Raw genomic sequence first — 57,313 nt, 5'->3', positions numbered from 1 at the left:
TCGGCCAACGCATCCTCCCTCGTCGGTCCATCGCCAACCGATCAAAGGCAGGCGGTCTGGCCTCCGTCGACCGGGACGATCGCGCCGGTCATGAAGCTCGCATCCTTCGTCAGCAGGAAAACGATGACGGCTGCGATTTCCTCCGGTTCACCCATTCGCCCGATCGGATGCTTCGCGTTCACGCGTTCCACGGCGGCCGGATCTTGCAGCATGTACTCGGTGAAGGGCGTTTTAGTCATTCCTGGCGCAACGGCATTTACGCGGATTCCCAAAGGTCCGAGTTCGGGCGACATCGAACGTGTGATGCCGGATACCGCGAACTTCGACGCCACATAGGGAAGCCTGTTTGCCACCCCCATCACGCCCGCGCCGGACGAGATATTCACGATAGCCCGGTCGCCAGCATCATCCTTCACGGCCAGCACGAACGCCTGGCACAAATTGACCGTGCCCTCGAGATTGACTGCCAGAACACGGCCGAAGTTCTCAGGTTCGACGTCCACGATACTTCCGACGCCCTTGATGCCGGCGCAGTTCACGAGGCCGTGCAAAGCGCCGTGTCGCTTGCGAACGTCAGCAACCGTCTCGATCGAAGCTTTGTGATCGCAAACGTCGAGGGCAATCCCCTCCACCCGGGTCCTATCGCCGATTTCTGCGACAATCTTCGAGACGCCTTCCCCCGTGACATCCACGGCAATGACAGTAGCGCCCTCGGCATGCAGACGCCGTGCCGTGGCCGCACCGATGCCACTGCCGGCTCCCGTCACCAAAACAACCTTGCCCTCGAAACGTCTCATGCTGCTCCTCCAATGCAATCGGTCGGCCAATGGGGCCGTTGTGTAATTTCGTATATGAAATAGGCTTTCATATGTTGAAGATGCCGTCAATATTTTATTTGCGCAACCGGGTCTCAAATACGAAAGGGCTCGGCGATGAACCGAGCCCTCAAATTCGAACTGGATAGCGGGGCTTCTATTGGTCCGCAGCCGCCCCTGCACCCATCCTCTTCGACAAGTCCCTGCATGTCTCCACCAGTATGTCACGGGCTTCAGGGACCGGTACGCTGAGCGGGCTATTAAGCCTATGGATGAAGGGCGTGGTAACTGCCGCGACCGCCTTTCCGGTGTAGTCGAAAACCGGGGCGGAAAGATTTGTGACGCCAGCTAGTGTGAGCGAAGGGCCCTCGCAATACCCTGCGGCGCGAACGCCGGGAAGGTCTGCGAGGAACTTCTCACGACGGTCTTTCGGCTCGGGTCCCGCGAGTGTCAGAAGATGCTCAAGGGCGGCATCATCCATGAACGCCGCCAGCACACGTCCCGATGCCGAATCGAAAATCGGTATCTGCGCACCTAGCCGGACGGAATTGAGGTTGTTGTCCGGGCAATCGACCTGCGCGATGACCAGGAGGCGTCCGCCCTGCAGAATACACAGGTGGATTGACTGATTGATCCGGTTTGCCAACCTTTGCATTGCCTCACCCGCGATGGCTGTCAACCGGCGAATAGGAGGATGGCGGTGTGCGACTTCAAACAGCTTGGTCGTCAACTGGTAGCGGTCGTCCCCGCTCAGTTCCACATAGCCGCGCTGCATTAGCACGACCAGCATACGGAATATCTCCGACGTTGTCCGCCCCAGCATCTTCCCGATCTCGACCTGCGAGAGCCCATCATTGGCAGACGCCAGTAACTCCAAGATATCGAGGCCCTTGGTGAGCGCCGGCGCTCGGTATTTTCATCTTCGGCGGACATGTCCGTCAACTGTCACTCCATCTTCACGTGACTGGCCGATTCAACCACGATTGGTCGCGACGCCATTTCATCCAGCAACGATAAGCGCCAAAACCCCATCTGCGCCAGCCAAAAAATGAGGCTCGCCAAAGAGCCTGGAAGCCATGCAGGCTGGCACTTCGGGCCATCTCGTGAGTGCACTCACATATAACGCTGGATTATAAGTCCGAGCCCTTCCCGCGGCTTTCGCCTTTACAGACTGAGATTGTCGGGTTCGATTAATACGCGTCGCCGCGGGCCATTTTTTGGCGGTAGGTGCTGTTGTCTGACGGGAGGTCAGCGGCGGCTGGAAGCGGTTCAAATGGACATCTCAGGGGGAGATTCACATGATTTCGAGAAGAAACGTTTTGATTGGAACGACAGCGGCGATTTCGGCCGGACTGCTGTCGCGGGCGTCGGATGCTCGCGCCGCCGAGTGGCCGGCGCGACCGATTACCATCAACGTCGGTAACGCGCCTGGCGGCGATGACGACACGCTCAGTCGGTTCCTAGCGCAGACAGCTAGCGAGGAACTTGGACAACCCGTCGTCATCGAAAATCGTGCAGGCGGATCGACGACAGTTGCCGGAAACGCCGTCGCCGGAGCCAAGCCCGACGGCTACAACATTCTCTGCCTAATCACGGCCGGTTTGGTGCAAACTGTGCTGAGAGACAACCTTCAGTATGGCTTGGATGACTTTGTTCCGATTGTCGAAATCGGCGGCTACCCATTGGCGCTGATCGTCTCCGCCAAGGCGGGAATTACGAGCCTTGATGACCTGATGGCGGTGGCTAAGTCACCGGATGGCGTCACATTCGCAAGTGGCGGCGTCGGAACGATGGGCCACCTGACCGCGACAATGTTCCTCAAGGAAGCTCAGGGCAAGGGCGTCCATGTTTCCTACAAGAATAACCCGGAAGGCATCCAGGCTCTCGCCGGCGGCTTCACCCAGATGATCTTCGCGTCGGCGCGCGAAGCAGCTTTGCTCAAGGACGACCCGAACGTCCGTGTTCTTGCTGTCACGTCGCCTGCCCGCACAACCAACCTGCCCGATGTTCCGACCACGGCGGAGATCGGCTACCCGCAGATAAATTCACGCGTCTGGTACAGCTATGCGGCACCCAAGGGTGTGCCTGACGAGGTGGTGACGAAGTTCTCCGCCGCGATCATCAAAGGGGTCAAGGACCCCAAGTTCCAGGAGCGCTTCACGCCGTTGTCGTTTCAAACCGACATCAAGACCGGCGATGAACTTACGGCGTTTCTCAAGGGCGAGCAGGACAAGTTCCGCAAGGTCATAACCGAGAACAACATTCGACTGAACAACTGAGCCGGCGGCAGCAGCCACCAGCATACAAATGGCAGACGGTCGCGGACCGCTGTGCAGTCGCCGATGGGCCCGTTTTCGCTGCGGGTACCCATCGGCGAAACGCGGCCACCTGCGCTGAAATATGAATTCACAGGAGTAACATGCGCAACTACCAACTTTTCATAGGCGGGCAATTCACCGACGGAGAACACGGGGAGCGTATCGAGAGTCTCGATCCCTATCACGGAAAGCCGTGGGCTGAATTGGCTCGGGCGACGCGAGGCGACGTAGACCGCGCGGTGAAAGCCGCCCGTCACGCGCTGGACAACGGCCCTTGGTCGAAGCTAACAGCGACTGCACGTGGCAGGATCATGCGCAAAATCGGCGACCTCATCACGCGTGATGCCGATCGGATTGCGGAGATCGAAGCACGCGACAACGGCAAACTGCTCGCCGAAGTACGTGGCCAGCTCAACGGCGTGGCCGAATGCTGGTATTACTACGCTGGTCTCGCCGACAAGATCGAAGGCGCATGGATACCTGTCGAGAAGCCCAACACCATGGCTTTCACGATGCGCGAACCCATCGGCGTGGTGGCCGCCCTTACCGCCTGGAATTCACCGATCTGGTTCGCCACGGTTAAAAGCGCGCCTGCCTTGGCGGCCGGCTGCACCGTCGTCGTGAAGCCGTCCGAATTCGCGTCGGCCAGCACCCTGGAACTGGCGGCGCTCATCAAGGAAGCCGGAATGCCCCATGGAGCGTTCAATGTTGTCACCGGCTATGGACATGACGCAGGTGCCGCACTTGTCGAACATCCCGATGTCGCGATGATCACCTTCACGGGCTCCGATTTGACCGGAGCCAAAATCTACGAGACCGCTGCCAAACACATGAAGCGGGTTGCGCTCGAGCTGGGCGGCAAGTCGCCGAACATCGTATTTGAAGACGCCGATCTCGACCTCGCCGCATCGGGCGTCGTTTCCGGTATCTTCGGCGCGGCAGGACAGATGTGCACCGCCGGGTCCCGCCTCCTGGTTCAGAAGTCGATCAAGGATGTGTTCACAACCAAACTCGTCGATCTCGCCCGGTATATCAGGATGGGCGATCCGATGAACCCGAAGACCAACGTCGGCCCGATCTCGACCCCTCCCCAGTTCCAGAAGGTCCTGGACTACATCCAAATCGCCAGGAAGGACGGCGCGCGATGCATCCTTGGTGGCAACAGAGCCACCGGCGCGGGTCTGAGCGCTGGCCAGTTCGTGGAACCGACCATCTTCTCCGACGTCACCAACGACATGAGGATCGCACAGGAAGAGGTCTTCGGACCGGTCCTGTCGATCATCGAGTTCGATACCGAAGACGATGCCACAAGGATCGGCAACGACATCACCTATGGCCTCGTCGCTGGCGTCTGGACACAAAATATCGGCCGCGCGATGCGCATGACCAAGGCGCTCAAGGTAGGCACTGTCTGGGTGAACACCTACCGTGCCTACAGCTTCATGATGCCCTTCGGCGGAACCAAGAAATCCGGCCTCGGACGGGAGAGCGGTATCGAGGCGATCAACGAATATCTCGAGACCAAGAGCGTCTTCGTGTCCACGGCGACCGAAGGACCAACCAATCCCTTCATCATGAGATGAGCGTCCGCATGCGCGGAGCAGACCGAGCCGAAGTGAATTCAGTACAAGAAAGCAAATCAAGATGAGCGCATCCCCCCTTGCAAGCCCGGCACAGACCAAAGGCCATACCGCAAGACTGGCCGGCCGAAAGATCATTGTCACCGGGGCCGGCTCGGGCATCGGCCGAACCACCGCCGCCCTCTTTGCGGCGGAAGGCGCGAAAGTCACTCTCTTCGATTGGAATGCCGAGGCCGTCCGAAAGGTCGCCGAGGAGATTGGAGCCGGATTCTCCAGCGTCGATATCACGAATGAACCCGAAGTTTCTCGGGCCGTCCAAAGGGCCGCGTCCGAGATGGACGGCATCGACGGTCTGATCAATGCGGCCGGCGTCATGTCCAAGGGGCTTGCCACGGAAGTGCCTGCGACGAATGGCGTCGGATCATCGAAGTCAATCTGACCGGCACATACATCGTCGCCCGTTGCTGCATTCCGTTCATGCAGTTGCACGAGCAGTCGACGATCGTGAACATCGCATCAGCTCAGGGACTCCTGCCGAACGCGCCGGGCCACACGGCATATGCAGCATCAAAGGGCGGCGTCGTGATATTGACCCGCGCTCTCGCTGCGGAACTCGCGCCGAAGATCAGGGTCAACAGCATCGCGCCTGGGATGGTGGATACCCCAATGGCCGATGGCTACCGCACCAACGTGGGCAACTACGCTCTCAAGCGGTTGGCCGACCCGGAAGAGATCGCACGAGCCCTGCTATTCCTCACGTCGTCGGAATCCTCCTACGTCACGGGCGCAGCGCTAGCGGTCGATGGCGGCCGCTCCTTCCACTGAAAACAAAAAAACGGGGAACACTCAAATGCAAAACGATCAACTTGCTCCGGCTCCACGCCGTCCGTTGGGAGCGAAAGATGTGACGGCTGGCGTCTTCCTTGTCGCCGTCGCGCTAGGCGGACTCTACTATAGTCAGGACTACGAAATCGGATCGGCCGCCCAAATGGGTCCCGGCTACATGCCGATGCTCGTGTTCGGTCTGCTCGGTCTGCTCGGCGCGGCGGTCGCCATCCTCGGGATCAAAGGCGAACACGATCCCCTGGAGAGTTGGGCGTGGAGGGAGATGTTCCTCATCCTCGGCGCGATGGCGGCATTCGGCGTCCTAATCGAGCACGTCGGGATGGCCGTCTCGGTCGCGGTCGTCGTGGTGATCAGCGGCCTCGCTGACAGGGACCAGACAATCAAGGGGATCGCCGGCCTGACCGTGGCCCTCGTCGCGATCTGTTGGGCAGTCTTCACTCTCGGACTTGGCTTGAACGTGTCGTTTCTGCCGCCCGCGTTCACTCAGTTCTAAGCGAGGCAGCAATGATCGAGAACCTCGCCCTCGGCCTTTCGGTCGCGATGACCTTCCACAATCTCGGCTTCGCCTTCATCGGCTGTATGATCGGGACGGCGATCGGTGTCCTTCCCGGTATCGGTCCGCTGGCGACCATTGCCCTCCTCCTCCCGCTGACCTTTGCGTTGGACCCGATAACCGCGCTGATTATGCTCTCCGGCATCTATTACGGCGCGCAGTACGGCGGGTCCACATCAGCCATCCTTTTGAACCTCCCTGGCGAAGTCACGGCTGTCGTGACGACACTCGAGGGACACAAGATGGCGAAACGCGGTCGCGCCGGCGCGGCATTGGCCACCGCCGCGTTTGGATCGTTCTTTGCCGGAACTGTTGCCACGCTAGTGGTTGCCGCTTCCGGTCCAGTCCTGACCAACCTCGCGCTCTCCTTCGGGCCCGCCGAGTATTTCTCCCTGATCCTCCTGGGCCTGATCATCGCAACGGTGCTCGCCCAAGGCAGCATCTTCAAGTCGATCGCGATGCTGGTGCTCGGGGTAGCGCTTGGCCTCGTCGGCACGGACGTGCAGAGCGGCCAGGTCCGTTTCTCGTTCGGATTTTTCGAACTGTTCGAGGGCATCGACTTCGTGGCAGTGGCAATGGGGATCTTCGGTGTCGCCGAGATCATTCGCAACCTGGAAAACCCGGAAAACCGCAGCGGGACCGTCGCCAAGGTCGGGAGCCTGATGCTGACCAAGGAAGAGTTCAAACGGGCAACACCATCGGTGATACGCGGCACCATCGTCGGGTCTATCCTCGGTATCCTCCCGGGTGGCGGATTGGCCCTATCGACCTTCGCTTCATACATGCTCGAGCGGAAGGTCTCGAAATACGGCCACGAATTCGGCACCGGGGCAATAGAGGGTGTTGCCGGCCCCGAAAGTGCGAACAACGCTGCCTCACAGACCTCGTTCATTCCCATGCTCACCTTGGGTATCCCGGCAAATGCCGTCATGGCTCTCATGATCGGCGGCCTGATGATCCATGGCATCCAGCCCGGCCCCGGCGTGATCCAGGCCCAGCCCGCGCTATTCTGGGGTCTGATTGCCAGCATGTGGATCGGGAACTTGATGCTACTCGTGATCAATCTGCCGTTGATCGGGATGTGGGTGTCACTCCTGCGGCTCCCGTACAAGTACCTGTACCCGGCGATCTTGGTATTCTGCGCCATCGGCGTCTATTCGGTGAACTACTCGGCGTTCAACGTCTTCGAGACGGTCCTCTTCGGCTTCCTCGGGTACCTGTTCTTCAAGCTTGCGCTTGAACCCGCACCGCTGCTGATCGGTTTCGTGTTGGGTCCCATGCTCGAAGAATACCTGAGGAGAGCAATGGTGGTGTCACGTGGCAACGCCCTGGTGTTCGTCGAAAGACCCGTAAGCGCCGTTCTCCTGACTATCGCGGCTCTCGCACTCGGAGCGATGCTCCTGCCGACGATCCGCCGAAAGAAGGACGAGGCCCTTGAGGAGTGATAAACTGACATCCCTGGTCCCATCAGCTGCCTGACTAGACAATGTGCTCGCAGCCACCCAGCGGATTCGCTTCGCTGGGTGGCCCGCTTCCTGCAGCTGAAGAATCGATCCAATGCGCGCATGAAATGGCCATCAAACGTCATCTAAGAGACGCGGATACAAGCCTCAACGATAACGTCTAAGACTTTCTTGATCCTATCAAATGGATAGTTGTCGACGTCGGTAGTTTTTAGGAAAGCATCACGTTGACGGCTTTTCTCAGAATTGTCCTGATTGCCCCCCGATATTCTCCCGCTTAGTAGTCAACGTTGCTCCACCTGATGCGAAAGTCAGCTGGAAGCGTCAGATAACATTCAATTGCCGCGGCTCGCGGCCGCTTCTTCCTTGACCCATCCGGTGCCTTCGGTCGAGATGAGCGCCTGGCCAGCGGGATGCGCGTGCTAAGCGCTGCGTGCTCCCGCAGAGAAAGTCACTTGTCCGGCGCTCGTCTCGGTGTGATGGGCGGCGGCGCGAGGGGCGAAACCTGCATCTCTCCCATGAAGTGGCCCGGCGATCCGATTTCTATTTGCTCTGCACGCGCGCATGTGGCCGCGAGTAGAGCTGCTGGCAATGCTGTTACTGCAATGAACAACGTTGCGGGAAGAAGGGCTGTCGCAACCCTTCTCAACAGCCTACCCGCTGCTCGGTCAGTGGTGTTAACGTCGAGGTCGCACATGGCATGCTCTCCTGTTTGTTCGGATGGAAGACGGCGGGCCTTTAGGGCGAAGGACCGTTCGCTGGATACCCGTCGGCACCACGGACGGACAATTTTCGTGCGGCGCATCGCCGAGGTTGGCTGGCCCTCACTTTCCGGAGTATTCCTCGTCAGATACCTTTTCCTCCCAGTCGACGACTTTGCCGTCTAGCGCCTCCTGAATCGCTATATGCGTCATTGCAGTCGTGGCCGACGCTCCGTGCCAATGGCGCTCGTTCGGAGGAAACCATACCACGTCACCAGGACGGATCTCTTCAATTGGGCCGCCTTCGCGCTGGGCGAGCCCAAAGCCGGACGTGACGATCAGGGTTTGGCCTAGCGGATGTGTGTGCCATGCGGTGCGTGCACCCGGTTCAAAGGTAACCGCGCTTGACGATCCCCGGCGAGCATCGTTCGCTGCAAAGAGCGGGTCGATACGGACGGTTCCCGTGAACCAATCTTCGGGACCTTTAGCAGACGGCTGCGATCCTGCTCGCGTTATTTCCATTCTGGGATTTCCTTCTGTGCGGCCGCGATCAAGCGGGCTCGGTGAGATAAATAGTCATCTTTTGGGGAACGGATTAGCCGGTCATTCCCGGATGCTGTTATGAGAATGCTTCATGAATGTTCCAAGACCGGCTTTTGGTTCAGCCAAAGCGCAATCGGGCACGCGACGACGACCATGCTCGCCGAAGCGAGGAACACGCAACCGGTTCCACCTCGTCCGGCAAGCATGCCGAGAAGCGGGCTGGTATCAAGGGGCACAAGTCGATGAAGGCTATTTTGGGTTCCCGCGGCGATGCCTCGGCTTTTCCAGAATTATGTAGCAAATGCCACGGGGACAGTTTCTCGGACGAATGAAAGCTAAAATTCACGGGGTGCATCCCACTCGCAGCTGTCCGGGAAGGCTCCATTTTTTAGATCAGGCCAAGTCAGAGACCCAAGCCGTTCTTGTTGGCGAGTGCTTGCCAATAGTCGTCGGGCGCATAGACGCCATTTCTGTTGGTGATGTTGAGAGCGGCATTTGGCATCGTCAGCCGGGCTTCACGGGAATCTTCGCAGAAGGCGTAGGTCTTGGCCCAAAGGTCGATGGCCGCTGCGGCCGTCGACGCTGAGCACGCCGCTGACACGCGCTGGCAGAACTCCAGGTTTCGGACGAAGATCGACGGCTCGTCTCGTCGCGAAAGAGCGCGCAGCGAATCCACATAGTCATCGCGGAAAACGGTAGGTACGACGATACGGGACAGGTTGGCCGACAGAAGCTCTCGGGTCATCAATATGCGGCTGATGCGCCCGTTGCCGTCATTGAAGGGATGGACTTCCGCCATCATATAATGAAGGAAGAGCGATCTATGGAAAGGGTCCTGGATGCTCGCCATCATGGCGTGGCCCTCCCTCAAAGTTCCTTCGAGGAGATCGGGAGTGACGAAGGATGTGTCGCCCGCGCGGTTGGTCTGCGTCTTGAACTGTCCTGGCTTGATGCCGGGACGGCTTTCCATGAGGCGGCCGTGCCGTGTTCTGATCTCGTCCTTGAATTCTTCAAAGCTCGTGCGCGACGGAGGTCGTTCAACGCGCTCGACGAGTTGCAGGTAGGTCCCCAGGACGTCATGACCATCCTCCGGCCGATCGTCCGGAATCTTCCCCTCGAACACGATTTCCGTAGCTTGGTCGACGGCGAACTCAGTTCCCTCGATGTAGTTCGAGAAATAGGCCTCGACAAAGGAACTCGCCATCAGTCGGTCCGGGTTCGTGTCAGCGTTCAGTATGGCCTGTGGCGCACGAGCGGCCATGTAGGTGATGAGCTTCTGGAATCTCTCCACACAAGCGACATCGATTGGTGTCCCGGCGGCCCGAGCGCGGCCTTGAGGGGTCAACATCTTGTCCTTGTGGGTATTGAGCAGTGTGCCGATAATCCCGTTTAAACGTTGAAATTCGGTGTCCCGGTCGAGCAAGGGCGCTAGATGCCGCGCACGATCCCGGATGCCGTTCAGATATTCAGCGCCGTTCGCGCGGCACAATTCGTCAAGCTTCGCTTCCACCGCCGCTTCTCCCAAGGTGCGGCTCCCTTCACCTTTGCGGGCGCGTGAGAATGCCAAGTTGTCGAGCAGTCGCCGTTCTTGTCCGGCAAGGTGCGTCCCTAGGTACGGAATGTCGCCATTTGCGGGGCCGTGGCCTTTCCGGACATGGATGGAGAGGCCAGGCAACTCAAAAGTCCATCGGCTCCGAGGAGCGACGACATATACGTTGTAGGGACCGTCATCGGAATGTCTTACCGGCTTCACTTCCATTCCGGTCCTGTCAGTGATCACTGCATGCGGCACCAGTTTCACCACCAGCCGTTGCCAGTTGCGCCTGATTTCCGCTTCTCTTGTCTCTCCTTCCTGCTGGTAATAAATTCCGTTAGCCAACTTTTCCACGCGGCCTGAGGCGTGAAGCCTCCAAATGCGCTTGTCTTCTGCTGCATCACCTGTCGGCGTGAAATAAATAGCCATTTTCTTCTCCTAAGGCGATCACATCAGCCAAAATGTCTCTCAGTTTCGCATAAGATCCGCTTTTGTCTGTCAGTTTCGCATAATAGAATTTCGCATAACAATGCGTGTGTCAACCGAAATGTCTACCATTTTCGCGTAAGAAGCAATTTTGTCTGTGATCTTCGCATACGGTGACGGCAGAGAATAATCTCGTAGGGTTTCCAAGATGCCGCGGCGCAGATCGCGTCCCTTCAGAAGGTCTGTCACCCGCCTCGCTTGTGTCGAGCGGTCACTTCTCACCTCCCGTTGTGCGACCTCTTTGGCACCGTCTGGATCATACACCCCGATTACCGTGACCACGGCTTTCCGTTGATCATCAGCGACCGCCAGGTCTGCCCTAAGCTGATCGATCCTGGTGTCCAGCTCCGCCAATTTTCTCTTCAGTTCAGCAACGATCGCAGTCATGTCTCAACCCCTTTAGGTGCAACCTAAAGGTAGTCATTCCAGACAATGGAATCTTGTGGCATTTGCTACATAATTCCGGGCTTTTCGCTCGAACCCGACGTACTGCTTCCACGCCAACACCGCATACTCAGGATGCCACCAGACGGCAGCCAACCCTAGTTCTTCTGCCACCTCAGCGGCGAGAGAGGCAACTCGCCTGCCTATCCGCTGTCAAACAGACGGCTTGATTGCCGCGTATCGAAGGTTTACTGCGCCGTGAGCCAGTTGCTGGCATTCGAGAAGCGCCAATTCTACCTTGCCCGCCAGACCTTCGGTGCCAAACTCCACGACACTGTCCGTCCCCGAGCGGGCTTCCAGGGCCGGCGCAATGATGAAGTTGAGTTCATCAACCAAACCACTGGCCAAAAGCGCGCCGTTGGTGGCCGCGCCGCCCTCGAGGACGATCCGCTGGATACCCAGCTCCCGGTTCAGTACACCCAACAGCTGTCCGACATCGAAGTCCGCACTTTCGGCGACCACGTATGACACCCCGTCTGCAGCAAGCTCGGCGAGATAAATGTCCGGGACATCCGCTCCGAGAAGGGCAACAACGTGATCGCCGAAAAGGTCGGGCCCCTTGTAATGGACCGCACCCGATCGATCGATAGCGATGCCAAAGCTCTTGGCCTCGCGGTTTGCAAAATGCCAAGGTCTTTCGACTTCGTATGGGCTCTCAGGTGCGTGAGGCACCCCTTTTGCCATCTCCGCCATCGTGACGCGACCAACCATCCAAGCTTGGCATTCCAGCCCCTCGCGAACCTTATCGCAAACCTTGGAGAAATCCGATCGGTCACCATCCGGTGACTTGGTCCACCTGCTCGGATGGAGGCTTCCGTCTGGCGAGGTGAGCATCAAGCATGCAATGTACGGCTTCACGGGTCACCTGCTACTTTCAAACAATCAATTGGAGTCGCTGAAAGACTTGAGCGACTCATGTCCGAGATGGAACATCACTCTACGCCATCAAGGGAATGAGGCCATCGATCGACTTCTTGGCATCCCCATAAAACATCCTCGTGTTGTCCTTGAAGAACAGCGGGTTTTCGATGCCGGAGTAGCCTGTTCCCTGCCCCCGTTTCGAAACGAAGACATGCTTGGCTTTCCAGACTTCCAGCACCGGCATGCCGGCGATCGGAGAGTTCGGGTCTTCAAGTGCTGCCGGATTCACGATGTCGTTCGAGCCGATGACGATGACCACGTCTGTTGTCGCGAAGTCCTCGTTGATCTCGTCCATCTCGAGAACGATGTCATACGGTACCTTGGCCTCGGCCAGCAGGACGTTCATATGGCCGGGCAGACGTCCTGCGACAGGATGGATCGCGAAACGGACGGTCTTGCCGGCAGCTCGTAGCTTTCGAGTCAATTCCGAGACAGCCTGCTGAGCCTGAGCTACGGCCATTCCGTAACCCGGGACGATGACCACGGTTTCTGCATCGTTCAGGGCTGACGCGACGCCTTCCGCGTCGATGGCAATCTGTTCGCCGATGATTTCCATTGCCGGCCCCTTCACGGCTCCGAAGCCTCCGAGAATGACGGAAACGAAGGAGCGGTTCATCGCCTTGCACATTATGTAGGACAGGATCGCGCCGGACGAGCCTACCAACGCACCGGTCACGATGAGCAGATCGTTGCCGAGCGTGAACCCGATCGCCGCTGCAGCCCAGCCCGAGTAGCTATTGAGCATGGATACGACAACGGGCATGTCCGCGCCGCCGATCCCCATGATGAGATGGTAGCCGATGAAGAAGGCGAGAAGGGTCATCACGCCGAGGGGCCAAATGCCGCCTTGGTTCACGTAGACCAGGAGAAGGATAAGCGAAAGAATTGCAGCGCCAGCATTGAGGAAATGGCCGCTGGGCAACTTTTTGGCCTTGCCATCGACTTTGCCAGCCAGCTTTCCAAACGCAACTACCGATCCGGTAAAGGTGACGGCTCCGATGAACACGCCAAGAAACACCTCGACCTTCATGATCGAAAGCTCGACCGCAGTTTTGTGGGCCAGAATACCCGCGAACCCATCGAGCATCGTACGCAGGCTCTCATCCATGACCGAAATCCGGGCGGCCTCCAGATGCGCGTTGAAGCCGATGAAAACCGCCGCCAATCCGACGAATGAGTGGAGCGCGGCAACGAGTTGCGGCATCTCGGTCATCTGCACTCTGCTCGCCAAGAAGTAGCCGAGAACAGCACCGCCAGCGATCATCCCACCGATGACGAGCCAATTTCCGACACCAGGTCCGAGGATGGTGGTCACGGCAGCAAGTGCCATTCCAACAATGCCATACCAGACAGCCCGTTTCGCACTTTCCTGTCCCGAAAGGCCGCCCAACGACAGAATGAATAGAACAGCCGCGGCGATATACGCTGCGGAGACAACACCGATTGTCATGATTTCCCCTCAGATTAAGACCGCTGGAACATGGCGAGCATGCGCCGTGTCACCAGGAAGCCCCCGACGATATTGATGGTGGCGATAAGTACGGAGACCGCCGCGAGTATCGTCACCAACCCCTCGCTGGAACCGATCTGAAGCAGAGCACCGAGGATAACGATCCCCGAGACAGCATTGGTTACGGCCATCAACGGGGTATGCAAGGAGTGGGAGACGTTCCAGATGACCTGGAAGCCCACAAAGCAGGCCAGTGCGAAAACGACCAAATGTGACATAAAGCTCGATGGAGCAAATGCGCCAAGGACCAGTAGAAAGGCCGTTCCCACCGCGAGCAAAAGCCCTTGGCCCTTGGTCTGTGCACGAAAGGCAGCAATCTCAGCAGCGCGTTTCTCCTCGGGAGTAGGCTCTTTCGCCTTCTCGCGTGGCTTCTGCGCGGCGATAGCCTGGACCTTAGGTGGCGGTGGAGGGAAAGTAAGCCCTCCCTCGAACGAAACTGTTGCTCCGCGGATCACATCGTCGTCCATGTTGTGGACGATCCGACCATCTTTGCCAGGTGTGAGATCGGCCAACATGTGTCTGATGTTCATGGCATAAAGCGAGGAAGCCTGGGTGGCCATACGACTTGGGAAATCAGTGTAGCCAATCACGACAACACTATTCTCCGAGACGACCTTCTCGTCCGGACGCGTAAGGTCGCAGTTGCCGCCACGCTCGGCGGCCAAGTCGACGATTACCGAGCCAGGCTTCATGGCTCCAACCATGTCTGCCAGCCAGAGTTTGGGAGCGTCCCGACCTGGGATAAGCGCCGTCGTGATGACGATATCCACCTCAGGCGCTAGCTCGCGGAACTTTGCTAGCTGCATCTCGCGGAACTCCGGCGACGAAGGCGCGGCGTATCCGCCGTTCGCCGACCCATCCTGCTGCTCCGCGAAGTCTAGGTAGTGTCCGTCCACAAACGGTAAACCGCTGAAATTATTGGAGGAATCGCGATATTGCCGCGGGCAAAGCCCGGCGGTTTCAGGTACACTTTAGATCAAGCCATTGATTCTAAAGACAAACCCGCAACCGCCGGAGCCGACAATGCGCCAAGAACGCACCGTCCAATCCAATATATTCGATCTTTTCGCCGAACACGAGATCGGCCGCGAGCTGAAAGCCATGTCGCAATGGCTGGATGAGCATCGTGATCTGCTCGGGCTGGTAGCGCAGGACCTGCGCCGCCACGGCGTCAAGGAGACCGGCCGCGAGGGCCTGCCGGCGGAGGCCGTGCTGCGTTGCGCCCTGCTCAAACAACACCGTCAGTTGAGTTATGAGGAGCTGGCCTTTCATCTGGAAGATTCCGCCTCGTTCCGGGCTTTTGCCCGGCTGCCATGGGGGTGCAGCCCGAAGAAGTCGGTCTTGCACAAGACGATCAGCGCGATCCGGGCCGGGACCTTTGAAGCGATCAATCGCGTGCTGTTGACAAGCGCCCGGCAGGACAAGGTGGAACGCGGCAAGGTCGTGCGCATCGACAGCACCGTCACTTCGGCGCTGATGCACGAACCGAGCGACAGCAGTCTTTTGTGGGACTGCGTGCGGGTGATGGTGCGGCTGTTGCAGCAGGCGGCTTCCTTGGGCAGCGCCATCTTATGGCACGATCACTGCCGCGCGGCGAAGAAGCGATCCCGGGCGATCCAATTTACCCGCGGTCGTCCGAAACGAGTTCAGCACTATCGCGCGCTGCTCAGGATCACGCGCACCACCTTGAGCTATCTCGAACAGGCGGCGGCGCAGCTGCCCTTGGCGGCGGGCCCGGCGGTCGAACGCTGGCAGGCCCAAGTCCGCCACTATAAGCCGCTGATCGAACGGATCATCGCCCAGACCGAGCGGCGGGTCCTGGCCGGCGAGGCGGTGCCGGCTGGCGACAAGCTGGTCAGTTTGTTCGAGCCGCATGCCGACATCATCGTCAAAGGCAGCCGCGACGTCGAGTATGGCCATAAGATCAATTTGACCACCGGCACAAGCGGGCTGATCCTCGACCTCGTCGTCGAAGCCGGCAACCCGGCCGACAGCGAGCGCTTGCTGCCGATGCTGGAGCGTCACATTGGCATCTGGGGCGAGCCGCCACGGCAGGCCGCCGCCGACGGCGGCTATGCCAGCCGCGAAAATCTGAGCGGAGCCAAGGCCTGGGGCGTGCGAGACATGGCCTTCCACAAGAAGTGCGGCCTCAAGATCGAAGACATGGTCAAAAGCCGTTGGGTCTATCGCAAGCTACGCAACTTCCGCGCCGGCATCGAGGCCGGCATCTCCTGCCTCAAACGCGCCTACGGCTTGGGGCGCTGCACCTGGCGTGGGCTCGACCACTTCAAGACTTATGTCTGGTCCTCGGTGGTCGCTTACAATCTCGCCCTCTTCGCCCGCCTCAGATCGAACTGACATCCCATGTCGCCAGCCAAAACCGGACCGGCGGAACGCCGGCAGTTCCCAATGCGCGCATTTCCACCAGAAATCCTGGCCGCCGCAATTAGCACCCATGAGCCACACCGCATGGCTTCAAAGCGGCCACCAAGCGGAACCCAAACGCGCTGCAAGCACAAGAAAACCAGCCGTTTATGGACGGAAACTAGGTAGACAAATTCGGCTCCCATCGATTCAATCTGTTCGGCCACCTCGGGTCGAACGTCGAAGGCCAGAGTGATCGCGCCCAGCGACGTCGCAGTACCGATTGCTGCGAGCCCGGCCACGCCAGCACCAATGACCAGCACCTTGGCTGGTGGCACCTTGCCTGCCGCCGTGACCTGACCAGTGAAGAAGCGGCCGAAGTTGTTGCCGGCTTCGATGACTGCGCGATAGCCCGCGATGTTGGCCATCGAGGATAGCGCGTCCATCTTCTGAGCGCGGGATATGCGCGGGACCATATCCATTGCGATGGTGTTCACGCCCTTCGCGACTGCCTGTTCGAGAAGCGGCCCGTTCTGCGCCGGGTAAAAGAAGGAAATCAGCGTTTTTCCTGCGGCCAGCAGATCCACCTCTTGGGGCTGCGGAGGTCGAACCTTTACGACAACGTCAGCGACAGAGAATAACGTTTTGGCGTCCGCGACTACCTCCACTCCAGCCGCTCGGTAGGCGTCGTCGGGGTATCCCGACGAAGTCCCCGCGCCACTCTCCACGAAACACTCGTGACCGAGTTTCAGAAGTTCCTTCGCACTGTCTGGCGTGAGTGCCACTCGAGCCTCTCGGTCGAGGGTCTCCTTTGGTGATCCGATTTTCATTTGGGTTCTGCCCTAAAGCGAGCGCGGTAAGACGCGACGATGGAACGACGTCCTCACGGGCGTCGGTTGCAGTGCTGCATGTTGTCGATGGATACCGCGGGCGCGCTTTGGGCGCTTATACGAACAAGCGCTGCCCTGCGGTTACGAATGCAAAGCTAGTCAAACACGAAGACGCCCTTGCCGATCTTTCGTTGCTCGAAGAGAGCGTATGCTTCAACGGCGTCGTCCAGTTGGAACTGATGAGTGAAGAGGGAATCCAGGTCGATCCCTCTTTCCGCAACAAACCCTGCGCATTCGTCCTGAAGATTCTTATTGAAAGTGAGGGAGCCGACGAGGTTCTTCTGCTTAGTAATGAGTTCGTTGCATTCGAACTGCATCGACCCATGGACCCCAACCAAACAGGTGGTGCCCCACTGCTTTATGGCCTGCAGCGCTTGATCGCGAGCAACGGCGTTGGAACTGCATTCGATCGCCTTGTCGGCACCAAGACCGCCCCTGGTCAGGTCGCGAATTGCCTGGACGGGATCGTCCTTCATCGGGTTGATGACGAAGTCGGCACCGAACTTCTTTGCCATTTCAAGACGCTCCTCGCCGACGTCCAGCGCAATAACGCGGGCCCCGAAGGCCTTTGCGAAGACTGTGCAGCTGAGTCCAACTGGTCCCTGACCGAAGATGGCAATCGTCTCGTCCGCTACTAGGTTTACCCTTTTCAGGGCCGCGTAGGCCGTTCCGCTGCCACACCCGACAGCGGCACCCGCGTTGAACGAGAGTTGCTCGGGCAATTTGATGATCGTATGAGCCGGCACCTTCATGAAAGGTGCATGCGCACCGTGGCTGTTCCCGCCGAATGCAATTCGCGTATGATCGCAGTTCTGCATCCACCCCGTTCGGCAATTCGAGCAGGTCCGGCAGCCATCGTAGTGATAGACCATCACGCGATCGCCAGCGCGGGCTTCCCACGGGCGGACGGCTGAGCCAACTTCTTCAATGATCCCACAGGGCTCGTGGCCCTCGATGACGATCTGATCCTCACGTCGCTTGGGCTCGTTGAGGTGGTTCAAATCGCTCCCGCACATTCCCGACGACTTGATCCGAACTACGACTTCATCTGGGCCAGGCGTTGGATCCGGGAAATCCCGGAATTCCATTTTACCTTCTCCAAGAAATACCAGACCTTTCATACGGGGATCCTCCACATGCCGTTTTGAGCTGATCGGGCACGCTGAAGCTAAAGCCCTCTCCTGCATCTCTGAACTATCCACGCTGGTTACAAATCTGGATGTCCAGCACAATAGGCGACGGGTCACAAACCGGCTCGGCACGCAGCTGGTTATAGTATTTTGTTATATCGCGACTGAGACCGTTTTGGCACTTCAGAAACCCATCCCTTTGGGATCGTTACGCCTGCGGCTGGGCCACTCAGAACCCATATAATTCCGCATTATACCCCTTCCGCCGCGCCACTGTTTTGAGTGGTTCTAGCATGTTACCGAATTGATAACGGGACAGCTGTGCAAGGTGGCACACCGGAGGAAAACGCCACTCTTCAACGCTATGGATCATTTGGTCCCTAGCGACTTTGGTTTCAAGCGACCAGGCACAGAATACCGGAATAACAGGTACCGGAAGCTCAGTCTCAACGCACTCGGCGACCGAACGGCAACACTGCATTTGGGAGGATTCCATGCACGCTACACAGAACAGATATCGCACGCACTCCAAGTCCGTATCGGGATCGATTTTTCGGTCGTCGGCTATCGCACTGACGGCTCTTCTCTTCGCCGGCTCCGCCATGGCGAAGGATCTAACATTCGGTTACGTCCCGGCAAGCCTCGAATATCCCTACAACGTCATGACGGCCAAGGGCTTCGAGGAGGCCGCCAAAGAAAAGGGCGTTAAAACAGTCGTCATTGACCCGCGCGGCAGCGTGGAAAAGCAGGGGAACTCCCTCGACGATCTACTATCTCAGAAGGTCGATGCAATTGGTTTCCTCCCGCTCGACTCCGTCGTCGCGGAAGGGTTTGTTGACAAGGTCAGCGACGCAAAGGTGCCAATCGTAGCTATCGCCTTACAGGTGGGCGATTCAGCGAAGCGTCAACTGAAAGACCCCTACCCAGGCCTATCGGCCCTCGTTGCAACGGACAACTATCAGTCCGGAGTTGTTGCTGGCGAGATGGCAGCTGGTCTATTGCCAAAGGACAAGACCGCTAAAATTGGCATCGTCATGGGTGATCCGGCCTACACGATCGTCAAGCTCGATACAGACGGTTTCAAAGCCGCACTGGACAAGGCTGGGGCGAAATACACCATCGTTGCCGAGCAGCCGACGAACTGGACACCTGATGAAGGCGAAGCCGTTTGCCAGAATTTCCTGACGGCTCATCCCGACATCGACCTGATCTACAGCCATGCCGACGACATGGCGATTGGATGTGCACGCGCAATCGACGCATCCAACTCCAAGCCTAAGCTCATCGCGACCGGCGGCGGATCTAAACTCGGCCACGACGCGATCCTTGCCGGGGAAATGTATGGCTCGGTCTGCACGAGACCTAAACTCCTCGGCAAGCTGATGTTTGATGCCCTATACGAGGCTACGACAAAGCCGGAAACTCCCAAAGGTCGGTTCGTGTCTTACGACATGCCTCCGATCACGAAGGAAACTATCGACTCCTGCCCTGAGCAGTGGTGAGATCTTTAGATTGGTGAATGGGAGGTGTCCTTTGCAACACGATAACCCGATCATGCAATTACGTGGTGTTGTTAAGGGATTTCCCAATGGCACACTCGCCCTGCGCGGTGTCGATCTCGACATCGAGCAGGGCAAAGTCCACGGCCTGCTTGGCGCGAACGGCGCTGGCAAATCCACGCTGATCAAAATCCTGTCCGGCGCGTATTGGGCCACGCTGGGCGACATCATATGGCGCGGCAATCCAGTGAAATGGGATAGTCCCAAGGCAGCCAACGATATGGGGGTTGCCACCGTCCACCAACACATTCCACTGGTCCCGACCCTTTCGGTTATCGAGAACATATTCCTGGGCAACCGCGGACTATGGCGTCTCTCGGCGGGCATCCGCCGAGAGTACGAGGAACTCTGCCAGCGCATCGGCTATCGTCTTGATCCCGATGCGCTGGTTGGCAACCTCTCCATTGGGGAGCGCCAAATGGTGTCCATCATGACAGCTGTCGGCACCGGGGCCGATCTGATCGTCATGGACGAACCCACTGCTTCCTTGGCGGCGGAAGAGCGTGAACTGGTTTACACCACCGTTCGGCGGCTCTCGAAGGGAGAGAACAAAGCGATCTTGTTCGTCAGCCACTTCCTGGACGAAGTGATGGCGCTCACTGACCAGGTTACTGTTCTGCGCGACGGGACAGCCGTGCTGCGTGCCAATACGGCGGACCTGGACGAAGATCGCATCGCCGAAGCGATCGTCGGCAAACAGATCGTCGCGCTCGAGCGGCAAGCGCAGGAACGGACACCGACAGCGGGGACGGCGCGTCTGCAGTTGCAGAACCTAGCCTCGAAAGGTCGATTTGGCCCGATTTCCCTAGAAGTCGGTCGTGGAGAGGTCCTCGGCGTCGCAGGTCTTCTCGGTTCGGGCCGAAGCGAATTCCTGCACGCCATCTATGGCTCAGACCGCGATGCCACCGGGACGGTGCTGCTGGACGGATTGGCTGTTGCGCGAAATACCGGAGCAGCTGTGAAGGCTGGGATGGGTATGGTCCCGGAAGACAGAATGGCCCAAGGCCTGGTCCCGGAGTTCGAGATCTGGCGAAACACCACATTGCCAGCCCTGGGCGGCGTATCCGTGTTAAACGCCATGCCCATCGAAGAACGCGAGCGCGAGCGCGGTTGGGAGGCCATCCGCACGCTGTCGATCAAAGCAAGTTCGCCCGACATTCTTGTGAAGGACCTTAGCGGCGGCAATGCACAGAAGGTTACGATCGCCAAGTGGCTCTACAGTGGCGTGAAGCTATTCCTTCTCGACGAGCCTACGGCCGGCATCGACATCGGGGCAAAGACTGACATTCTGCGCCTTGTACGCAAGCTGGCTAGTGAAGGACAGTCAGTCATCATCGTCTCTTCCGAATTCGAAGAGCTGCTGGCGGTCTCGGATCGCATCATCGTCCTGCGAGACGGTCAATGCGTCGCCGTTCGCAGCGCCCATGAGACATCCGAGCACGAATTGCTTCTGCTTGCCGGCGGGCAGGCTGCTTCCGTCGAAGCGGCCGTCCACTAACCGGCATCGTAGAGAAAGCGAGAAAACACCATGAATACCATTACACAAAATTCGGTCGAGAAAATCCCGGAGGCTCCACAAAACCACGCCGCCTCGCCTGCGACCAACTGGCGTGGCCTCTTCGGCTTGCGCGAACGAGGTGTCTATTACGCTCTGCTGCTACTGATTGCTGTGATAACAGCTTCTCACGAGTTACCTCGGCCAGTCAAATTACCTGAGCGTTTTGAATCTCTCGAACGTAGTCTATCAGTCATCGTTGATGGCGATCATGGCGGTCGCAATGACCGTCGTACTGATCAGCGGAAACTTCGACCTCTCGGTCGCCTCCGTCGCGGCGCTCGCTGCTGTGATCCTGATCGGCAACGCGGATGCGATTGGTTTCATTCCCGCCGCGGCGCTTGCGATGGCAGTGGCAATGGCAATCGGCCTGATCAACGGCTCGATCGTCCAGTTTCTGGGCATCAACGCCTTTATCGTCACTCTGGGCACGATGACCGCCGTTCGCGGCCTCGTTCTTATCTATACCGACGGTCGCTCGCTATCTGCGTCGGACCCAGACGTAATCGCAACCATGAAGGTTTTCGAGGGTGGTCGTCACGACGGCTTCTGGCTGATTGTCGCCGGCGGAGCGTTGCTGTTGGCTCTGGGTGCGATCGGCCTCGCAAGGACGCTGAGCAACAAGGCCCCGATGCGACCTTCCTCTATCGGCATGACCATCGGCGGCATCGGGCTCCTCCTGCTCGCGTGGGCATCGGGTGGTGAGCTGACGCTGCGCAATCCGGTTATCTACCTCGCCATCTTCACCACAATTGTCTGGTTCACCTTGACCTTCACAATGGTGGGACGCCGCGTTTACGCTGTCGGCGGCAACTCCGAAGCCGCCCGGCTTTCCGGCATCAACGTGCTTCTCTACAAGCTCATGGCCTTTGTGTTCTGCAGCGGCGCAGCAGGATTTGCCGGAATCCTTTTCGCCAGCCGACTGCGGTCGATCAATCCCGCTGGTCTCCAAGGAGCGGAGCTTACCGTCATCGCGGCGGCCATTCTTGGTGGGACGTCTCTGTTCGGCGGCGCGGGCAGCGTGATCAAAACCCTTGCAGGCGCGCTCCTCCTGTTTTCGCTGACAAACGGCTTCAACATCCTGAACCTCGGTGCGAACTGGCAGGGCTTGATCGAAGGCATCGTCGTTGTCGTTGCCGCGGCCATTTACACCGTTGGCGGCAACAAGTCGAAATCCAAGACTGGCGGCTGACCCAACAAACTCTAGACCGCTCGTGTGCCGACGGGCGGTCTCCTTCAATAGCCCGAAAACACTGGGAGTGACATTTCGTGACCGATATTCCACGAGTAGACTTCAACGGCAAGGTTGCCTTCGTTACCGGAGCCGGAAGCGGCGTTGGGCGGGCAACCGCTCTGGCTTTCGCCAAAGCAGGCGCGTCGGTCGCCGCAGTCGACATAAACGAAGTGGCTCTCAATGAGACCGCAGCGATCATTCGCGACGCGGGCGGAAAAGTCCTCGCGATCACCTGTGACGTCACCAAGGGCGAGCAGGTAAAGGGCGCGCTGGATAAGACTATTGAGGCGTTCGGGCGTTTGGACGCAGCTCACAATAACGCTGGCATCGAGCAGCCGGCGCAGCCAATCGGAGACATTTCTGAGGAGCTTTGGGACCGCATCATTTCGGTCAACCTCAAGAGCGTTTTCCTCTGCATGAAATATCAGATCGAAATCATGCTCAAACAGGGCAGCGGAGCCATCGTGAACACCGCATCCGGCGCGGGCGTCTTGGCGATCCGTAATCAGTCTAGCTACTGCGCATCGAAGTTCGGCGTCGTCGCAGCGAGCAAGGTTGCCGCGCTCGAGTATGCCGAGAAGGGTATCCGGGTTAACGCCATTTGCCCCGGCATCATCGATACTCCGATGATCTCGCGCTACACCAATGACACCGATGAAGGCCGCGCCTTCATGATTGCCCAGGAGCCAATCGGCCGCATGGGTCGTCCCGAGGAGATTGCTGGCACTGTGTTGTGGCTTTGCTCGGACGCGGCCGGCTTCGTTACCGGCCATGCCATGATCGTCGACGGCGGCCAGACCGCAGGAATTTAACCGGGTTTGCTGGTCAGGCGAGACACTTGACCAGTTCCGTTGCGTCTTCGAGGGTTTCCAGATTCTCGGCGAGGGCTGCGGCTCGCGCCGAAACAGTTTCAGAGACGGGGTTGGCAGCAACGGACGCGCACTCGAAGAACTTCACGCAGACATCCTCCCAGTTCATCGGGTTGTCGGCGTTACCCGGAACACGATGGCCCTCCTCTATCCAACATCCGCCGTCGCGCGTGGTGATTTCCACACGGCCAGGGGGCAACTCGAGCTTCCAGTCGAGCGCGGCGTCTCGGACCAAAGTCATCTTCTTACCAACCGCGAGCACCTGCTTGTCTTTGAGTGCTGCTTCGGTGAAGTCGGTGACGCTCATTCCCCTGCGAACCACGGCGACCGACACTAGGTACGGCAGGCTAAACTTGGCATCCGCAAGCGTCGCAGGTGCCCGTCGCTCCTCCAGGGGCTGGCACATAAGGTCGTGGTAATCGCCCACGTAGAGCCGTATCTCGGCGATTTCGTCCGGCTGGATGTTATTCCGGGTGACGATATCGATAGCAGCTTTCATATGGCTGTGGGCGGTACCAACACATGGCCAACGTTTGTAGAGTGTCCCGCTTCCGAGGAAATCACTGCCAAGCCCCGCTACGATCTTGTCGCGATCGTAGCGCCCACCAAAGTAAGTGTTCATGAAGCCATACTGGCCTTCGAATGCCTTATCGATGCCTGTCACACCCTTTTCAGCCATTAGTGTTGCGAGCACGGCTCCCTTGGCCGAGAACCCCGCATACATCCCGCGTAGGTCGCTTCCCCTGCCCGCGACCATTTCCATGATGCCCGATGACTGCATCGTCGCAATCCCCATGGCAGCAGAGGTGCGTGCCGGCGAAAGACCCAGAACGCGACTTGCGGATGCAGTAGCAGCGAAGACGGCCAGGACCGTGGACAGGTTCCAGTCCTTTTGCCAATCGACGTTGCACCTGAGCCGAGCGAATATGTCCTGTCCAGCCGCGACCGCCGCGATCAGGTCTTTTCCACTGACCCCGCCCCGGCGCTCGGCGAGCGCAATTACGGCCGGCACAATCGAGCTGGCTGTATGTTGTCCCCATGGCGTTTGGTCATCGTAATCGAGGCAATGCGCGAGCGCGCCGTTCGCCATCGCGGCCATCAGGGCCGGGGCCCTGCCTCCGAAGCCGAGGACTGTGCAATCAGGGCGACCGCCTGTTTCGGCGACGATCTCCGCGACCGCTTGAACGGCCGGCTCCATGCCGCTAGCAGCGAGAATGACGCCGAGGGTGTCGAGGATGCTCTTCTTGGCAGCCCAACGCGCGTCGTCACTCAGGCGGTCGTAAGTCACCTCGGCCGCGTGGGTGCCGAAAAGATGGACGAGATCGCGCTTATCATCAGTCATTGTCGAAAACCTTATTCTTTACGAATGCAATGATGTCGCACGAACTAGCGCCGATCTCATCCCCAACCTGCACACGACCGGGCACAGCAAGAGACGGGATATAACTCTTACTTATACCACAACCGAGCCTCGCGAGATTGGTGGTTTTCAAGTGAACTCCGAAATGGAAAGTTCAAGGCACCTACATGGAGGAGAGAACATGCCCACATTGGCTGGCAAAACCGTACTCATCACAGGCGCTTTGGGCACGATCGGCAAATCGCTTGTCTCACGCTTTGCAGAAGAGGGCGCTAAGGTAATCGCATCGGACCGTCCGGATGCGCCGAACGTCGACGAGGTCCTCAAGGACCTGGCGAAAGACGTTCGCTATCTCGGCGCTGACCTCAACCAGTTGGCCGATCTCGAGAAGGCGGTGACCCGCCTTGCTGACGAAGTCGGCGGTATCGACATCCTCGTGAACAACGCGGCATTTGTGGTCAACAAGCCGCACGAGGAGTTCTCCATCGAGGAGTATGAGGAAGAGGTTCGAGTAAACTCGACTTCGGCATTCGTCCTGTCGAGAGCCTGCAGCACTCTGATGAAGCAGAAGAAATACGGCAAGATCATCAATCTCACCTCCCTCACCCTCAACGGCAACTGGGAAGGCTTCGTACCTTACGTAGCTTCGAAGGGCGCGATGTACGGCTTGGTCAAGTCGATGGCCCGCGAACTCGGCAAGTACAACATCACGGTCAACGGCATCTCTCCGGGCGCGGTGCTCTCGGATGCCGAATGGCGGCACTTTGGTGAAAAGCGGGAAGCCTACCATCAGTGGATTCTTGAGCGTCAAAGCATAAAGCGCAGGATCGAGCCGGTCGATATCGCCAACCTCGCCGTCTTCCTATCTAGTCCGCAGGCGGACCTTATAAGCGGACAGGACATCCACTGCGACGGTGGGTGGTAACGACCGGCAATGGGAGGAACGCTGATGAACGAGATCAAGCCGAAACTGTTTGCGGACGGTTTTCTGTTCCTCGAAGCTCCAAAATGGCGTGATGGTCAGCTCTGGGTCTCGGACGTCTTCGATCACAAGGTCTATTCGCTGACGGCGAGTGGTGAGCGGTCGAAGTGTCTCGAAATTCCGAACAGACCGTCGGGACTGGGCTTCCTTTCCGACGGGTCGCTCGTGATCGTGTCGGCCAAGGATCGGAAGCTCCTCCGATACGACGGCAATTCGGTCTCCGATTACGCCGATCTTTCCTCCCACACCCAGTGGTGGCTCAACGACTTCGCGGTCGATTCATTGGACACGATTTATGTCGGCGATTTCGGGTGCGACTTCGTTGCGGGACAGCCTCCTCAGGCCACAAATATTCACCGCGTCGATCAGGACGGCTCGGTGGCCGTTGCGGCCCGCGATGTAGATTTCCCGAACGGCTCCGTAGTCATCAACGGTGGCCGCACCCTGGTCGTTGCTGAGACGTGGAAGACACGGATCAGCGCATTCGACATCGATTCCGCCGGCAATCTCAGCAACAAACGCCTCTTTGCTGATCTTTCGGGCAGGCAGCCTGACGGAATCTGCGCGGACGAGACCGGTGCGATCTGGGCCGGGATATATAACACGGGCGAGTTCGTCCGCGTGCTGGATGGTGGGCAGATCACAGACAGCATCAAATTCCAAGGGTCGGGAATCTCCTGCACGCTGGGCGGGGAGAATGGCCGTCGCTTGTTTATGACGGCATTTCTCGGAACAGAAGCCGACATGGCAGCTGGCCTACCCAAGAGCGCGGTATTTTACGTGGACCTCTAAGGGCAGCGGCCCTGAGCGCCAGGATATAACTTAAAGCTATAACGGAACCGGCTGCACCATTGTCGCCCGACGCCTCCGTGATAGCGTGATGCCAACTCAATCTCACAACAGTCTGGAACGATGAAACCGATCCTTTCCTTCCCGCCACTCGCCGGCATGGCCTATCCGAAACTTGAGGAAGCTGAATGGGTTCGGATTGTGCCCGCACCTGAACAGGTTGCCTCCCTCCCCGAGAGCGAGCGAGAGACCGTACGCGTTCTTATGACCAGCGCGACACGCGGCTGCAGCGCCGAGCTTGCCGCGGCACTCCCCAATTTGGGCTTCGTCGTTTCCCAGGGTGCCGGAAGCGACAAGATCGATATTGCAGCTCTCGAGAAGCGCGGAGTTCGCGTCCGCTGCGTAGGCGAAGCCCTGACTGATGATGTCGCCGACCTCGCTATGACGCTCACAATCATGCTCTGCCGCGACCTGGTTCGCGCTGACGCGTTCGCGCGCAACGGAGACTGGCAGAACGGGCGCTTCGAGGTAGGCGACAGCCCGGTAGGAATGACTGTCGGCATCGGCGGTCTCAGCGGTCGGATCGGCCAAGCGATCGCCGCCCGCGCGTCCGCCTCGAAGATGAAGATCGCAGGGCTCAAGCGTAGTTCCAACGAGGGCCTCGGCGCGACGCTGTATGATGGATGGGAAGCACTCGCGGAGGCAAGTGACATCCTTGTGCTGGCTGTCCCCGGAACGCCGGACCTCAAGAACATCATCGGTTCGAAGGAACTGGCTGCGCTTGGACCAAAGGGCCGTCTCATCAACGTAGGACGTGGCAACCTCGTCGACACTGAAGCTCTCATCACAGCACTGGAAAACAAGACGATCGCGGGCGCAGCATTGGACGTCCTCGATAGCGAACCGGTGATTCCGCCCCGGCTGGCGGCTTTGCCCAACGTAATTCTGACCCCGCATATCGGTGGTCAGACTTGGGGCCAACGCTCCAGAGGCGCACGGATTGCGGAGGACGAGGTTCTCGCATTCCTGGCGACCACAACGCATTGACGGCCGGCACGCGCCGCCGAGAACATTAGAGCGGGATCGACTTTGATCGATCTCCAAAGGACAGATGACATGACTGACAAGCAGCAATACACCTATCCCAAGATCGGCCTCCTGATTGACGGGGAATGGATCTACGATCGCGAGGCCCTCTGTGAGGTGGAGAACCCCAGCGACGAGACGATCCTCGGCCAGGTGCCCAAAGCCACCGCCCAAGACCTTCAGAACGCACTGGCCTCGTCTGCCCGCGGTTTCGAGGTGTGGCGTAAGACGCCTCCGACGGAACGGGCGGCCGTGATGCGGCGCGCCGCGGCGCTCGTTCGTCAACGTGCAAAAGAGATCGCGCCTATCTTCACGGCGGAGTCAGGACGCACCTACGCTGAGGTGCTAGCCGAAATCGAGCGCTCCGCGACCTTCCTGGATTGGGACTCGGAAGAAATTCGTCGCCTGTATGGTCGTATCGTACCGACGGATCCACCAATTCAGCAGTTCGTAGTCCGCGAACCCGTTGGCCCCGTTGCCGCATTCACGCCGTGGAACGTTCCGATGAGCGCTCCTTCCCGCAAGATCAGTGCCTCCCTCGCGGCTGGATGCTCGGTCATCCTCAAGCCGGCTGAAGAAACTCCCGCAACCGCGTGCCTATTCGCGCAATGCTTCCTCGACGCTGGTCTCCCCAAGGGCGTTTTGAACGTTGTCTTCGGCAACCCGGACGAAGTGTCTCGCACCCTGGTTCTATCGCCGATCACCCGTCTCGTAACGCTTACCGGCTCGATCAACGTCGGCAAGCACCTCACGAGGCTTGCAGTAGAGACCATGAAGCCGGTCCTCATGGAGCTTGGCGGCCATGCGCCTGTCCTGATTGACGAAAATACCAATGCGGACGAGATCGCGCAGTTGGCGGTAAACTGGAAGTTTCGGATGGCGGGCCAATTCTGCTCGGCACCTTCCCGGTTCCTCATTCACCGCTCGCGGTACGATGATTTCGTCGGAAGCCTCACTGAAAAGGCCAGCAAACTCAAAGTCGGTGATGGGTTCTCCGAAGGCGTGCAGATGGGTCCCCTCGCCAACCGTCGCCGCTTGGCCGCAATGGCCGACCTTGTCGACGACGCGGTTTCTCATGGAGCGAAGGTCACAACCGGCGGCAAACGTGTCGGCAATCGGGGCTGGTTCTACGCACCGACTGTCCTCGCGGACGTACCTCTCGACGCCCGTGTAATGAGCGAGGAACCTTTCGGACCGATCGCTCCGTGCACGGCAGTGGATTCCATGGACGAAGCGCTCCAGATCAGCAACAGCCTCAACATGGGCCTTGCTGCGTTCGTGTTCACCAATGACATGGAGCGCGCCAACCATCTGTCTCGAGAGCTTCAAGTCGGCTCGGTGGCGCTCAACGTGTTCACCAGCCCAGGAGGCGATGCACCGTTTGGCGGTTACCGAGAAAGCGGCATCGGCCGCGAAGGCGGGACTGAAATGTACAACAGCTACACAGTTGCCAAGACAATCGCAGAATGCCGCGTACGAGTTTGATTTTTAAGCTCAAAGCTTTAGACTCATCTTGGAACGAATGGAGGTGAGTTCTGGCGATGGTGCTCGAAATTGATCCCAAGAAGCTGCTCTACTTCGCCGCGGTGATTGAGCAGGGTAGCTTGAACCGCGCAGCACGTCAGCTGAGCGTGTCGCAGCCTGCCCTGTCGACCTCAATGGATCGATTGGAAGCTGAGCTTGGGATGCAGCTCCTCGAGCGCGGCCCGAAAGGCATTGTCGCGACAAGGAAGGGCGACATCCTTTACTGTCATGCGCGTCTCATCAGGGAAGAGATTCAGCTCGCTGAACGTGACCTGTTGAACGCGGACGATTGTCGCAGCGAGTCGATCCGCATCGGCAGTCTACCAAGCCTAGCAAGCAAAATCGTGCCGATGGCACTCAGCAAATGGCGAGAGACCCACGAAGGTGGCCACCTCGAGGTTGTCGAAAACGCTCAGGTCGATCTTCTAACAGGCCTGCTGCGGCGGGACTTCGATTTCGTAATCGGATTCACCAAGGTCTTCGACATGCTGGACGGTCTCCGTCAGCGGGTGCTTTTCCGCGACACTCTGCGGGTGATCGCGGGCATCAATCATCCTTTGCGGAAGCTGGAAAATCTTACATGGACCGACCTGGTGAAGTATCCGTGGATCAGCCCGACATCGCGGCGGACGCACACAGTGCTAGATCACATCATGCAGACTATGGATGCGCCCCTGCCCCAGATTACCGTCTGCGGATCAGTATCCCTCCTCAAGTCGTTGGTTGCCGAGACCGAGCACCTCGCCCTATTGCCCGCTCATGCCGTCCGAGAGGAAGTCGCCGAGCAGAGGCTTTTCGAGTTGCCTTTCTGGGACCCTACCCTCAATCGGGATATCGCGGTCTTCTTCCGCGAAGGCTATGTGATGGATCAACCACGTAAGGATTTGGTCGCTTGCGTCACGGAAGTAGGGATGGAGCTTTGTAGGGACAAGGAAATGGACGACGTATCGGCCTAGATTTCAGCCCGCGGTATTCGTCCTCCTTCTAAAACGGCGGCATGTGGACCAGAACGTTGAGGTTACTTTACCCTAATTGTTCGAGGTGCTCCGGATCGTTCCATGAGATAAATCTCTGCAAATGGTAGCATTTCCGCGGATTGCAGGAGAATCTCGCGCCATTCGACGTCGCTGCGCCTTGGACGACGCCTGAGCGGGGCAACGACTAGCAGTGCGAACCCGGCGTACTTTTCGTCGTCCTTGTCGGCCAGAGCCTTCTTAACGCCATCGATCAAAACGCTGTCGACATGGCTAGCTGAATGCCACATCCTGCCCTTCTGACGTGCCATGGTAAAATCACGTTGCGGAGCCTCATCCGGCAAACCTATCAGCGCGGCCACAGGCGATCCCGCCGCCAGTTCTTTTCCGACTTCAACGTCACTGCGAACCAACGCTCCGGCCACTTCGACGCCCAGCTGACTTCCGTCTTCAAAACGAAGCCATGCGTCCGGAAAGCTGCTGTTCAGCGGAAACCTGACAGACACCACGCCAGAATATTGGGCGGATATCAGCTCGACTTTGTACAAAATCGGTGGTGATTTCGGGGGCATCTGAGCAGCCCTGGGTGAATCAATTCGCCGCAGGGTCCCGGCCTTGCGCCATTCGTTTGATCGGATTCGAACGAATGGATGAGCGAACAACATGATTGTAGCCGTGAGCCGGGAGACGCGGTCCCCCACATCCTTCGCAAATGGCTGTCGCCGTTTCGTTTCTGGTTTACCGCGCCAAGCTGGGAGCATCTGCTGGTCCTGGTGATGGGTGCGCTCCTTTCGCCTGGCAAGCGAACGGTGACGGCCTGCCTGCGCATCACCGGACGCGCGGAGGTAAGTAATTTTGCCGCCTATCATCAACTCCTCAACCGAGCCCGCTGGAACCCTCGCACGTTGGCGGCCCGTCTGCTGTCCATCATTGTTGCCCGGCTCGTGCCCGAGGGCCCTGTCGTGATTGGCATGGATGATACAATCGAACGGCGTTGGGGCCAACGCATCGCCGCGCGTGGAATTTATCGTGACCCGGTGCGCTCCAGCCATGGCCACTTTGTCAAGGCCAGCGGCTTGAGATGGTTGAGCTTCATGGTTCTTTCACCTGTCCCATGGGCAAAATGTATTAAAGCCCTGCCGGTGCTGACGATCCTGTGTCCCTCTGAGCGCCATGATCAGAAGAAGGGCCGAAAGCACAAGCTGCTGACTGATTGGGCAAGGCAAGGCGTCTTGCAGCTTTGCCGCTGGCTGCCGGGCCGCGAAATCATCTTTGTCGGCGATAGCAGCTTTGCCGTTCATACACTGGCTGCGGCTCTTCCCGACACGGCCACTCTCATCACGCGGTTGCGTCTGGATGCCAGTCTCTTTGCTCCACCAGATCAACGGCACGAACATACGCTCGGGCGACCGGCGCAAAAAGGCAGGCCATTGCCGAAACTGAAAACGCTCCTCAAAGACGCAAAGACCGAGTGGCAGCGCATCGTCGCATCGTCCTGGTACGGCAAGCAAACCGACAAAACCCTTGATGTCACATCAGGAACCGGCCTCTGGTATCGGCGTGGAACGCCCCCAAGACCAATTCGCTGGGTTCTCGTTCGCGATCCATCAGGCCGTCGTGAACCCCAGGCGTTCATGAGCACCAACGTCAACCTTGAGCCCGCTCAGATCATTGCCTATTTCGTTCGGCGCTGGCAGATCGAGGTCACCTTCGCCGAAACGCGAGCGCATCTTGGCGTGGAAACCCAACGGCAGTGGAACGACAAAGCCATCATGCGCACGACCCCGTCGCTGCTGGCGCTCTACAGCCTCGTCACACTCTGGGCATGCGATCTGCTCGGTCATGGCGTCCTTCCCTATGCCGCCGCCTGGTACAAGAAAACAGAGTTCACCTTCTCCGATGCCATCGGTGCGGTTCGCATGATCCTGTGGGATCAGGATATTTATCGACAGCACCCGCCAGACCCGGACATTCCTGAAACTCAACCAAGCCGCCTCAAGCGGATGACACAAGCACTTTGCTTCGCTGCATAATGTACAAAGTCGAGATCAGATCCTGAACCGGTAGGATCTCCTCTTTAAGTCGCTTCCACGGCTTGGCCCCGCGACGAAATCTATCGAGGTTGTCGCCTGAAATTGTTCTTTCAACCAGGGGAGAAGTGATTCCGCGAAGTCGCTGAGGCGACACTCCGTCGGTATGCGAAACTTCCTCGTATAAGTTGCCTAGTTCGTCTGTACCAAATTCCATTCATTGCGCTCCAATTCACGTCAACAAAGAAATGGTAGTCGCTTGCGGACGTTCACTTTTGTCCCGACGCCTTCCGACCTCGCGTAGTTGTCCTCGAGGGAATGCTGCTTCCAAACTCCGCCCACCATGCTGCCAGAGCATTCATGGTGGGCTCTAGTCCCCTTGCCTTCTCAGTCATCTCGTATTCGACGCGAGGCGGAACCTCCGCATAGATCGTGCGCGACACGAGACCGTCAGCTTCCAGATCGCGCAGCTGCGCGGTCAGCATATGCTGCGTTATCCCCGGGATCGCTTTGCGTAGTTCGTTGAACCGATAGACCCGCTGATTGAGAAGCCACATGATCTCGAGCTTCCATTTTCCCGAGAGCATCGCAAACGCCCGGCGCATCTCCTCGTGCATGTCGACGTCGTGCGTCGCAATAGTCTGCTTTTCCATACTTACTACGTCGAATTCATCCTACTTGCGCTGTTCGATCTAATACCACACTTTCGATGCGAACACCGGAGCAACCAGAGAAAACTGCTCCGGGCAGCGCAAATCTCAAACGGAGCAAGCTGTCGGGCCGACCGACCGCAATGGAAAACTCATGCCTGGATTCTACGTCTATTGGACCGCAACGATCCTACTCGTTCTGCTTTACCTGTCCTCTGCTGTCACTTACCTAGTCAAAACCGAATGGGTACGCCGAAGAATCGTCGGTTTCGGATATCCGGCCTATCTGGTCCCCGTTCTGGTCACAGTGAAGGTTGCTGCCGTAGTGGCAATTCTCGTTCGCTTCAACGTTGCGATTAGTGATCTGGCCTACGCGGGAATGTTCTTTCACCTCCTCCTATCCGGCCTTGCCCATGCGGGCGTTCGCAAGTTTGGTGGCGCGGTTCCTGCCGTGATCGGATTGGCGCTACTCGCCACCTCGTTCTCCACTCAAAACATCGGCCGGCAAGTTTCGTCGCCGTACGCATTCCATAAATCGCTCTAGACCACAGACGAAAAGGACACCCACATGAAGAAGCTATCTGGCAAGGTTGCCATTATCGCTGGTGCCGGCAGGGGAATTGGGCGAGCCACGGCCGAGCTATTCGCCGGAGAAGGAGCGAAAGTCGCTGTCTGGTCTGTTACTCCGGCGAACGTCACCGCGGTCGTCGATCATATTCAATCCCTGGGTGGTAGTGCGCTCGGGATAGAATGCGACCTCAGCGATGGCGATCAGATCACGAACGCCGTTGCTCAAGTCGTGGAAGCTTTCGGCGGGATCGACATCCTTGTGAATGTCGCCTTTGATCCCACAGTGGTTCACTCTTCGATCATCGACCTTTCTGTTGATCAGCTGCAACGCAACTTCGACATGGGGCCGATTGCATATCTGCGAACGATGCAGGCTTGCTATCCCCACCTCAAGGAGCAGACATCACGATGCACCTTGTTGGGTTGGTTGAGCGTCAATCAACCGGGGTTGGCGGCTACCATAGCGACCGCCGACGCCTTTTGCGAGTCTGACGTTGCCTGGAGGCTCATACAGGTAACGATGGTTGGTAGCGTAGCGGTGGCGCTTGAGAACGCCATCGCGTCCGAGTTGGTGGACGGTTGTGGTGCTGACGCCAAGCTGGCGGGCGACTTCCTCGCCGGTAAGCATGCCGCTCTCGCGCAACCGTTCGAACCGGGTCTTCAGCCCATAGGCTCGACGAACGAGCATGACCTTCTTCAACGTAAAAGGCTCACCGCGCCAATTGCGATGCCCAAGTGCGTTGAGACGACTGGCAATCTGCTGGTCGTTGTCGGTCTCCAGCAGTTCGTTGATCAACGCTACGACCGCTTCCGGGGTCTTGCGGATCACTGCCATGGGCCGGGGGCGAGCTACTGCCAGGCTTTGTGTGCGACCTCCGCGCCAGCGTATGTGCATGTTGATCTGCTCGTCGACCAGCAGTGTCACGTCTTCGATGAGGAGGCCAAGCATGCGTTTACGCTCGACGACGCTCGTGCGCTCGTTGCTCCAGACGCTAGGAAAATCTGCGGCCAGCGCCCGAATCCGTTCCTGCGCCGCGCCGTCCAGCAATGACTGGTCTGTTTCGTTTTGACGCTCATGTTCGCGCTGAAGCGCATCGAGGTCGCGTAGCTTCCCATTCCAGTCCGCTTCGAGTGCGTCGGCAACCAAGCGGTTGTCGGAGTCGACCTTCAGATAGCGGCGGCGTGCGAGTTCAGCCTCATACCGGGCGCGCTGTAACTGCTTGTCGCGCAGCGAGGCAGCTTGCTCGACACGTTGTGAGATCTCCTGCTGCACCGCCAGCGCGACCTCTATCGCCGTCGGTGCCATTGCTTCAAGCAGCAACGCGCTGACCGCTTCATCGATCGCAGGTCCTCTTGCCCATTGGCAGGTCTTTCCAGCGTGACGAACGACGGCCTCGTTGCAGACGTAATAGGGACGAAGCTTGTCCTCGAACTGTTCATAATGGACCCGCATGCGGGCGCCGCATCGACCGCACAAAACTCGACCTTGCAACAAGCCGCTGCCCTGGCGAGGCATACGACCCCGCAGGCCCGGAGAAAAACCGACTGCATTTTGTTCCAGGCTTGATTGATTACGCTCGAACTCATCCCATGAGATATAGCCTTCGTGGGCCTGAGGGATGAGCACCTGCCAGTCGGACCTCGGCATCTTCTGCTGTACGGACTTCAGCTTGGCATTGTAGACAGTGCGTGTGCGTCCGTACGCGAAAGCGCCAGCGTATCGGGGATTGTGCAAAATCTGAAGCAGACGGGAGTGGTCTATCTCGCTCCAAAGGACATCACCCTTGCCGAGACCGCGCCGAATGCGCCGAGGAAACAGGATCTTCTCGCTACGCAGGCGGCGCACGACCGCACAAGCTGAGCCCGCCTCCCGGAAGGTATCGAACAGCATGCGCACCGTGTCCTGGATCTGGCGATCCGGATCGAGCACCACGCGCGTATCAGGCGTGTAAACGAATCCGATCGGCAACGGTAACTCGAGCTCCCCACGACGCGCCTTATTAAGAATGCCACCTTGCAGTCGAGACTTCAGGATGTGCAGTTCGGCCTCACTCATCGTGCCCTTCAATCCGAGCAACATACGATCGTTGAAGGACGCCGCGTCGTAGACGCCATCTTCATCCATGATGAGCGTGCGCGACATGGCGGCCAACTCAAGAAGGCGATGCCAGTCAGCATTGTTGCGAGCCAGGCGAGATACTTCCAGTCCCAGCACGATCCCTGCGTGCCCCATCGCGACCTCGCTCACCAAGCGCTGAAATCCGTCGCGGTCCTGCGACTGTGCACCGGAAAGGCCGAGGTCGTTGTCGATGACGTGGACGCGCTCAATCGGCCAACCCAGCGCCACCGCCCTGTCCCGCAATGCATATTGTCGCTTCGTGCTCTCGGTGTTCTCGAACACCTGACGAAGGGAGGACTGGCGGACGTAGAGAAATGCATCGCGCCGCAGGTGATCGGCACTAATCTTCATGGCGTTATCAGTAGACATGGCTTCCTCCTGTCTCTGCTGCCAGCACCATATTGGCGAGCATGTGCACGAGCTGGCGATCGTGCGCGACCACTGAAGTTGTCGTGGACCGAGGCGCCGACTGCTGTCGCGCTATCGTGGACTGCTCTGGCGTGATCAGCACGGCCAGGCCGCGCCATAGTCCGTGAAAGACGATGGCGCCCATCCGCCTTGCGCAAGCCGTGCCGCAAACAACATCGGCGCGGAGCGCTTCGTAAATCTCCTTGCCGTTCGCCGGCATGGTGATTGCGTGCGTCCGCCCGTCATCGTTTTTTTTTACGCGCCACCGCGCGTTCGATACTGCGAGGATGGACGCTGATGCCCAGTCTCGAATGCACCAGTTCCGCCAGCGAACGGGCCTGCAGTTGGCCGTTCGCATCGAGATGCTCCTCGACGAGACGCATGACCTCGCCAGTAAGCTTGTGGGCTGACTTCGGCCCGCGGGTGCGCGGCAAGAGGCCGGCAATGCCATCGCGCTCGAACGCGGCCTCCGCTTGATAATAGGTCTGCCGGGACAGCCCGAAAAGCGCGGCCGCATCGGCTTTGTTAGTGCCGTCTTGGCGGGCGTGACGAAGCATCTCGTACTTCACTTGCACGAGATCGAGCGGATCAAAGAAACCTGCTTCCCGGAACCAGGACGCGTGGACGCCCTCGGGTCTGGGGTTGAGAGCGCCCATCTGGCGCAGGCGATCGGGCTTGCTTTCTTTGGTCATAGGCGCCTCCTGCATGTAACGTAAAATATGCCGCTGCCGACTTTAGTGTCAATTGAATTATATCGAGCTATTAGCCAAAGCGCTTGCATTATAATGATACTTCACATAAGGAAGCCGTCGCAAACATCGTAGTCGCGGCATAATTACCTTGACATTTGCGGCGTAATTTACTTGACGCATCTTCAATCTCCATGGTGGTCCTTGATGTGAGCAATCAATGACGCCAGCGCCGACAGATCGTCTGGGCGCGAGAAGGACCGACCTGCGGCTATCTGGCGGAATGCGTCGATCTCATCGACATCCGTCCACGAGGCCGGCAGCGAACGCAGTCGTCCTTGAACGTCATAGAACATGACGCGGTCTTCGCCCCAATTCTGCTTGCGCGTCGCCAGAACGAAACGCTGGCCACGCCAGGGATGAAAGGGGTGCGTTACTTCAAACTCTATGCGCGCTTGGCTAGTTGCACGAGCTGCAGTCCTGGACTTGAAAGAAAGCGAGTGGTGAAGGTCGCGTGATCAACTTTGCGTCCCTCGCCGGAATTCTCGGTATGCCGCCTTACGCACCATATAATCTCGCGAAGGAGGCGGTGCGCGCACTAACCCGCTCGGCAGCCCGTGAGTGGGGTCCAGATAACATCACGGTCAATAATTTGCTCCCGGTGGCCGACACCTGGGGAGCCGGGCCAAACACTCCGCCGCCCACGAACGCTCTTGGCCGGCACGGTTCTCCCGAACTCGATATCGCCCCGGTCGCCCTGTTTCTAGCTGGCAATGATTCACGGTTTATCACGGGTTCGAGTCTCACCCCGGACGGCGGTCAGATCATCGACGGCGCTAGGTGACGGCTACTGAGGCATTTGCAGAGAAGTCTCGGTCCGCTTAGATACGCTCGATGCGGACCGGGAATTCACCGCGCACCTTCAAAGGGTCAAATCCCTCGTCAAAGTGTCCAAGACGGATAAGGCCATCCCACTTGTAGTCGCCATAGAAGAGCGCAAGGTTCCCCCACGGCTTGAAATAGCAGAGGTCTCCGGGCTGTTCGTTGTCGAATGGTCCGCTCCCCTCCTCAGTCAACTTGCGCGGCAACCGCACGATTTTCTCATTGTGACTGTAGTCCTCGATCATAAGGTCCAAGGGCAACATCGAGGCGAAGTCCCGGGCGGATGGACTGTCGTAGAGCGTGGCGGTCATTCCAGTGTCCGCAAACGTAAATTTGACGCGTACCGGGGCAGAACCCTGGTCGTTAGCGCTAGCGGCCTGAAGGCCGAACCCGACACTCGGTACAATCATCGCGGCACCCATCCCAAGAAGGCTTCCACGGCTTGTGATCATTGACTTTATCGCCTTGGCCTCTCCGATGAACGCCATGCGAGGACGGCAAAAAGTGACGACCCAGCAAGCGCGACTGCCGCGAAAAGGAAAGTGGTTTGCCAACCCGCCTGATCGAATAGTACGCCACCGACCGACGCACCGGCAGTGATAGCCAACTGGATGACCGCCACCTGGAGACCGCCGCCGGCTTCCGCATCATCAGGCATCGTCCTGCTCAGCCACGTTCCCCATCCAACGGGAACTGCGGTCCCAAGAAGCCCCCACCCCGCGAGAAGCAGTGCCGTTATGGTGACAGAAGACCCGTACGCCACAAGTCCAACAGCTACTGCGGCCATCGCAAGGGGGACGACTCCGAGGATACTGAACAGCCGGGTGCGCAGCAGCCCACTGATAACGTAGGTACCCAGGACGCCTGCCAGGCCCATCACAAGTAGGAGAAGTGACAGCGTCGATACGGACACCATCGTCACGGTCTCGAGGAAAGGGCGCAGATAAGTGAACAGAGCGAACTGTCCCGCAAAAAGTAGCGTGATGGAAGCCATACCGAGCGAAACCCGCTTACGCAGCAGCAAACTGAAAACGTGCGGCGATCGATCTCGTTTCTGTGGCAGTAATGACGGCAGACTTACCCACTGCCAAACCAGAGATGTCAGCGCGAGCGGAACGACGGCGAAGAACGCTCCGCGCCATCCAATATAGCTGCCCAGTAAGCTTCCCAATGGCGCAGCCACCGTCGCGGCGATCGCATTGCCTGCGTTTAGGGTGGCCAAGGCCTTAGGAACAGAGTGGGCAGGCACCAATCGCATGATGATGGCCGTGGACATCGACCAGAACCCGCCTATGGCGATCCCTAGGAGCGCCCGACCGATCATGAGCACGGGGTAGTATGGCGCGAAGGTCACGATCACTCCGGATATCACGAGGAGCAGTGAGAATGCCGCCAGCACGAGACGTCGATCAGCTCCCTTGGTCAGTCTCGCTACAAAGAGACTGGTGAGGACCGCAAATATCCCGGAGACCGAAATCGCTTGTCCCGCTCGACCTTCCGTGACGCCAAGATCGCTGGCGATCGGTGACAGAAGGCTCACGGGCATAAACTCGGAAGAGATGAGCACGGCCACGCAGAGAGACATAGCGAAAACCGCGCCCCAAGCGCCAGATCGGGTATCGGAGGCAGGAAGATCGTCGGATTGAATGAGAGCTTGATGTGTCATGCCCCAAAGATAAGACGGATCGACTTCGGTGATTACCTGGCGCAATTCGCTTGTAGTTATCGACTGGGCTCATCAATCCGAGCTAACCTCGCGCGGTCTTCGATCAATATCACCGACAGGAAGCAAAGCGGGGCGGCGGAGATAGAACCGTCTATCTCATAACCGCCCCTCACCTGATGGCTTTCAAAGTTCGCGAATACTTTGCTTACCTACGACGCTTTGGGTCACTGTTTTGATCCCGTTCCGTGGGGCCCCATGAAACGGTTGCAATCAGGCACAAGGACGCCCATTCCAACGCCGCGAAAAGGCCTCCCCAACAACCGCCCGGCACCACGCGGCAGCGCGAACATCGGCCAAGTGCCAACGGTCCAAATATCTCATCGCGAGTATCCCAATTTCGCTGCACACAGGCGCACCCAAGTGCAGGGTGCGCTTACGCGAGGTTCTGTTCGAAGAAAGACTGGAGCTTCGTCCACGGAATCAGGTTCGTGCGATCGTAAAGGTCGACGTGGCCGGCCCCTTCCACGACGTACAGTTGCTTGGGTTCCGAAGCAGCGGCATAAGCCTGTTCGCTGAAAATTCGAGAGTGGGCGTGGTCGCCGGTGATAAAGAGAACCGGCCTCGGGGAAATCCAGCTCAGCCGAGGGAACGACCAAAACAAGGTCATCGGGGCGTTGCTGGTTCGCGCCATCGTGGTTGTCGATCTTGGATGCTGCCCACGTGGAGTACGATAATAGTCGAAAAACTCGCGCTCGATCGGATTGGAGTTCTCCGTGAGAACTTCGGGTGTGCCGACAGCCATCAATCGGGGTGCGCCGTCGACCTCGGCCCAACGCTGATCTGAGATCTCCTTGAGCTGCTTCTTGACGGCATCGTTGTCGAGTTCGGCAGCTAGACCCTGCCGTTGACCCTGCCCGATATCGTACATACTGACAGTTGCGACTGCCTTGATCCGAGGGTCGATTTCCGCCGCGGCCAAACCGAATCCACCGCTCCCGCAGACGCCGAGCAGTCCGATGCGCTCTCTGTCCACGAAAGAGTTCGACCCGAGATAGTCAACGGCAGCGTTGAAATCTTCGACGAACGCTTCCGCGGAAGCCGTGAAATAAGGTTGGCCTCCGCTTTCACCATTGTAGGAAGCATCGTGGGCAACGGTCACGAATCTGCGCTCGGCCAACGTCTGCGCATAGAGACCTGACGTTTGCTCCTTGACGCCCCCGTAGGGATGACCGACCACGATCGCGGGATGACGCTTGGAACTTTCCAAGTTCTTGGGGACGTAAAGGTCCGCTACAAGCATGATCCCAAGTTTATTGTAGAAAGTCACCTTCCGGTGATCGACCTTATCGCTCTTGGTGAACGTCTTATCCCAGGTTTCCGAAGTGGCTGCTTCGGCAACAGCACTACCCATTGCGAGTACTCCAGCTGTAGCGGCGGTCAGTGCGCCGATTTTGAGCAAACTGCGTCTGTCGAGAGTCATGCGTCCGACCCCGTTTTCCATGCTTCATCCCTTTTCCTATTGGGTCAGCACAAAAGGTAATTGATGAAGCAGCTATCGATTAGATGGACAAATCCGCTAAGAGCTATCGCATGGCGCATTAATCGTGGAAGCATTGGCTATTGCAAAGCCATGTCGTTGCGGATCATTTTGCGGGCAAGACGCGGAGATCAGAGTGCAAGAAGACTACAACGAACTGTATTGGTTCACCGTCGTCGCCAGGGAACGAAGCTTTACCCGCGCGGCCGCGCTGTTGGGTGTGTCGCAGTCAACGATTAGCAATGCCGTCAAACGCCTTGAAGAGCGACTGGGCCTCCGCTTGTTGATCAGAACCACCCGAAGTGTCTCAACCACGGAGGTTGGCGAGAAGTTCTTGAGTGCAATTCGGCCTCGGCTCGACGACATCAACGCTGATATCGCCGATCTTATGCGTTATCGCGACCGTCCCTTTGGCACAGTCCGGATCAATCTCTCCGACTACGCCCTGGAAAGTGTGGTGTGGCCAAAGTTGCGCGATGTTCTCCGAGAATATCCCGACGTTAATGTCGAACTCTATTGTGACAACGGCATCAGCGACATCATTGAAGAGCGCTTCGACGCAGGCATTAGGTTGGGCGAGCGCCTAGACAAGGACATGATCGCCGTAAAAATCGGTGAGAATTGGCGTCTCGTGGTGGTCGGATCACCCCAGTATTTCGAACAGAACCCAATTCCATACACCCCTCAGGATCTCGCGACGCATCAACACGCGGCAGCACTCCGCAGGTGGGCTTTACGCGTGGGAATTCGAGAAGGACGGCAGGGATGTCCGTGTGCGGGTCAATGGCCAACTGACGATAAATCATCCGGCAAGTATGATCGATGCGGTCCTACTGGGATATGGCCTGGCATACCTTCCGGAAAGCTTCGTTTCTGATCGCATCAAAAACGGTGACCTAATTCAGGTGCTCGATGAGTGGTGCCCGCTGTTCGAGGGATATTACCTGTATTATCCCAACCGCAGACAGAACAATCCGGCGCTTTCGCTCGTCGTGGACGCCCTGCGGACCAAGTAGTCGTTGCCTGGAAGAATAGCAATGCCGGCGCGATATGATCACGCCGGCATTGGTTTTGTTAGAACTGTCGAACTTCAGAACTTGGGCAGCGTGACGGTGAAGAATAGGGATTCTTCGTTGGCCTTGATGTCCACCGGGCCATCCGACGGCAGAAGCTCGATAGCGGTTTTGTCGCCGTAGGTCTTGCCGTCAACGGTGATGTTGCCCTTGCTCATGAAGAGGACATCGATCTGGTCACGCGAACCGGTATTGAACGTCGCGCCAGCATCGACTTTGATAAAGCCGATCTTCGTGTTGCGCTCGGTGAAAATGCCAAGAAGTTTGGTGGATACACCCGGAGTGCCAGTTGCAACCCATTCGTATGCTTCGGGTTCCATCATGACGACGTCGTCGTAGCGCGCCGGTGCGAGTACGAGCTTCTTTCCGGTCGCCTCTTCGTAGCAAGCCGTTGCACCGTCTTTGTTGTGCTTCTGGCCGTTTTCATCGACCCAGGTGAAGATGCCGTCCTTGAACTCGCCCTTTGCCTTGAGGGCTTCGTTCGCAGCTTCGCGACGCGGTGTGCTGAGGAAGCCGGAGCCGCTCGCGCCACCGAACTGAATGACCATCATTTCGAGGCCTTCCGGACGGTCCTGCGGACCGTAATGGACGCTTTCCGGGAAGTAGGCGACGGAACCTTCGCCCATGATCTTATGCGGGGACGCCGGATACTTACCCTTGAGGACGTAACGGATCTGGTCGAAGTTGTGGCGGTGACGCGGAGTACCCCAGCCACCCGAGCCGGTCAGGCCGACGTTGAGCAGGTAGTTGTTGGGAGAGTCATCATCGCCCTGAAGCAAGAACTTCTGATCGAGCTTCCCGGTTCGCATTGAGCCAACTGCGCCGCCCTCTGCACCAGCTACGTCTGAAATACGCATCTTTCACTCCTCTTATCTTCGGTGAGAACTTTCCGGTGACGTCTAGTTAATAGGAAAGCGGGCCTCTCCGAAATCCTCCCTCGAACCGAGCTATAACATCTTGTTATTGCCCCGCGCCCCGACCCAGCCAGCGCTCTTGATCGCGACCGTGGTTGCCTGCACAAACTTCAACACAGCCAGACGGCACGAATGAATGAAGTCGGAACGCGAACAACTCGCGAGTTTGGAATCCCATATGCATACGCTCGAAACGCCTATTAAGAACCTGATGAAGGCGCGCATGAACTCCGGCGAAGTTGCCGTTGGAATGATCGTCCGCATCGTCCGCGGCGTCGAGATCGCAGCGATTGCCCGGAGCGCGGGCTTCGACTGCCTTTACATCGACCTCGAACACAACAGCTTCTCGTTGGAGACCGTCAGCCAGATCAGCATCACGGCTGCGGCGCTTGGTGTGACGCCGCTTGTTCGCGTCGCTGGGCACAACAAGGCTGACATCAGCCGTACCCTCGAAACTGGCGCACAGGGCATAATCGTTCCTCATGTGGAGACGCGCGCCCAGGCCGAAGACATCGTCGAAGCAGCCCTGTTCGCGCCCAAGGGAGATCGATCGCTCCTTGCGACGAACGCTCACACGCTCTTCCGCGGGGGGCCTGCCGCAGAAACCATGGCGAAGATGAACGAAGCGACATTAGTTGTCGGCATGATCGAGTCCGTTAACGCGGTGGAGAACGCCGCGGATATCGCGTCGGTCGACGGCATGGACATGCTCCTTGTCGGCACTAACGACCTCTGCAACTCCCTTGGCATTCCAGGTCAGCTCGATAGCCCCAAGGTCATCGAGGCCTACAAGCACGTCCTCGACGTCTGCAACGCCAAGGGCAAGCATCTCGGCGTGGGCGGTCTCAATACCCGGCCGGAGATTGCCAAGGAGATTATCCGGATGGGTGCTCGCTACGTCTCGACGGGAAGCGACACCGGGTTCCTGACAAACACAGCGATCGCAACGGCCGCGTCGTTCCGCTGAGCCAGACAAAACACAGCCGCCAACAAGCGGCCTGAGGAAACACATCTCGATCCATTGGACCGCAAAGCGAAAGTCCAAGTGGGCAGTCTATCGGAGGACTATCGTGAACATGGGTACAAACAACATCGATTCAGCTGTCCCGGCTGAGGCGCGGGATTTCAGCGTAAAAGACCGGGTCGTGCTCGTAACAGGGTCCGGCCAAGGCATCGGCCGTGAACTCGCGCGTCAATTCGCGGCCGCCGGCGCGATCGCAGTTGTCGCCGACTTGAGCCTCGCGAACTCCGAAAACGTTGCGAAGGAGATCAAGGATGCAGGCGGCAGGGCGCTCGCGCTGTCTGTCGACGTGTCCAAGAAGGAGTCTGTGGACACCATGGTCACGGCGATCGAGAAGGAATTCGGCCGCGTGGACGTGCTCGTCAACAATGCCTCCATCTTCTCGGCACTTGTAAAGCGCCCGTTCGATGAGATCCCGGCCAACGAATGGCAGAAGGTGATGGACGTCAACGTGAACGGCGTCTTCTTCTGTGCCGCTGCGGTCGCGGCCGGCATGAGAAACCGAGGTTTCGGCCGCATCATCAACATATCGTCCGCATCCGTTCACCGCGGAACGAAGAATTATCTCCACTACGTGACGTCCAAGTCGGCGCTGATTGGGATGACCAACTCACTGGCCCGCGAACTGGGTCCTCACGGCGTCACCGCGAACTGCATTCGTCCAGGCACTGTGGCGACGGAAGTTGCGGAACGGGCCGCCAGCCTCACCGCGGAAATTCGTCAACGCAACATCGACCTGCAGTGCATTCCGCGGACGATTGTGCCGTCCGATCTCGTCGGCATAACCATGTTCCTCGCCACCCCGGCCGCGTCGTTCATCACCGGGCAGACGATCGCCTGTGACGGTGGCTACACACACAGCTTCTGATCGGCCGATCAAGCGGAGTAATGCGATGAAACACTACGGAAAACTGTACATTGATGGCCGCTGGCAGGAGCCCACCAACACGGGCGAAAAACTGCTGACGAACCCATATACGGAGACGCCGTTCGCTTCGGTCACCACGGGAGGCACGGCGGCCGACGTGGACAAGGCTGCCTTGGCGGCGAGACGTGCTTTCAATACCTACTCGAAGACATCCCTCGAAGAGCGGATCGCCCTGATCGACCGCATTATTGCGGCCTACGAAGAGCGCGTCGATGAGATCGCCGACGTGATGGCGCAGGAAGTCGGTATCCCCGTCAGCGCACGCGCCCAGGCTACCGGGCCGATGGGCCATATGAAGGTCGCTCGCGATCTTCTCAAGACTTACCATTTTGAAAGCCGGCTCGGGGACACGATCATTCGCCGTGAGCCAATCGGGGTGTGTGCTCTGATCTCCCCTTGGAACTGGCCCGTCCAGACCCCGGTCATCAAGGCAATCTATGGCATTGCCGCGGGCTGCACAGTCCTTCTCAAGCCGTCCGACGCCTCCCCGATCAGCTCCGTCATCCTCACCGAGGTATTCGAAAAAGCCGGCGTTCCAGCTGGTGTCTTCAACCTGATCATCGGTCGAGGTAGCCAGGTCGGCGCGGCGATGTCCACTCACCCCGAAGTGGACATGATCTCGTTTACCGGCTCGACCTCTGCGGGGGCACGTGTCGGCGAGGCCGCGGCTCAGACGATCAAGCGCGTTTCGTTGGAGCTTGGTGGAAAATCGGCAAACATCGTTCTGCGGGACGCCGATCTGGAGAACGCCGCACGTTGGAATATCCAGCGCTGCTTCTTCAACGCTGGCCAGTCCTGCCATGCGCCTAGCCGCATGCTCGTGCATGAAAGCCAGATGGACCAAGTCGCAGCGTATCTTGTCGACGAGGTGTCGAAGTACAAGCTCGGCGATCCCCGAGACCCCGCTACGACGATGGGTCCGGTCGTCAACCAGTCCCAGTACGACAGCATTCAACGCTACATCCAGATCGGCGTCGACGAAGGTGCCCGCCTCGCCTGTGGCGGGACCGGCAAGCCTGAAGGCCGCAACCAAGGCTACTTCGTGAAGCCGACGGTGTTCACGCACGTTTCCCCCGAGATGACCATCGCCAAGGAAGAAATTTTCGGCCCCGTGCTTGCGGTCATCCCCTACCGCTCCGAAGACGAAGCTTTGGAGATCGCCAACGACAGCCCCTATGGCCTGGGCGGCTACGTTTTCGCCGGCGACCGAAAGAAGGGCTACGAGTTCTCCGCCGGTCTGCAAGCTGGTCGTATTTGCTTCAACGGGGCGGCCACGAATTCGGTGACCCCTATGGGCGGATACAAGCAGTCTGGTATTGGTCGCTCCATGGGCAGTGTCGGGCTTGAAGAATATCTCGAGACAAAATCTGTCTACGGCTTCGAGGAGGAGGCAAGCAGCTTGCCCGAATTCGCATGACAACCTCGTCAGGACAGCGCACGCACAAGATCGCGGCCATTCCAGCAGATGGCATTGGCCCGGAAGTCATCGGGGCCGGCCTGGAAGTACTCGAGGCTCTGCAGCGCCGTTCTGATGACTTTCGGCTTGAGGTGAAGCAATTCGACTGGGGTTCCGACTACTTCCGTAAGCACGGTCGTATGATGCCGGAGGACGGTCTAGATCAGCTCCGCGATCATGATGCGATCTACTTCGGAGCGGTCGGCGCGCCGGACATTCCGGATCATGTCACCCTATGGGGACTTAGACTGCCGATCTGTCAGGGATTTGACCAGTACGCGAATGTCCGCCCAACGAGGATCCTCCCGGGGATACCGACTCCTCTGCGCGATAGAGGGGTCGGTGACCTCGACTGGGTGATCGTGCGCGAAAACTCCGAGGGTGAATATTCTGGCCACGGCGGCCGCGCTCACCGGGGACTGCCCGAGGAGGTCGCCACCGAAGTGGCAATCTTCACGCGCGTTGGGGTCACCCGGATCATGCGGTTCGCGTTTCAAATCGCCCAGTCCCGTTTGCGTAAGCAGCTTACCGTCGTCACGAAATCAAACGCACAGCGCCATGGGATGGTGATGTGGGACGAGATCGCGGCCGAGGTTTCGAGAGAGTTTCCGGACGTCAGATGGGACAAGGCTCTCGTCGACGCCATGACTGTCCGGATGACGCTTCACCCGGAAACCCTGGATACCGTCGTAGCAACCAACCTGCACGCAGACATTCTGTCAGATCTGGCGGGCGCGCTCGCCGGAAGCCTTGGCGTAGCCCCGACGGCGAATATCGACCCCGAACGACGCTTTCCTTCGATGTTCGAACCCATCCACGGATCGGCATTCGACATTACGGGCAAAGGCATCGCCAATCCCGTCGCGGCCTTTTGGACAGCATGTCAAATGCTCGACCACCTCGGTGAAACGGATGCCTCAATCCGCTTGATGAAGGCGATCGAAACCGTGTGTTCGGCAGGAATTTCCACGCCCGACGTCGGCGGTACCGCGACAACGCGGGAAGTTACCGACGCGGTGATCAACGCAATCTTTGGATCCAACACCTGATCGTTGGAACGTATGGAGCAGTAAAATGAAAGTTGGCGTTTTTGGACTGGGATCGATGGGGTACGGAATGGCTTCCTCCCTCGTTCGCGCTGGTCATGAGGTCTTCGGCGCGGACGTGAACCATGAGGCGGTGAAGCGACTTCACGCCAATGGCGGCTCGACGACCGAGCTTGGGGCTGCAGCTCGCGAACTCGATGCTGTCGTGGTCGTGGTCCTGAACTCCGCGCAAACCGAGGAAGTGCTCTTCGGTAAGGACGGGATCGTTTCGAAGCTATCCCCAGGTGCAGTGGTCACCATGTGCGTAACGGTCGCTCCCGAGTATGCGCGCAAGGCCGCAGAACGCTGTTCTGCCTTGGGCATCCATTTCCTGGACGCTCCGATCTCCGGTGGATCGGTAAAGGCCGCCAACGGCAAGCTTTCAATAATGGCTTCCGGCACACCCGAGGCGTTCTCTCGCGCCCGGCCGGCCCTGGACGCCATGGCTGAGAAGGTTTTTGAACTTGGCGACGCCGCCGGCGCTGGCTCGGCAATCAAGGCCGTTAACCAGATGCTTGCCGGGACACATATCGCGGCAATGGCTGAGGCCATTACCTTCGGCATTACCCAGGGCATCGATCCCGAGACCTTCCTCAAGGTTATCCCTCAGTGCGCCGGGACGAGCTGGATGCTCGAAAATCGCGCACCGCACGTGGCTGCAGGTGACTACACGCCTCATTCAGCCATCGACATCTGGCCCAAGGACCTCGGAATTGTGCTCGACGTGGCTCGCGCCTCGAAATTCTCCGCACCTCTTACGGCAGCAGCCCTACAGCAGTTCGTCGCGGCCTCCGGAATGGGCCTCGGCCGCGAAGACGACGCTGCGGTAGCAAAGATTTACGCACGAAACGCAGGGATCGAACTGCCTGGCGTTAAGTCCGGATCGTGATCCAAATCCGGTAGGAATAGACAAATGGCAACGTTCTTTGGCGCAATCGCCGACGACTTCACCGGTGCAACTGATTTGGCTGGGCTGCTCGCTAGATCGGGCGTCCCCGTCTCCCTGCGTATGGGAGTTCCGACGGAGCCGCCGCAGAATACAGCACCGTTGGAAATTATCGCTCTAAAGTGCCGAACAAGCCCGGTGCAAGAAGCCGTTCAGGAAACCCAAGCGGCTCTCGAATGGCTGAAAGCCGCGGGTGCTCAGCGGTTCTTCTGGAAGTATTGCTCCACCTTCGATTCCACGGCCAAGGGCAATATCGGTCCTGTAGCAGAGAACCTGATGGCGACACTCGGCGTCAATCAGACCATCTATTGCCCGGCCTTCCCAGAGAACGGCCGCGCGATCTTCATGGGCAATCTCTTTGTCGGTGAACAACCGCTGTCAGAGAGCCCGATGAAGGATCATCCGCTCACGCCGATGCGAGACTCCAATCTCACGCGTCTGCTCGCTCCCCAGGTCACAAAGCCGGTCGGACTTGCCAACCGGCTGACTGTTGCAAAAGGCGCTGCAGCGCTTGGAGAACGGTTGGCCGAGCTAGCCGCGAACGGCGTCGCCCATGTCGTGGTCGATGCTGTCGCCAACGACGACCTCGACGTCATTGCGGAAGCCTGCCAGGACATGACACTCCTGACTGGCGGCAGCGCCGTGGCGATGCCCCTACCCGAGCTATGGGCAAACCAAGGACTTCTCAAGAAATCGACGCCTTCAGATGTCCCCTCGTACGATCCCGGCCCAGCCATCGTTCTGTCCGGCAGTTGCTCGTCGATGACGAATAAGCAGGTAGCCGATTTTCTGGAAAAGGGCGGACCAAGCTTCAGACTTGATCCCTTGGAGATCGCCGAGACAGGAAACGATAAGGTACTCAACTGGCTGGCTTCACAAGACTCATCGGCCACTCCCCTAATCTACGCAACGGCCGCGCCCGACGCCGTGCGCGCGGCGCAGGATCGTCTCGACGTTGAGCGGGCCGGGTCCCTGATTGAAGACACGTTGGCTGCCTGTGCGCAGGAAGCCCGAGACAGCGGTTACCGCCGCTTTGTCGTCGCGGGCGGGGAAACTTCGGGAGCTGTGACGAAGGCACTGGGCGTCACCCGCCTCAACATCGGAGCCGAGATCGCCCCGGGCGTCCCATGGTGTTTTGCGTCCTCGCACAACGCAAGGATCGCAATCACGCTCAAGTCGGGCAATTTTGGCAACGAGCAATTCTTCTCGAAGGCCTTTGAGGTTCTCGAGCCATGAGCGATGAAGCACGCTTGCGTGAACAGATCTGCGACCTCGCGAAGTCCCTGTTCGACCGCGGCCTGACGCACGGGTCGACAGGCAACGTTTCCGCCCGGACCTCCGACGGCGGCCTGCTGGTGTCCCCGACAGGGACGAGCTTCGGCCGCCTTGACCCTTCGCGGTTGAGCCGGTTCGACAGCGAGGGCCGGCATGTCAGCGGTGACAAGCCGACCAAAGAGATGCCTCTCCATAGCGCGTTCTATGACACCAGGAGTCAGGCCGGTGCTGTCGTTCACCTGCACTCGTGCCACGCGGTTGCCTGGTCAATGATGCCGGACGTCAACGAGGACGACTTTCTTCCTCCGTTAACTCCGTACGCAATCATGCAGCTCGGCCGCGTGAAGCTCCTGCCCTTCTTCCGGCCAGGCGATCCGGCGATGGGTGAAGCAGTCCGCGGGCTGGCCGGCAAGCGAACTGCGGTGATGCTGGCTAACCATGGGCCCGTAGTGGCGGGAAAAGACGTGGAGGCCTCGTGTAACGCCATCGAAGAGCTGGAGGCAACAGCCCGCCTCGCCATGCTGACATGCGGATGCCGTCCGCGCCAACTCAAGGCGGAAGAGATTCTAGACGTCGTAACGACCTTCAACGTGGAGTGGGAAGCGTGAAATTCTCAGCTAACTTAGGCTTCCTTTGGAACGACCGTCCCCTGCCCGCAGCCATCAAGGCTGCGAAGGAGGCAGGCTTCGATGCAGTAGAGTGCCACTGGCCTTACGCCGTCCCCGCTTCGGAAACAAAAGCGGCGTTGGACGAAACGGGCCTCAAGATGCTCGGTTTGAATACCGTCCGTGGTAACGTCACGATTGGCGAGAACGGTTTGTCCGCGCTTCCCGGAAGAGAAGAGGAAGCGCGCGCGGCGATCGACCAAGCTATTCAGTACGCGACCGAGATTTCGGCTGGAGCAATCCACGTAATGGCAGGCAACTCGAGCGGCCCGCGAGCACGCAAGGCCTTCATCGAGAACCTTGTGAATGCATGCGACAATGCCGGATCGGACATTACGATCTTGATCGAGCCCCTCAATCACTACAACGCGCCAGGGTATTTCCTAAGCACCGTGGAACAGGCCGCTGATATCATCCGCGAGGTGGCAAAACCGAACCTCAAACTGATGTTCGACTTCTACCACGTCCAGATCATGGGTGGCGACGTCACGCGTCGCTTCGAAGCTGCATTGCCTCATATCGGCCACGTACAGATCGCCTCGGTTCCGGACCGCGGGAGCCCTGACCACGGTGAGCTGGACTACTCGTTCACGCTTCGACGCGTGCGCGAACTCGGCTGGGCACAGCCGATCGGTGCCGAGTATTTGCCCGCGAACGGTGCGGTTCCCGACCTGGCCTGGCTTGCATCATTCAAAGACTGAAAACGGAATTCCAGGAGAGGAGAAATCCATGAGTAACAAACCGGTCATCGGCTTCATCGGCGTCGGCATGATGGGCCACGGGATGGCGAAGAACATTCGGAGCAAGGGCTACGAGCTTTGGTTCCTGGACCAGCGCCCGATGCCCACCCTCCTTGAGATCGGTGCGAAAAGCGCTGCGAGCCCCAAGGACATGGCAGAGAAGTGCGACATTATTCACATCTGCCTCCAGAATTCGGGACAGGTCGAGAAGGTCGTCAAAGGCAGCGACGGCATCATTGCGGGCGCGCGTCCCGGTCTGATCGTGATCGACACTTCTACGTCGGACCCCTCGTCCACCCTCCTGCTTGCACAGGAAATGGAAGTAGCGGGGGCGACGCTGATCGACGCCTCACTAGGGCGAACGCCTAAGGAGGCCGAGGAAGGCACTCTTGATGCCATGGTCGCTGGCGACGACGAGGTCTTCGAGCGTGTGAAGCCTGTGATCGAATGCTGGGCCGGCCGCGTCATCCGGGTGGGTGCTGTTGGAAACGGACACAAAATGAAATTGCTGATGAACTTCATCGGCATGAGCTACGGCGCACTGTACGCCGAAGCCGTTGTACTTGGTGCAAAGATCGGCATTACGCCCCAGGCAATACGCGACGTCATTACAGGAAGCAGAATGGACAGTGGGTTCTTCGGCACGTTCATGAAGTACGTGGTGGAGCGCGACCGTGACGCCCACAAGTTCATGATCTCCTACGCAGCCAAGGACCTGCGCTACGTCAACAACATGGCGGCCGATTCCAAGGTGACAAGCATTATGGCTTCGGCAGCGGTCCAGTACTACACACACGCCGAGGCGATCGGGCACGGTAATGACTTCGTGCCGATGCTGAGCGATCTGGTCGGCAAGCTCAATGGTGTCGATATGGAAGACGAGGTTCGCAAGGGAACCCGCTGAGGCGGGTTCGGTGCGAGAACGACCGGCTCAAATCTCAATTCTAGGGTACGCCTCAAGGCTCGGCCCTGTCTTAATCTGTAGTTTTGCGAGTGGAAAGCGCTCAGCTATGGCTTCCTGCAATTGGAGAAAAAGCTCGATTGATGCGTCATAGACCCGCACTGAACTCTTGAGCAGGCCAGGGCGCTCAGCAACCTTTGCATCTCGTTCAACTTTACAGCCGAGTTTCTCATCTTCGTAGATCTCTGAAATACGGCTATTTATCGCGTAAACGTGGCTTCGGAGCCTAATGAAATACGGTAGAATCTCGCTGGGTATCCGAACTGTATCCGACATCGCCCTTACCATTTCGGTAGTTCGGTCGCCTTGAAGAGCATAGGCCTTTTTATCGTGCCTAGGCGTCGACGCGGTGTCCAGTCGCTCGCTCACCGTCTGAAGTGCTGCGTGCGCCAACATGTGCGTGGCGCGTGTGAACTCGTTCAAGTCGTTGGCCGCGGCAACTTGCTGACTTTGTTGCTGATCAGCTGCCACGGCAAAGCCGGCCACAATCGCAGCTATTGCGCCAACAGCCTGGACCCAGCCTGACAACTCCGCTTTGTAGTACTATTCGAGCGCACGACCCAAAAGCACTGCAATGACCATAATGCCGATGAAGGCCCCCACGGCAAAGGAATAGGTTTTGAAACAACTTGGTTTAGAAGACATTTGTCCCTCGTTGTAGAGCAGTGTCACAAGGTTAAACGTCACCAGGCTTGCCCGAAGCCGATGAGCTAGGCTCGTCGAATAATTGACACGGCGACGAGAGTTGAGAGAGAAACCAGACCCGCCGACGCCACGAATATTGCCGGCAGCCCAGCAGCATCGCCAACCAGACCTAGTGCTGGGCCGCTGACTGCAAGCGCGACGTCGAGGCACGCCGAGTATAGCCCCATTGCCATTCCGCGGCTTGCAGGCGGAGCGGCTCGTACGACCGCTATGCCGAACCCCGGGAAGACCAGCGAATAGCCGAAGCCGACCAACGCAGCCCCCGCTAGCGCGATCGTCGAATAACTCGCCAAGCCCATGGTCAGCAAGCCAACTGCTTCCACGATCGCGAAAACCAGCGCTGTTATGGGTCCGCCGAGCCGATCGGGGACGTGACCAAGCAGAATCCGACTTGCGACCAACGCCGTGGCGAAACAGGTCACGGCAGCCATCCGTCGGCCCACTGGCGATGAAGGAACAAGAGGCTGGAAAATGCCAAGATACTTCCGTAGCCGAGGCTAGCGAAGGCGGAACCAAGCCCGGGGAGCCAAACCGCCTTGATGACGCTGAGCCTCGATGCGGAGGCCGTCGACCGACCTGGTACGGGTGCAAGGGGTGCCACCAGCAATGCCATTACCAGCGGCAGTAGGATCGTCGCAGCGGCGATCGCCGCAAATCCCTCTAGGGCAAATAGGGCGCTGCCGACGGGCGCTCCCGCGGCCAAGGCTCCGAACATCGCAGTACCGATCCAAGCTATTACTTTCCCGGAGTGCTGAGGACCCACTGTGGCCAGTCCCCACGCCACCGATCCTGTGATGATCAGGCTTTCGCCTGCTCCGAGGACCCCTCGCCCCGCTACAAGGATCGACGCGGACAACGTGGGATTTCCAACCGCCAGCAACGATACAAAGTAGAACGCGCCCGCGATCGCGGCCAGAGCAAGCCCGACGGTCACCGCCTTCTTGGGGCCTTTGCGGTCGGCAAAATCACCAGCCCACAGCCTGGTTATCAGGGAGGAAAAGAACTGGCTGCCGGTAATCAGACCAATGACGAATGTGCCAAATCCGAGGTCTCTGCTCACGTGAATTGGCAGGACAGGCATCCCCATGCCTGCGATTAGAAATCCGACAAAAACAACCGCCATCTTGGGAGCAAGCGTGACGAAGACATTTACGCGAACTCTCAAGGTTCGGCTCCAAACAATCTAGGTGGTTGGTGAGTGAAAGAACCTCCTCGAGGCCAGCGATTAGCCGCCGATGGCGCGAAGCCTTATGACGACATCGACGTTCGCGATTTCGAAGCCGTCTGGAGGCACGGGGATATTGCAGAGGGATATGTTGTCGCTGTCGATGTCGTGGATCTCACCTTTGCCTTCGACGTAGAAGTGGTGATGGTCAGCGGCGTTGGTATCGAACCAGGTGCGTGTACCCTCCACCGCAAGAACCCGGATCAATCCAGCATCAGTGAAATCGTTCAGCGCATTGTAGACTGTGGCTACCGACAGGGTGACGCCACCCGCAACAGCCTCTGCGTGAAGGTCTTCCACAGTCACATGGCGATGTCCGTTCGCGAAAAGAAGCCTATACAGCGCGATCCGCTGTTCAGTCGGCCGCAAACCCGCGTCTCGCAGGTCTTTGGCTATCGATGATCTGCGTTCCATTATTATCTTCCAGAATCCACTCGGGAATCTTTCTAACAGAAATTCCGACCGCGAAACCTGGAACGAGGTGCCTCGACGACGCCCGGTATAACATAAAGCTATAGGTGAAGCCGCGTTTGCTCAGGTTCAGCACCCGCGCCTCATTGCTGCCGCACGTGCCACCCGAAGCGTTGAGTATATCGTCGCCACCATCAATGGGGCCAATATTCACTTATAGGCTGAGATTATATCCTCGATCGCCGCGGGGTTTGCCCAACTACCTAGGTTTCGTATGAAGACATGGATTCTCGTGCCAGCCATCCAGGCTGCACGGGATCGGTTGCAGTGGAGGCTGCACCCGTCTGGGCAAATTGGAGGAGATCAATGAGCCAGAATGAATCCAAGCGGCGGCTTGGTGCCGGTGCGATCGGCAATTTCGGGGAAATCTACGATTTCGCGGTATTCGGATTTTCCGTCCCCATTCTATCGCAGCACTTCTTCCCGAAAAGCGACCCTACTGCAGCCTTGTTGAGCACTTTCGCAGTGTATGCAGTCGCGTTTTTTGCTCGCCCAGTTGGCGGTCTGGTGTTCGGTTACCTAGCTGACCGCATCGGTCGCGTGAAGGTGCTCGCCATCACAATTTGGCTCATGGCGGCGGGCACCGCGGTAATCGGCTTGTTGCCGACATACGCTTCGGTCGGCGTCTTAGCGCCGGCACTCCTGGTCCTTTGCCGACTAGCTCAGGGGTTCGCACTCGGTGGAGAGACGACGGGGAGCACTAGCTACATCCTGGAGTCGGCTCCTGACAACCGCCGTGGATGGTGGGTCGGCATCGTTTGGTTCTTCGCGCATATCCCGAATGCCCTCGTCGCCTTGATGCTGGCCGGTCTTCAGTTCGTGGCGGGCGAGGATATGTATGGTGATTGGCTTTGGCGTATTCCCTTTATCATGGGCGGTCTGATCGGTGTGATCGGCTTCTGGTTGCGCCGTAGCCTGGACGATCCAGAGGAATACAAGGCAGCCCGCCGCGAGAAGAAGGACACGAACACCTTCCGCTCGATGGCCCGTACCGGCGGATACAAGCCGATTCTCTACGTCTTGATGGTTCAACCCGTACAAACCGTGGGGTCCTACCTTCTCCTCGGGTTCATGTATTCATTCCTGGTCAAGGAAGCTCACTTACACCCGACTGATGCCCTGATGACAAATGCGGCAGCGATCTTGGTGCTTTCGGCCATGATTCCAGCTTCAGGCCGCCTGAGCGATCGGATCGGACGCAAGAAGGTTTTCACGCTTGGAGCCCTATGGATTCTCATGGCCGCCTACCCCGCGGTCATGCTGGCTTCGACGGGCAATCTCGCAAACGCGTTCATCGGTCAGTTGCTGCTGGCTATCGGTATTGGGATCTACAACGGTGCAGCCTTTCCAGCGGCAGCCGAGTTTTTCCCGACCTCCTACCGTGCGACTGGCCATGCGATCGCCTACCAGCTGGCTGTCGCCATCTTCGGCGGCACCACGCCATTGATCGCCACCTGGTTGGTCAGCAGCACTGGCTCGGCGCTCGCACCCGGTCTTTACGTGACCGCAATCGCACTCGTCGGGTTGGTGCTAGTGCAGTTCGTTCCTGAAACTAAGGGCATTCGCCTCCGCACTGCTGCTGCATCAGAAGACGAGGCGTCGGGTCTCGTGCCGGCGGCCTCGCGATGACGGTCTAAAGGCGTCCCAGCGGACGCCGCGGCAATTCTCTTGCGGGCGACGATACTGTCGCCCGCAAGACCTTTCACTAACTGGGTGGAAGGTTTGGGTCCATGAAGTGCCGTTCTGAAGTGGCGGAACTGACCGGCTCCGATCGAGATTCGATACCTAGCAATGCGACCGACCCATTGCTCGCCTCGGGACGACTCCCTTGCGATCAGTCGCCGCGCGATCAGTTCGCACTTCTCATCTTCGATTGATGAAAATCTCTCATTATAACAAGCGAAACTCCGGGTCTAATCCGAGCAACCGACGTCCATTACATCTCCTCCCGTTAAACCAAACTGGAGATCGAGATGAGCACCCCAAACGAAACCGTCAATCACGAAGAGCTAGACGAAGGTCGCCGCACCCTGCTGAAGCTGGCCGGTGTTGGAGTCGCAGCGCTCGGCGTCGCATCGGTTGCTGGTGCACCGGTGTTCGCCCAAGGTGAAGCTGAATGGGACAAGGTCTTCCCAAAGAGCGAAAAGGTTGACCACGAGAAGGTTAGCTTCAAGAACCGCTACGGCATCACCTTGTCGGCTGATCTCTATCTCCCCAATAACCGTCCCGACAGCCAACTTGCCGCAATCGTTGTAAGCGGCCCCTTCGGAGCCGTGAAGGAACAGTCTTCAGGCCTGTACGCACAGACTATGGCTGAGCGCGGTTTCGTGACGCTTGCTTTCGACCCCTCTTACACCGGAGAAAGCAGCGGTGAGCCGCGGAACGTTGCCTCTCCTGACATCAACACCGAAGACTTCAGCGCCGCCGTGGACTTCATCGGTCTTCGCCCGGAAGTCGATCGCGAGCGTATCGGCGTGATCGGCGTCTGCGGTTGGGGCGGAATGGCATTGAATGCCGTAGCCATCGACAAGCGCGTCAAGGCCGTGGTGGCCAGCACCATGTACAATATGACCCGCGTGATGTCCAAGGGCTACAACGACAGCGTGACGCTTGAACAGCGCACCAAGGCGCTGGAGCAGCTTAGCCTGCAGCGTTGGGCGGATGCCGAGAAAGGCGCACCTGCTTATCAGCCACCATACAACGTGCTGAAAGGTGGCGAAGCCCAGTTCTTGATCGACTACCATGATTACTACAGCACACCGCGCGGATATCATAAGCGCGCTGTGAACTCGGGCAACGCTTGGACGCAGACCACGCCACTGTCTTTCATGAACATGCCGATCCTGACCTATATCGCGGAGATTTCCCCGCGCCCAGTCCTGTTCATTCATGGTGAGAAGGCCCACTCTCGCTACTTCAGCGAAACTGCCTTTGCCGCTGCCGCCGAGCCCAAGGAACTGATGATCATCCCGGGAGCCAACCACACCGACCTCTACGATCAGGTCGACGTGATCCCGTTTGACAAGCTGCAGTCGTTCTTCGACCAGCATCTCAGCGTCTAACAGTGGGCGAATACGATCAACCTACCGGGTGGGTGTCCACTCTCATCCGGTAGGTGCTGATTGGCCGCGCCGCTTACAGGGGCCGGCTCAGTGACCGTCTGAAAGACATGAGTAAGTCTTGTTCAGATCGACAACTATGGGACCATCGAGATGACGATAGTCCGCCGGCCCGGTATCTTCGCCGGAGAACGGCTGGTGCCACGAG

The 57,313-nt window shown here is 58.5% G+C and carries 49 protein-coding genes and 9 pseudogenes (2 of these 58 running past the window's edge); 32 read left to right on the top strand and 26 right to left on the bottom strand.

Translation table 11 applies throughout. The features are described 5' to 3' along the window. The 4 genes and pseudogenes from LPU83_RS71675 to LPU83_RS75020 form a co-directional block, all read right to left on the bottom strand. Positions 1–8, bottom strand: partial view of an SMP-30/gluconolactonase/LRE family protein gene (locus LPU83_RS71675; protein ID WP_024318195.1) — the beginning only. Its footprint begins 895 nt before the window's first position; only the first 8 of its 903 coding nucleotides appear in the window; its start codon is at positions 6–8; its stop codon lies off the left edge, out of view. A gap of 33 nt (positions 9–41) precedes the next feature. Then, the gene (locus LPU83_RS71670; protein WP_024318194.1) at positions 42–797 is read right to left on the bottom strand and encodes an SDR family NAD(P)-dependent oxidoreductase; all 756 of its coding nucleotides are present in this window, start codon (positions 795–797) and stop codon (positions 42–44) included. A gap of 175 nt (positions 798–972) precedes the next feature. Then, on the bottom strand, positions 973–1,605 hold the full coding sequence (locus LPU83_RS71665) for an IclR family transcriptional regulator (RefSeq protein WP_244656174.1): 633 nt from the start codon (positions 1,603–1,605) through the stop codon (positions 973–975). A gap of 24 nt (positions 1,606–1,629) precedes the next feature. Then, positions 1,630–1,692 (bottom strand): annotated as a pseudogene (locus tag LPU83_RS75020) (hypothetical protein); the annotation flags it as partial. A 421-nt stretch (positions 1,693–2,113) separates the two neighbouring features. On the opposite strand from LPU83_RS75020, the gene LPU83_RS71660 reads away from it, so the two are divergent. The 5 genes and pseudogenes from LPU83_RS71660 to LPU83_RS71640 all read left to right on the top strand — a co-directional run bounded on the left by LPU83_RS71660 (position 2,114) and on the right by LPU83_RS71640 (position 7,557). Continuing rightward, positions 2,114–3,094, top strand: a complete 981-nt coding sequence (locus LPU83_RS71660) for a Bug family tripartite tricarboxylate transporter substrate binding protein (protein WP_024318192.1) — start codon at positions 2,114–2,116, stop codon at positions 3,092–3,094. A gap of 140 nt (positions 3,095–3,234) precedes the next feature. Continuing rightward, the gene (locus tag LPU83_RS71655) at positions 3,235–4,716 is read left to right on the top strand and encodes an aldehyde dehydrogenase (RefSeq protein WP_024318191.1); all 1,482 of its coding nucleotides are present in this window, start codon (positions 3,235–3,237) and stop codon (positions 4,714–4,716) included. Positions 4,717–4,777: 61 nt separating this feature from the next. Beyond that, positions 4,778–5,538, top strand: a pseudogene (locus LPU83_RS76050) (SDR family NAD(P)-dependent oxidoreductase). A gap of 25 nt (positions 5,539–5,563) precedes the next feature. Next, positions 5,564–6,052: a tripartite tricarboxylate transporter TctB family protein gene (locus LPU83_RS71645; protein WP_024318190.1), complete on the top strand. Its 489-nt coding sequence runs from the start codon at positions 5,564–5,566 to the stop codon at positions 6,050–6,052. A gap of 11 nt (positions 6,053–6,063) precedes the next feature. Beyond that, complete coding sequence (locus LPU83_RS71640) at positions 6,064–7,557, top strand: tripartite tricarboxylate transporter permease (RefSeq protein WP_024318189.1); 1,494 nt, start codon at positions 6,064–6,066, stop codon at positions 7,555–7,557. Between the two features lie 842 nt (positions 7,558–8,399). Here LPU83_RS71640 and LPU83_RS71635 read toward each other — a convergent pair. From LPU83_RS71635 to LPU83_RS71610, 6 genes and pseudogenes are all read right to left on the bottom strand, one after another. Next, complete coding sequence (locus LPU83_RS71635; RefSeq protein WP_024318187.1) at positions 8,400–8,798, bottom strand: (R)-mandelonitrile lyase; 399 nt, start codon at positions 8,796–8,798, stop codon at positions 8,400–8,402. A 424-nt stretch (positions 8,799–9,222) separates the two neighbouring features. Continuing rightward, positions 9,223–10,782 carry a Fic family protein gene (locus LPU83_RS71630; RefSeq protein WP_024318185.1) on the bottom strand — a complete coding sequence of 520 codons (1,560 nt, stop codon included), beginning with the start codon at positions 10,780–10,782 and terminating at the stop codon, positions 9,223–9,225. Positions 10,783–10,851: 69 nt separating this feature from the next. Continuing rightward, complete coding sequence (locus LPU83_RS71625; RefSeq protein ID WP_024318184.1) at positions 10,852–11,226, bottom strand: hypothetical protein; 375 nt, start codon at positions 11,224–11,226, stop codon at positions 10,852–10,854. 210 nt (positions 11,227–11,436) lie between these two features. After that, positions 11,437–12,141: a dihydrofolate reductase family protein gene (locus LPU83_RS71620; RefSeq protein WP_024318183.1), complete on the bottom strand. Its 705-nt coding sequence runs from the start codon at positions 12,139–12,141 to the stop codon at positions 11,437–11,439. A 79-nt stretch (positions 12,142–12,220) separates the two neighbouring features. Beyond that, entirely contained in the window at positions 12,221–13,654 is a 1,434-nt protein-coding gene (locus LPU83_RS71615) for an NAD(P)(+) transhydrogenase (Re/Si-specific) subunit beta (RefSeq protein WP_024318182.1), read from the bottom strand. Positions 13,655–13,668: 14 nt separating this feature from the next. Beyond that, a pseudogene (locus LPU83_RS71610) lies at positions 13,669–14,598 on the bottom strand (Re/Si-specific NAD(P)(+) transhydrogenase subunit alpha); the annotation flags it as partial. 139 nt (positions 14,599–14,737) lie between these two features. Here LPU83_RS71610 and LPU83_RS71605 point away from each other — a divergent pair. Further along, on the top strand, positions 14,738–16,072 hold the full coding sequence (locus tag LPU83_RS71605) for an ISNCY family transposase (RefSeq protein ID WP_037069090.1): 1,335 nt from the start codon (positions 14,738–14,740) through the stop codon (positions 16,070–16,072). A 188-nt stretch (positions 16,073–16,260) separates the two neighbouring features. Here LPU83_RS71605 and LPU83_RS71600 read toward each other — a convergent pair. Next, positions 16,261–16,908, bottom strand: a pseudogene (locus LPU83_RS71600) (Re/Si-specific NAD(P)(+) transhydrogenase subunit alpha); the annotation flags it as partial. A 155-nt stretch (positions 16,909–17,063) separates the two neighbouring features. After that, the gene (locus LPU83_RS71595) at positions 17,064–18,089 is read right to left on the bottom strand and encodes a zinc-dependent alcohol dehydrogenase family protein (RefSeq protein WP_024318704.1); all 1,026 of its coding nucleotides are present in this window, start codon (positions 18,087–18,089) and stop codon (positions 17,064–17,066) included. Between the two features lie 488 nt (positions 18,090–18,577). On the opposite strand from LPU83_RS71595, the gene LPU83_RS71590 reads away from it, so the two are divergent. The 4 genes and pseudogenes from LPU83_RS71590 (at position 18,578) to LPU83_RS71575 (ending at position 23,258) form a co-directional block, all read left to right on the top strand. Continuing rightward, a complete protein-coding gene (locus tag LPU83_RS71590; RefSeq protein WP_024318703.1) occupies positions 18,578–19,600 on the top strand; it encodes a sugar ABC transporter substrate-binding protein in 1,023 nt (340 codons plus the stop codon). 52 nt (positions 19,601–19,652) lie between these two features. Beyond that, the gene (locus LPU83_RS71585; RefSeq protein ID WP_051166772.1) at positions 19,653–21,155 is read left to right on the top strand and encodes a sugar ABC transporter ATP-binding protein; all 1,503 of its coding nucleotides are present in this window, start codon (positions 19,653–19,655) and stop codon (positions 21,153–21,155) included. A 30-nt stretch (positions 21,156–21,185) separates the two neighbouring features. Continuing rightward, positions 21,186–22,404, top strand: a pseudogene (locus LPU83_RS71580) (ABC transporter permease). 77 nt (positions 22,405–22,481) lie between these two features. After that, positions 22,482–23,258: a glucose 1-dehydrogenase gene (locus LPU83_RS71575; protein WP_024318701.1), complete on the top strand. Its 777-nt coding sequence runs from the start codon at positions 22,482–22,484 to the stop codon at positions 23,256–23,258. 13 nt (positions 23,259–23,271) lie between these two features. Here the strand turns inward: LPU83_RS71575 and LPU83_RS71570 are convergent, their stop codons facing one another. Further along, positions 23,272–24,657 carry an MmgE/PrpD family protein gene (locus tag LPU83_RS71570; RefSeq protein ID WP_024318700.1) on the bottom strand — a complete coding sequence of 462 codons (1,386 nt, stop codon included), beginning with the start codon at positions 24,655–24,657 and terminating at the stop codon, positions 23,272–23,274. A gap of 199 nt (positions 24,658–24,856) precedes the next feature. On the opposite strand from LPU83_RS71570, the gene LPU83_RS71565 reads away from it, so the two are divergent. From LPU83_RS71565 to LPU83_RS71545, 5 genes are all read left to right on the top strand, one after another. Beyond that, positions 24,857–25,600 carry an SDR family oxidoreductase gene (locus tag LPU83_RS71565; protein ID WP_024318699.1) on the top strand — a complete coding sequence of 248 codons (744 nt, stop codon included), beginning with the start codon at positions 24,857–24,859 and terminating at the stop codon, positions 25,598–25,600. A gap of 24 nt (positions 25,601–25,624) precedes the next feature. Further along, a complete protein-coding gene (locus LPU83_RS71560) occupies positions 25,625–26,449 on the top strand; it encodes an SMP-30/gluconolactonase/LRE family protein (RefSeq protein WP_024318698.1) in 825 nt (274 codons plus the stop codon). A 120-nt stretch (positions 26,450–26,569) separates the two neighbouring features. Then, positions 26,570–27,493 carry an NAD(P)-dependent oxidoreductase gene (locus tag LPU83_RS71555; protein WP_024318697.1) on the top strand — a complete coding sequence of 308 codons (924 nt, stop codon included), beginning with the start codon at positions 26,570–26,572 and terminating at the stop codon, positions 27,491–27,493. Positions 27,494–27,562: 69 nt separating this feature from the next. Beyond that, on the top strand, positions 27,563–29,017 hold the full coding sequence (locus LPU83_RS71550) for an NAD-dependent succinate-semialdehyde dehydrogenase (protein WP_024318696.1): 1,455 nt from the start codon (positions 27,563–27,565) through the stop codon (positions 29,015–29,017). A 56-nt stretch (positions 29,018–29,073) separates the two neighbouring features. Further along, on the top strand, positions 29,074–30,012 hold the full coding sequence (locus LPU83_RS71545; protein ID WP_024318695.1) for a LysR family transcriptional regulator: 939 nt from the start codon (positions 29,074–29,076) through the stop codon (positions 30,010–30,012). Positions 30,013–30,074: 62 nt separating this feature from the next. Here LPU83_RS71545 and LPU83_RS71540 read toward each other — a convergent pair whose 3' ends face one another. Next, a complete protein-coding gene (locus tag LPU83_RS71540; protein WP_040681010.1) occupies positions 30,075–30,602 on the bottom strand; it encodes a hypothetical protein in 528 nt (175 codons plus the stop codon). Positions 30,603–30,680: 78 nt separating this feature from the next. On the opposite strand from LPU83_RS71540, the gene LPU83_RS71535 reads away from it, so the two are divergent. Then, entirely contained in the window at positions 30,681–32,063 is a 1,383-nt protein-coding gene (locus LPU83_RS71535; protein WP_037068948.1) for an IS701 family transposase, read from the top strand. A gap of 266 nt (positions 32,064–32,329) precedes the next feature. On the opposite strand, the gene LPU83_RS71530 is transcribed toward LPU83_RS71535, so the two are convergent. Continuing rightward, positions 32,330–32,713: a winged helix-turn-helix transcriptional regulator gene (locus LPU83_RS71530; RefSeq protein ID WP_024319263.1), complete on the bottom strand. Its 384-nt coding sequence runs from the start codon at positions 32,711–32,713 to the stop codon at positions 32,330–32,332. 151 nt (positions 32,714–32,864) lie between these two features. Here LPU83_RS71530 and LPU83_RS71525 point away from each other — a divergent pair, with 151 nt between their 5' ends. Together LPU83_RS71525 and LPU83_RS71520 are read left to right on the top strand one after the other, a co-directional pair. Further along, positions 32,865–33,254 carry a DoxX family protein gene (locus tag LPU83_RS71525; protein ID WP_024319262.1) on the top strand — a complete coding sequence of 130 codons (390 nt, stop codon included), beginning with the start codon at positions 32,865–32,867 and terminating at the stop codon, positions 33,252–33,254. Positions 33,255–33,278: 24 nt separating this feature from the next. Continuing rightward, positions 33,279–33,674: pseudogene (locus LPU83_RS71520) on the top strand (SDR family NAD(P)-dependent oxidoreductase); the annotation flags it as partial. A 9-nt stretch (positions 33,675–33,683) separates the two neighbouring features. Here LPU83_RS71520 and LPU83_RS71515 read toward each other — a convergent pair. The 4 genes from LPU83_RS71515 to LPU83_RS71500 all read right to left on the bottom strand — a co-directional run bounded on the left by LPU83_RS71515 (position 33,684) and on the right by LPU83_RS71500 (position 36,891). Next, positions 33,684–35,768: a recombinase family protein gene (locus LPU83_RS71515; protein ID WP_040681007.1), complete on the bottom strand. Its 2,085-nt coding sequence runs from the start codon at positions 35,766–35,768 to the stop codon at positions 33,684–33,686. Beyond that, positions 35,758–36,027 (bottom strand): hypothetical protein, encoded by a 270-nt coding sequence (locus LPU83_RS75015; RefSeq protein ID WP_024319304.1) that lies wholly within the window; start codon positions 36,025–36,027, stop codon positions 35,758–35,760. The genes LPU83_RS71515 and LPU83_RS75015 overlap by 11 nt, the downstream gene beginning before the upstream one ends. 22 nt (positions 36,028–36,049) lie before the next feature. After that, positions 36,050–36,499 (bottom strand): helix-turn-helix domain-containing protein, encoded by a 450-nt coding sequence (locus tag LPU83_RS75010; protein WP_037068933.1) that lies wholly within the window; start codon positions 36,497–36,499, stop codon positions 36,050–36,052. A gap of 182 nt (positions 36,500–36,681) precedes the next feature. Then, entirely contained in the window at positions 36,682–36,891 is a 210-nt protein-coding gene (locus LPU83_RS71500; RefSeq protein WP_231052163.1) for a DUF5372 family protein, read from the bottom strand. 98 nt (positions 36,892–36,989) lie between these two features. Here LPU83_RS71500 and LPU83_RS71495 point away from each other — a divergent pair. Next, positions 36,990–37,340 (top strand): annotated as a pseudogene (locus LPU83_RS71495) (SDR family NAD(P)-dependent oxidoreductase); the annotation flags it as partial. Positions 37,341–37,377: 37 nt separating this feature from the next. Here the strand turns inward: LPU83_RS71495 and LPU83_RS71490 are convergent. The 3 genes from LPU83_RS71490 to LPU83_RS71480 form a co-directional block, all read right to left on the bottom strand. Further along, a complete protein-coding gene (locus LPU83_RS71490; RefSeq protein WP_024318278.1) occupies positions 37,378–37,830 on the bottom strand; it encodes a cyclophilin-like fold protein in 453 nt (150 codons plus the stop codon). A 5-nt stretch (positions 37,831–37,835) separates the two neighbouring features. Continuing rightward, the gene (locus LPU83_RS71485) at positions 37,836–39,044 is read right to left on the bottom strand and encodes an MFS transporter (protein ID WP_024318279.1); all 1,209 of its coding nucleotides are present in this window, start codon (positions 39,042–39,044) and stop codon (positions 37,836–37,838) included. Positions 39,045–39,477: 433 nt separating this feature from the next. Then, positions 39,478–40,545: an alpha/beta hydrolase gene (locus LPU83_RS71480; RefSeq protein WP_040681005.1), complete on the bottom strand. Its 1,068-nt coding sequence runs from the start codon at positions 40,543–40,545 to the stop codon at positions 39,478–39,480. A 172-nt stretch (positions 40,546–40,717) separates the two neighbouring features. On the opposite strand from LPU83_RS71480, the pseudogene LPU83_RS71475 reads away from it, so the two are divergent. Next, positions 40,718–41,597 (top strand): annotated as a pseudogene (locus tag LPU83_RS71475) (LysR family transcriptional regulator). 74 nt (positions 41,598–41,671) lie between these two features. Here the strand turns inward: LPU83_RS71475 and LPU83_RS71470 are convergent. Beyond that, positions 41,672–42,511, bottom strand: coding sequence for a cupin domain-containing protein (locus tag LPU83_RS71470; protein ID WP_024318281.1), 840 nt, complete (start codon positions 42,509–42,511; stop codon positions 41,672–41,674). 235 nt (positions 42,512–42,746) lie between these two features. Between LPU83_RS71470 and LPU83_RS71465 the strand changes: the two genes are divergently transcribed. The 9 genes from LPU83_RS71465 (at position 42,747) to LPU83_RS71425 (ending at position 51,588) form a co-directional block, all read left to right on the top strand. Continuing rightward, the gene (locus LPU83_RS71465; RefSeq protein ID WP_024318282.1) at positions 42,747–43,535 is read left to right on the top strand and encodes an HpcH/HpaI aldolase family protein; all 789 of its coding nucleotides are present in this window, start codon (positions 42,747–42,749) and stop codon (positions 43,533–43,535) included. A gap of 109 nt (positions 43,536–43,644) precedes the next feature. Further along, complete coding sequence (locus LPU83_RS71460; protein WP_051166756.1) at positions 43,645–44,457, top strand: SDR family NAD(P)-dependent oxidoreductase; 813 nt, start codon at positions 43,645–43,647, stop codon at positions 44,455–44,457. Between the two features lie 25 nt (positions 44,458–44,482). Beyond that, the gene (locus LPU83_RS71455; RefSeq protein WP_024318284.1) at positions 44,483–45,934 is read left to right on the top strand and encodes an aldehyde dehydrogenase family protein; all 1,452 of its coding nucleotides are present in this window, start codon (positions 44,483–44,485) and stop codon (positions 45,932–45,934) included. Next, positions 45,931–47,022, top strand: a complete 1,092-nt coding sequence (locus LPU83_RS71450) for a tartrate dehydrogenase (protein ID WP_024318285.1) — start codon at positions 45,931–45,933, stop codon at positions 47,020–47,022. The genes LPU83_RS71455 and LPU83_RS71450 overlap by 4 nt, the downstream gene beginning before the upstream one ends. A 25-nt stretch (positions 47,023–47,047) precedes the next feature. Then, positions 47,048–47,947 (top strand): L-threonate dehydrogenase, encoded by a 900-nt coding sequence (gene ltnD, locus LPU83_RS71445; RefSeq protein WP_024318286.1) that lies wholly within the window; start codon positions 47,048–47,050, stop codon positions 47,945–47,947. 24 nt (positions 47,948–47,971) lie between these two features. Next, on the top strand, positions 47,972–49,240 hold the full coding sequence (gene otnK, locus LPU83_RS71440; protein WP_024318287.1) for a 3-oxo-tetronate kinase: 1,269 nt from the start codon (positions 47,972–47,974) through the stop codon (positions 49,238–49,240). After that, positions 49,237–49,887 carry a 3-oxo-tetronate 4-phosphate decarboxylase gene (gene otnC, locus LPU83_RS71435; protein WP_024318288.1) on the top strand — a complete coding sequence of 217 codons (651 nt, stop codon included), beginning with the start codon at positions 49,237–49,239 and terminating at the stop codon, positions 49,885–49,887. The genes otnK and otnC overlap by 4 nt, the downstream gene beginning before the upstream one ends. Further along, positions 49,875–50,645 carry a hydroxypyruvate isomerase family protein gene (locus tag LPU83_RS71430; protein WP_029710429.1) on the top strand — a complete coding sequence of 257 codons (771 nt, stop codon included), beginning with the start codon at positions 49,875–49,877 and terminating at the stop codon, positions 50,643–50,645. Before otnC ends, LPU83_RS71430 begins: the two co-directional genes overlap by 13 nt. A gap of 28 nt (positions 50,646–50,673) precedes the next feature. After that, positions 50,674–51,588: an NAD(P)-dependent oxidoreductase gene (locus LPU83_RS71425; protein ID WP_024318290.1), complete on the top strand. Its 915-nt coding sequence runs from the start codon at positions 50,674–50,676 to the stop codon at positions 51,586–51,588. A gap of 27 nt (positions 51,589–51,615) precedes the next feature. On the opposite strand, the gene LPU83_RS71420 is transcribed toward LPU83_RS71425, so the two are convergent. The 3 genes and pseudogenes from LPU83_RS71420 to irrA form a co-directional block, all read right to left on the bottom strand. Further along, the gene (locus LPU83_RS71420) at positions 51,616–52,173 is read right to left on the bottom strand and encodes a hypothetical protein (protein WP_024318291.1); all 558 of its coding nucleotides are present in this window, start codon (positions 52,171–52,173) and stop codon (positions 51,616–51,618) included. Positions 52,174–52,355: 182 nt separating this feature from the next. Further along, a pseudogene (locus tag LPU83_RS76045) lies at positions 52,356–53,515 on the bottom strand (arabinose transporter). A 60-nt stretch (positions 53,516–53,575) separates the two neighbouring features. Then, positions 53,576–53,989, bottom strand: a complete 414-nt coding sequence (gene irrA / locus LPU83_RS71410) for an iron response transcriptional regulator IrrA (RefSeq protein ID WP_024318293.1) — start codon at positions 53,987–53,989, stop codon at positions 53,576–53,578. Positions 53,990–54,352: 363 nt separating this feature from the next. Between irrA and LPU83_RS71405 the strand changes: the two genes are divergently transcribed. The 3 genes from LPU83_RS71405 to LPU83_RS71395 all read left to right on the top strand — a co-directional run. After that, positions 54,353–55,675: an MFS transporter gene (locus tag LPU83_RS71405; protein WP_024318294.1), complete on the top strand. Its 1,323-nt coding sequence runs from the start codon at positions 54,353–54,355 to the stop codon at positions 55,673–55,675. A gap of 344 nt (positions 55,676–56,019) precedes the next feature. Further along, positions 56,020–57,108: an alpha/beta hydrolase gene (locus tag LPU83_RS71400; RefSeq protein ID WP_024318295.1), complete on the top strand. Its 1,089-nt coding sequence runs from the start codon at positions 56,020–56,022 to the stop codon at positions 57,106–57,108. A 150-nt stretch (positions 57,109–57,258) separates the two neighbouring features. Continuing rightward, on the top strand, positions 57,259–57,313 hold the start of the coding sequence (locus LPU83_RS71395; RefSeq protein ID WP_141652612.1) for a hypothetical protein. The gene runs 176 nt beyond the window's last position; 55 of the gene's 231 nt are visible here — the first part of the coding sequence; its start codon is at positions 57,259–57,261; its stop codon lies off the right edge, out of view.

This window comes from Rhizobium favelukesii, from assembly GCF_000577275.2.
Classification (GTDB): domain Bacteria; phylum Pseudomonadota; class Alphaproteobacteria; order Rhizobiales; family Rhizobiaceae; genus Rhizobium; species Rhizobium favelukesii.
Note: the sequence above shows the minus strand (reverse complement) of the source record. Positions and strands in the feature narration are given on the sequence as shown.

Bases quoted from the DNA above. Each gene is read 5' to 3' on its own strand.
- LPU83_RS71670 (WP_024318194.1), bottom strand. From the start codon at position 797: ATGAGACGTTTCGAGGGCAAGGTTGTTTTGGTGACGGGAGCCGGCAGT.
- LPU83_RS71665 (WP_244656174.1), bottom strand. From the start codon at position 1,605: ATGCTGGTCGTGCTAATGCAGCGCGGCTATGTGGAACTGAGCGGGGAC.
- LPU83_RS71660 (WP_024318192.1), top strand. From the start codon at position 2,114: ATGATTTCGAGAAGAAACGTTTTGATTGGAACGACAGCGGCGATTTCG.
- LPU83_RS71655 (WP_024318191.1), top strand. From the start codon at position 3,235: ATGCGCAACTACCAACTTTTCATAGGCGGGCAATTCACCGACGGAGAA.
- LPU83_RS71645 (WP_024318190.1), top strand. From the start codon at position 5,564: ATGCAAAACGATCAACTTGCTCCGGCTCCACGCCGTCCGTTGGGAGCG.
- LPU83_RS71640 (WP_024318189.1), top strand. From the start codon at position 6,064: ATGATCGAGAACCTCGCCCTCGGCCTTTCGGTCGCGATGACCTTCCAC.
- LPU83_RS71635 (WP_024318187.1), bottom strand. From the start codon at position 8,798: ATGGAAATAACGCGAGCAGGATCGCAGCCGTCTGCTAAAGGTCCCGAA.
- LPU83_RS71630 (WP_024318185.1), bottom strand. From the start codon at position 10,782: ATGGCTATTTATTTCACGCCGACAGGTGATGCAGCAGAAGACAAGCGC.
- LPU83_RS71625 (WP_024318184.1), bottom strand. From the start codon at position 11,226: ATGACTGCGATCGTTGCTGAACTGAAGAGAAAATTGGCGGAGCTGGAC.
- LPU83_RS71615 (WP_024318182.1), bottom strand. From the start codon at position 13,654: ATGACAATCGGTGTTGTCTCCGCAGCGTATATCGCCGCGGCTGTTCTA.
- LPU83_RS71605 (WP_037069090.1), top strand. From the start codon at position 14,738: ATGCGCCAAGAACGCACCGTCCAATCCAATATATTCGATCTTTTCGCC.
- LPU83_RS71595 (WP_024318704.1), bottom strand. From the start codon at position 18,089: ATGAAAGGTCTGGTATTTCTTGGAGAAGGTAAAATGGAATTCCGGGAT.
- LPU83_RS71585 (WP_051166772.1), top strand. From the start codon at position 19,653: ATGCAATTACGTGGTGTTGTTAAGGGATTTCCCAATGGCACACTCGCC.
- LPU83_RS71570 (WP_024318700.1), bottom strand. From the start codon at position 24,657: ATGACTGATGATAAGCGCGATCTCGTCCATCTTTTCGGCACCCACGCG.
- LPU83_RS71565 (WP_024318699.1), top strand. From the start codon at position 24,857: ATGCCCACATTGGCTGGCAAAACCGTACTCATCACAGGCGCTTTGGGC.
- LPU83_RS71560 (WP_024318698.1), top strand. From the start codon at position 25,625: ATGAACGAGATCAAGCCGAAACTGTTTGCGGACGGTTTTCTGTTCCTC.
- LPU83_RS71555 (WP_024318697.1), top strand. From the start codon at position 26,570: ATGAAACCGATCCTTTCCTTCCCGCCACTCGCCGGCATGGCCTATCCG.
- LPU83_RS71550 (WP_024318696.1), top strand. From the start codon at position 27,563: ATGACTGACAAGCAGCAATACACCTATCCCAAGATCGGCCTCCTGATT.
- LPU83_RS71545 (WP_024318695.1), top strand. From the start codon at position 29,074: ATGGTGCTCGAAATTGATCCCAAGAAGCTGCTCTACTTCGCCGCGGTG.
- LPU83_RS71540 (WP_040681010.1), bottom strand. From the start codon at position 30,602: ATGCCCCCGAAATCACCACCGATTTTGTACAAAGTCGAGCTGATATCC.
- LPU83_RS71535 (WP_037068948.1), top strand. From the start codon at position 30,681: ATGAGCGAACAACATGATTGTAGCCGTGAGCCGGGAGACGCGGTCCCC.
- LPU83_RS71530 (WP_024319263.1), bottom strand. From the start codon at position 32,713: ATGGAAAAGCAGACTATTGCGACGCACGACGTCGACATGCACGAGGAG.
- LPU83_RS71525 (WP_024319262.1), top strand. From the start codon at position 32,865: ATGCCTGGATTCTACGTCTATTGGACCGCAACGATCCTACTCGTTCTG.
- LPU83_RS71515 (WP_040681007.1), bottom strand. From the start codon at position 35,768: ATGTCTACTGATAACGCCATGAAGATTAGTGCCGATCACCTGCGGCGC.
- LPU83_RS75015 (WP_024319304.1), bottom strand. From the start codon at position 36,027: ATGCCGGCGAACGGCAAGGAGATTTACGAAGCGCTCCGCGCCGATGTT.
- LPU83_RS75010 (WP_037068933.1), bottom strand. From the start codon at position 36,499: ATGACCAAAGAAAGCAAGCCCGATCGCCTGCGCCAGATGGGCGCTCTC.
- LPU83_RS71490 (WP_024318278.1), bottom strand. From the start codon at position 37,830: ATGATCACAAGCCGTGGAAGCCTTCTTGGGATGGGTGCCGCGATGATT.
- LPU83_RS71485 (WP_024318279.1), bottom strand. From the start codon at position 39,044: ATGACACATCAAGCTCTCATTCAATCCGACGATCTTCCTGCCTCCGAT.
- LPU83_RS71480 (WP_040681005.1), bottom strand. From the start codon at position 40,545: ATGGAAAACGGGGTCGGACGCATGACTCTCGACAGACGCAGTTTGCTC.
- LPU83_RS71470 (WP_024318281.1), bottom strand. From the start codon at position 42,511: ATGCGTATTTCAGACGTAGCTGGTGCAGAGGGCGGCGCAGTTGGCTCA.
- LPU83_RS71465 (WP_024318282.1), top strand. From the start codon at position 42,747: ATGCATACGCTCGAAACGCCTATTAAGAACCTGATGAAGGCGCGCATG.
- LPU83_RS71460 (WP_051166756.1), top strand. From the start codon at position 43,645: ATGGGTACAAACAACATCGATTCAGCTGTCCCGGCTGAGGCGCGGGAT.
- LPU83_RS71455 (WP_024318284.1), top strand. From the start codon at position 44,483: ATGAAACACTACGGAAAACTGTACATTGATGGCCGCTGGCAGGAGCCC.
- LPU83_RS71450 (WP_024318285.1), top strand. From the start codon at position 45,931: ATGACAACCTCGTCAGGACAGCGCACGCACAAGATCGCGGCCATTCCA.
- ltnD (WP_024318286.1), top strand. From the start codon at position 47,048: ATGAAAGTTGGCGTTTTTGGACTGGGATCGATGGGGTACGGAATGGCT.
- otnK (WP_024318287.1), top strand. From the start codon at position 47,972: ATGGCAACGTTCTTTGGCGCAATCGCCGACGACTTCACCGGTGCAACT.
- otnC (WP_024318288.1), top strand. From the start codon at position 49,237: ATGAGCGATGAAGCACGCTTGCGTGAACAGATCTGCGACCTCGCGAAG.
- LPU83_RS71425 (WP_024318290.1), top strand. From the start codon at position 50,674: ATGAGTAACAAACCGGTCATCGGCTTCATCGGCGTCGGCATGATGGGC.
- irrA (WP_024318293.1), bottom strand. From the start codon at position 53,989: ATGGAACGCAGATCATCGATAGCCAAAGACCTGCGAGACGCGGGTTTG.
- LPU83_RS71405 (WP_024318294.1), top strand. From the start codon at position 54,353: ATGAGCCAGAATGAATCCAAGCGGCGGCTTGGTGCCGGTGCGATCGGC.
- LPU83_RS71400 (WP_024318295.1), top strand. From the start codon at position 56,020: ATGAGCACCCCAAACGAAACCGTCAATCACGAAGAGCTAGACGAAGGT.